At 72.3% G+C, this 55,197-nt stretch carries 53 protein-coding genes, 1 other RNA gene and 4 pseudogenes (2 of these 58 only partly in view); 30 read left to right on the top strand and 28 right to left on the bottom strand.

Annotation, left to right across the window (positions count from 1 at the left end; genetic code table 11):
- The 3 genes in view from LMU33_RS12360 to LMU33_RS12350 are tightly spaced (at most 51 nt apart) and all read left to right on the top strand, a layout consistent with a single transcriptional unit that may run on beyond the window.
- Positions 1–1,184: the 3' portion of an MFS transporter gene (locus tag LMU33_RS12360; RefSeq protein WP_228620019.1), read on the top strand. It extends 247 nt beyond the left edge of the window; the window shows 1,184 of its 1,431 coding nt (coding positions 248–1,431); the start codon falls outside the window, past its left edge; the stop codon is at positions 1,182–1,184.
- Positions 1,185–1,235: 51 nt separating this feature from the next.
- Positions 1,236–1,775: a SigE family RNA polymerase sigma factor gene (locus LMU33_RS12355; RefSeq protein ID WP_228620017.1), complete on the top strand. Its 540-nt coding sequence runs from the start codon at positions 1,236–1,238 to the stop codon at positions 1,773–1,775.
- Positions 1,775–2,569, top strand: a complete 795-nt coding sequence (locus LMU33_RS12350; RefSeq protein WP_228620016.1) for a hypothetical protein — start codon at positions 1,775–1,777, stop codon at positions 2,567–2,569. Before LMU33_RS12355 ends, LMU33_RS12350 begins: the two co-directional genes overlap by 1 nt.
- Positions 2,570–2,641: 72 nt before the next feature.
- Here the strand turns inward: LMU33_RS12350 and LMU33_RS12345 are convergent, their stop codons facing one another.
- From LMU33_RS12345 to LMU33_RS12335, 3 genes are all read right to left on the bottom strand, one after another.
- Entirely contained in the window at positions 2,642–3,337 is a 696-nt protein-coding gene (locus LMU33_RS12345) for a hypothetical protein (protein ID WP_228620014.1), read from the bottom strand.
- A gap of 9 nt (positions 3,338–3,346) precedes the next feature.
- Positions 3,347–4,759: a hypothetical protein gene (locus LMU33_RS12340; RefSeq protein ID WP_228620012.1), complete on the bottom strand. Its 1,413-nt coding sequence runs from the start codon at positions 4,757–4,759 to the stop codon at positions 3,347–3,349.
- A gap of 147 nt (positions 4,760–4,906) precedes the next feature.
- A complete protein-coding gene (locus LMU33_RS12335) occupies positions 4,907–5,548 on the bottom strand; it encodes a response regulator transcription factor (RefSeq protein WP_228620010.1) in 642 nt (213 codons plus the stop codon).
- Between the two features lie 289 nt (positions 5,549–5,837).
- On the opposite strand from LMU33_RS12335, the gene LMU33_RS12330 reads away from it, so the two are divergent.
- Entirely contained in the window at positions 5,838–7,400 is a 1,563-nt protein-coding gene (locus LMU33_RS12330) for an alpha-L-arabinofuranosidase B (protein WP_228620009.1), read from the top strand.
- Here the strand turns inward: LMU33_RS12330 and LMU33_RS12325 are convergent.
- The gene (locus LMU33_RS12325) at positions 7,378–8,652 is read right to left on the bottom strand and encodes a sensor histidine kinase (RefSeq protein ID WP_228620008.1); all 1,275 of its coding nucleotides are present in this window, start codon (positions 8,650–8,652) and stop codon (positions 7,378–7,380) included. The two genes, LMU33_RS12330 and LMU33_RS12325, sit on opposite strands and share 23 nt — an antisense overlap.
- A 215-nt stretch (positions 8,653–8,867) precedes the next feature.
- Positions 8,868–9,088 (bottom strand): annotated as a pseudogene (locus tag LMU33_RS12315) (ATP-binding cassette domain-containing protein); the annotation flags it as partial.
- Between the two features lie 242 nt (positions 9,089–9,330).
- On the opposite strand from LMU33_RS12315, the gene chsH3 reads away from it, so the two are divergent.
- Genes chsH3 through LMU33_RS12300 form a run of 3 tightly spaced genes read left to right on the top strand, consistent with a single transcriptional unit; the run spans position 9,331 to position 12,276 of the window.
- A complete protein-coding gene (gene chsH3 / locus LMU33_RS12310; protein WP_228620006.1) occupies positions 9,331–10,206 on the top strand; it encodes an enoyl-CoA hydratase ChsH3 in 876 nt (291 codons plus the stop codon).
- A 25-nt stretch (positions 10,207–10,231) separates the two neighbouring features.
- Positions 10,232–11,308 (top strand): Zn-dependent alcohol dehydrogenase, encoded by a 1,077-nt coding sequence (locus tag LMU33_RS12305; protein WP_228620004.1) that lies wholly within the window; start codon positions 10,232–10,234, stop codon positions 11,306–11,308.
- 14 nt (positions 11,309–11,322) lie between these two features.
- On the top strand, positions 11,323–12,276 hold the full coding sequence (locus LMU33_RS12300) for a 3-oxoacyl-ACP reductase (protein WP_228620003.1): 954 nt from the start codon (positions 11,323–11,325) through the stop codon (positions 12,274–12,276).
- Positions 12,277–12,356: 80 nt separating this feature from the next.
- Here LMU33_RS12300 and LMU33_RS12295 read toward each other — a convergent pair whose 3' ends face one another.
- Positions 12,357–12,515: a hypothetical protein gene (locus LMU33_RS12295; protein WP_228620001.1), complete on the bottom strand. Its 159-nt coding sequence runs from the start codon at positions 12,513–12,515 to the stop codon at positions 12,357–12,359.
- A gap of 96 nt (positions 12,516–12,611) precedes the next feature.
- Positions 12,612–14,018 (bottom strand): hypothetical protein, encoded by a 1,407-nt coding sequence (locus tag LMU33_RS12290; protein WP_228619999.1) that lies wholly within the window; start codon positions 14,016–14,018, stop codon positions 12,612–12,614.
- A 188-nt stretch (positions 14,019–14,206) separates the two neighbouring features.
- Between LMU33_RS12290 and LMU33_RS12285 the strand changes: the two genes are divergently transcribed.
- The 3 genes from LMU33_RS12285 to LMU33_RS12275 are packed head-to-tail and all read left to right on the top strand — an operon-like array spanning position 14,207 to position 16,988.
- Positions 14,207–15,043, top strand: coding sequence for a Nif3-like dinuclear metal center hexameric protein (locus LMU33_RS12285; RefSeq protein WP_228619998.1), 837 nt, complete (start codon positions 14,207–14,209; stop codon positions 15,041–15,043).
- A gap of 15 nt (positions 15,044–15,058) precedes the next feature.
- The gene (locus tag LMU33_RS41645) at positions 15,059–15,802 is read left to right on the top strand and encodes a zinc ribbon domain-containing protein (protein WP_308280774.1); all 744 of its coding nucleotides are present in this window, start codon (positions 15,059–15,061) and stop codon (positions 15,800–15,802) included.
- Positions 15,803–15,824: 22 nt separating this feature from the next.
- Positions 15,825–16,988, top strand: a complete 1,164-nt coding sequence (locus LMU33_RS12275) for a bifunctional RNase H/acid phosphatase (RefSeq protein WP_228619994.1) — start codon at positions 15,825–15,827, stop codon at positions 16,986–16,988.
- On the opposite strand, the gene eda is transcribed toward LMU33_RS12275, so the two are convergent.
- Together eda and yaaA are read right to left on the bottom strand one after the other, a co-directional pair.
- Positions 16,960–17,631, bottom strand: a complete 672-nt coding sequence (eda, locus tag LMU33_RS12270) for a bifunctional 4-hydroxy-2-oxoglutarate aldolase/2-dehydro-3-deoxy-phosphogluconate aldolase (protein ID WP_228619993.1) — start codon at positions 17,629–17,631, stop codon at positions 16,960–16,962. The genes LMU33_RS12275 and eda overlap by 29 nt on opposite strands.
- 72 nt (positions 17,632–17,703) lie before the next feature.
- Positions 17,704–18,486: a peroxide stress protein YaaA gene (yaaA, locus tag LMU33_RS12265; RefSeq protein WP_228620485.1), complete on the bottom strand. Its 783-nt coding sequence runs from the start codon at positions 18,484–18,486 to the stop codon at positions 17,704–17,706.
- Positions 18,487–18,560: 74 nt separating this feature from the next.
- Between yaaA and LMU33_RS12260 the strand changes: the two genes are divergently transcribed.
- The 5 genes and pseudogenes from LMU33_RS12260 (at position 18,561) to LMU33_RS12235 (ending at position 23,713) form a co-directional block, all read left to right on the top strand.
- Positions 18,561–20,045, top strand: a complete 1,485-nt coding sequence (locus tag LMU33_RS12260; RefSeq protein ID WP_228619991.1) for an RNB domain-containing ribonuclease — start codon at positions 18,561–18,563, stop codon at positions 20,043–20,045.
- 422 nt (positions 20,046–20,467) lie between these two features.
- The gene (locus LMU33_RS12255) at positions 20,468–21,289 is read left to right on the top strand and encodes an AraC family transcriptional regulator (RefSeq protein WP_228619989.1); all 822 of its coding nucleotides are present in this window, start codon (positions 20,468–20,470) and stop codon (positions 21,287–21,289) included.
- Positions 21,290–21,311: 22 nt separating this feature from the next.
- Positions 21,312–22,091: pseudogene (locus LMU33_RS41950) on the top strand (DMT family transporter); the annotation flags it as partial.
- 118 nt (positions 22,092–22,209) lie between these two features.
- An RNA gene (rnpB, locus tag LMU33_RS12245) (RNase P RNA component class A) lies at positions 22,210–22,612 on the top strand.
- Positions 22,613–23,203: 591 nt separating this feature from the next.
- Positions 23,204–23,713, top strand: a complete 510-nt coding sequence (locus tag LMU33_RS12235; protein ID WP_228619986.1) for a hypothetical protein — start codon at positions 23,204–23,206, stop codon at positions 23,711–23,713.
- Between the two features lie 198 nt (positions 23,714–23,911).
- Here the strand turns inward: LMU33_RS12235 and LMU33_RS12230 are convergent, their stop codons facing one another.
- The 4 genes from LMU33_RS12230 to LMU33_RS12215 form a co-directional block, all read right to left on the bottom strand.
- On the bottom strand, positions 23,912–24,157 hold the full coding sequence (locus LMU33_RS12230; protein ID WP_228619984.1) for a hypothetical protein: 246 nt from the start codon (positions 24,155–24,157) through the stop codon (positions 23,912–23,914).
- 7 nt (positions 24,158–24,164) lie between these two features.
- A complete protein-coding gene (locus LMU33_RS12225; protein ID WP_372477954.1) occupies positions 24,165–24,593 on the bottom strand; it encodes a hypothetical protein in 429 nt (142 codons plus the stop codon).
- A gap of 191 nt (positions 24,594–24,784) precedes the next feature.
- Positions 24,785–25,183 carry a MazG-like family protein gene (locus tag LMU33_RS12220; RefSeq protein ID WP_228619981.1) on the bottom strand — a complete coding sequence of 133 codons (399 nt, stop codon included), beginning with the start codon at positions 25,181–25,183 and terminating at the stop codon, positions 24,785–24,787.
- Between the two features lie 69 nt (positions 25,184–25,252).
- Positions 25,253–25,798 carry a DoxX family membrane protein gene (locus tag LMU33_RS12215; RefSeq protein WP_228619980.1) on the bottom strand — a complete coding sequence of 182 codons (546 nt, stop codon included), beginning with the start codon at positions 25,796–25,798 and terminating at the stop codon, positions 25,253–25,255.
- 147 nt (positions 25,799–25,945) lie between these two features.
- Here LMU33_RS12215 and LMU33_RS12210 point away from each other — a divergent pair, with 147 nt between their 5' ends.
- The gene (locus LMU33_RS12210) at positions 25,946–26,272 is read left to right on the top strand and encodes a nuclear transport factor 2-like protein (protein ID WP_228619978.1); all 327 of its coding nucleotides are present in this window, start codon (positions 25,946–25,948) and stop codon (positions 26,270–26,272) included.
- Positions 26,273–26,325: 53 nt separating this feature from the next.
- Positions 26,326–27,303, top strand: a complete 978-nt coding sequence (locus tag LMU33_RS12205) for an aldo/keto reductase (protein WP_228619977.1) — start codon at positions 26,326–26,328, stop codon at positions 27,301–27,303.
- A 21-nt stretch (positions 27,304–27,324) separates the two neighbouring features.
- Here the strand turns inward: LMU33_RS12205 and LMU33_RS12200 are convergent.
- Both LMU33_RS12200 and LMU33_RS12195 read right to left on the bottom strand, forming a co-directional pair.
- A pseudogene (locus LMU33_RS12200) lies at positions 27,325–28,055 on the bottom strand (ABC transporter ATP-binding protein).
- Positions 28,056–28,090: 35 nt separating this feature from the next.
- A complete protein-coding gene (locus LMU33_RS12195) occupies positions 28,091–29,455 on the bottom strand; it encodes an ABC transporter permease (RefSeq protein ID WP_228619975.1) in 1,365 nt (454 codons plus the stop codon).
- Between the two features lie 200 nt (positions 29,456–29,655).
- Between LMU33_RS12195 and LMU33_RS12190 the strand changes: the two genes are divergently transcribed.
- Positions 29,656–30,912 (top strand): D-alanyl-D-alanine carboxypeptidase family protein, encoded by a 1,257-nt coding sequence (locus LMU33_RS12190; protein ID WP_228619973.1) that lies wholly within the window; start codon positions 29,656–29,658, stop codon positions 30,910–30,912.
- 220 nt (positions 30,913–31,132) lie between these two features.
- On the opposite strand, the gene LMU33_RS12185 is transcribed toward LMU33_RS12190, so the two are convergent.
- Positions 31,133–31,891: an SDR family oxidoreductase gene (locus LMU33_RS12185; RefSeq protein ID WP_228619972.1), complete on the bottom strand. Its 759-nt coding sequence runs from the start codon at positions 31,889–31,891 to the stop codon at positions 31,133–31,135.
- Between the two features lie 268 nt (positions 31,892–32,159).
- Complete coding sequence (locus LMU33_RS12180; RefSeq protein ID WP_372477953.1) at positions 32,160–33,173, bottom strand: Gfo/Idh/MocA family protein; 1,014 nt, start codon at positions 33,171–33,173, stop codon at positions 32,160–32,162.
- A 138-nt stretch (positions 33,174–33,311) separates the two neighbouring features.
- On the opposite strand from LMU33_RS12180, the gene LMU33_RS12175 reads away from it, so the two are divergent.
- The 5 genes from LMU33_RS12175 to LMU33_RS12155 all read left to right on the top strand — a co-directional run bounded on the left by LMU33_RS12175 (position 33,312) and on the right by LMU33_RS12155 (position 38,297).
- Positions 33,312–34,616 (top strand): multidrug effflux MFS transporter, encoded by a 1,305-nt coding sequence (locus LMU33_RS12175; RefSeq protein WP_228619969.1) that lies wholly within the window; start codon positions 33,312–33,314, stop codon positions 34,614–34,616.
- Entirely contained in the window at positions 34,574–35,737 is a 1,164-nt protein-coding gene (locus tag LMU33_RS12170; RefSeq protein WP_372477931.1) for a serine hydrolase domain-containing protein, read from the top strand. Before LMU33_RS12175 ends, LMU33_RS12170 begins: the two co-directional genes overlap by 43 nt.
- Before the next feature lie 109 nt (positions 35,738–35,846).
- Complete coding sequence (locus tag LMU33_RS12165; RefSeq protein WP_228619966.1) at positions 35,847–36,854, top strand: small ribosomal subunit Rsm22 family protein; 1,008 nt, start codon at positions 35,847–35,849, stop codon at positions 36,852–36,854.
- A 26-nt stretch (positions 36,855–36,880) separates the two neighbouring features.
- On the top strand, positions 36,881–37,525 hold the full coding sequence (locus LMU33_RS12160) for a TetR/AcrR family transcriptional regulator (RefSeq protein ID WP_228619964.1): 645 nt from the start codon (positions 36,881–36,883) through the stop codon (positions 37,523–37,525).
- 49 nt (positions 37,526–37,574) lie between these two features.
- Positions 37,575–38,297, top strand: coding sequence for a bifunctional DNA primase/polymerase (locus LMU33_RS12155; protein ID WP_228619962.1), 723 nt, complete (start codon positions 37,575–37,577; stop codon positions 38,295–38,297).
- A 10-nt stretch (positions 38,298–38,307) separates the two neighbouring features.
- On the opposite strand, the gene LMU33_RS12150 is transcribed toward LMU33_RS12155, so the two are convergent.
- From LMU33_RS12150 to LMU33_RS12140, 3 genes and pseudogenes are all read right to left on the bottom strand, one after another.
- Complete coding sequence (locus tag LMU33_RS12150) at positions 38,308–39,300, bottom strand: SCO2278 family lipoprotein (protein ID WP_228619961.1); 993 nt, start codon at positions 39,298–39,300, stop codon at positions 38,308–38,310.
- Positions 39,260–40,132 (bottom strand): iron uptake transporter permease EfeU, encoded by an 873-nt coding sequence (gene efeU / locus LMU33_RS12145; RefSeq protein ID WP_228619959.1) that lies wholly within the window; start codon positions 40,130–40,132, stop codon positions 39,260–39,262. Before efeU ends, LMU33_RS12150 begins: the two co-directional genes overlap by 41 nt.
- A gap of 3 nt (positions 40,133–40,135) precedes the next feature.
- A pseudogene (locus LMU33_RS12140) lies at positions 40,136–40,933 on the bottom strand (Dyp-type peroxidase); the annotation flags it as partial.
- A gap of 202 nt (positions 40,934–41,135) precedes the next feature.
- Here LMU33_RS12140 and LMU33_RS12135 point away from each other — a divergent pair.
- Positions 41,136–41,780, top strand: a complete 645-nt coding sequence (locus LMU33_RS12135) for a PhzF family phenazine biosynthesis protein (protein WP_228619957.1) — start codon at positions 41,136–41,138, stop codon at positions 41,778–41,780.
- A gap of 12 nt (positions 41,781–41,792) precedes the next feature.
- On the opposite strand, the gene LMU33_RS12130 is transcribed toward LMU33_RS12135, so the two are convergent.
- On the bottom strand, positions 41,793–42,467 hold the full coding sequence (locus LMU33_RS12130) for a biliverdin-producing heme oxygenase (RefSeq protein WP_372477930.1): 675 nt from the start codon (positions 42,465–42,467) through the stop codon (positions 41,793–41,795).
- An 80-nt stretch (positions 42,468–42,547) separates the two neighbouring features.
- Positions 42,548–43,405: a type I methionyl aminopeptidase gene (gene map, locus LMU33_RS12125; RefSeq protein ID WP_228619955.1), complete on the bottom strand. Its 858-nt coding sequence runs from the start codon at positions 43,403–43,405 to the stop codon at positions 42,548–42,550.
- 58 nt (positions 43,406–43,463) lie between these two features.
- Between map and LMU33_RS12120 the strand changes: the two genes are divergently transcribed.
- On the top strand, positions 43,464–43,697 hold the full coding sequence (locus tag LMU33_RS12120; protein ID WP_228619954.1) for a hypothetical protein: 234 nt from the start codon (positions 43,464–43,466) through the stop codon (positions 43,695–43,697).
- Here LMU33_RS12120 and LMU33_RS12115 read toward each other — a convergent pair whose 3' ends face one another.
- Both LMU33_RS12115 and LMU33_RS12110 read right to left on the bottom strand, forming a co-directional pair.
- Positions 43,698–44,975 carry an MFS transporter gene (locus tag LMU33_RS12115; protein ID WP_372477929.1) on the bottom strand — a complete coding sequence of 426 codons (1,278 nt, stop codon included), beginning with the start codon at positions 44,973–44,975 and terminating at the stop codon, positions 43,698–43,700.
- A 69-nt stretch (positions 44,976–45,044) separates the two neighbouring features.
- Entirely contained in the window at positions 45,045–45,641 is a 597-nt protein-coding gene (locus tag LMU33_RS12110) for a hypothetical protein (RefSeq protein WP_228619951.1), read from the bottom strand.
- Between the two features lie 116 nt (positions 45,642–45,757).
- On the opposite strand from LMU33_RS12110, the gene LMU33_RS12105 reads away from it, so the two are divergent.
- The 3 genes from LMU33_RS12105 to LMU33_RS12095 all read left to right on the top strand — a co-directional run bounded on the left by LMU33_RS12105 (position 45,758) and on the right by LMU33_RS12095 (position 47,882).
- The gene (locus tag LMU33_RS12105) at positions 45,758–46,879 is read left to right on the top strand and encodes a sialidase family protein (RefSeq protein ID WP_228619949.1); all 1,122 of its coding nucleotides are present in this window, start codon (positions 45,758–45,760) and stop codon (positions 46,877–46,879) included.
- A complete protein-coding gene (gene npdG / locus LMU33_RS12100) occupies positions 46,876–47,598 on the top strand; it encodes an NADPH-dependent F420 reductase (protein WP_228619947.1) in 723 nt (240 codons plus the stop codon). Before LMU33_RS12105 ends, npdG begins: the two co-directional genes overlap by 4 nt.
- 65 nt (positions 47,599–47,663) lie before the next feature.
- Positions 47,664–47,882, top strand: a complete 219-nt coding sequence (locus LMU33_RS12095) for a hypothetical protein (RefSeq protein WP_228619945.1) — start codon at positions 47,664–47,666, stop codon at positions 47,880–47,882.
- Here the strand turns inward: LMU33_RS12095 and LMU33_RS12090 are convergent.
- The gene (locus LMU33_RS12090) at positions 47,872–48,672 is read right to left on the bottom strand and encodes a site-2 protease family protein (RefSeq protein ID WP_228619944.1); all 801 of its coding nucleotides are present in this window, start codon (positions 48,670–48,672) and stop codon (positions 47,872–47,874) included. The two genes, LMU33_RS12095 and LMU33_RS12090, sit on opposite strands and share 11 nt — an antisense overlap.
- Before the next feature lie 107 nt (positions 48,673–48,779).
- On the opposite strand from LMU33_RS12090, the gene LMU33_RS12085 reads away from it, so the two are divergent.
- Positions 48,780–49,280, top strand: a complete 501-nt coding sequence (locus LMU33_RS12085) for a DUF6578 domain-containing protein (protein WP_228619942.1) — start codon at positions 48,780–48,782, stop codon at positions 49,278–49,280.
- A gap of 14 nt (positions 49,281–49,294) precedes the next feature.
- Positions 49,295–52,558 carry an ATP-binding protein gene (locus tag LMU33_RS12080; protein WP_228620481.1) on the top strand — a complete coding sequence of 1,088 codons (3,264 nt, stop codon included), beginning with the start codon at positions 49,295–49,297 and terminating at the stop codon, positions 52,556–52,558.
- An 11-nt stretch (positions 52,559–52,569) separates the two neighbouring features.
- Here the strand turns inward: LMU33_RS12080 and LMU33_RS12075 are convergent, their stop codons facing one another.
- The 3 genes from LMU33_RS12075 to LMU33_RS12065 all read right to left on the bottom strand — a co-directional run.
- Positions 52,570–53,391, bottom strand: coding sequence for an ABC transporter permease (locus LMU33_RS12075; protein ID WP_228619940.1), 822 nt, complete (start codon positions 53,389–53,391; stop codon positions 52,570–52,572).
- Positions 53,388–54,413: an ATP-binding cassette domain-containing protein gene (locus tag LMU33_RS12070; RefSeq protein WP_228619939.1), complete on the bottom strand. Its 1,026-nt coding sequence runs from the start codon at positions 54,411–54,413 to the stop codon at positions 53,388–53,390. The genes LMU33_RS12075 and LMU33_RS12070 overlap by 4 nt, the downstream gene beginning before the upstream one ends.
- 82 nt (positions 54,414–54,495) lie before the next feature.
- Positions 54,496–55,197, bottom strand: the 3' portion of a protein-coding gene (locus tag LMU33_RS12065) for an MFS transporter (protein WP_228619937.1). The gene runs 522 nt beyond the window's last position; 702 of the gene's 1,224 nt are visible here — the last part of the coding sequence; its start codon lies beyond the right edge, outside the window; it ends in the stop codon at positions 54,496–54,498.

The following is a 55,197-nucleotide window of genomic DNA, read 5'->3' as shown; positions in this document are numbered from 1 at the left end:
GCGACCTGTACGGACGCAAGCGGATGTTCCTCGTCGGCCTCGGCCTGTTCACGCTGGCCTCGCTGGGCGGCGGCCTCGCCCAGGAGGGCTGGCAGCTGCTGCTGGCGCGGGCCGTGCAGGGACTGGGCGCGGCGGTGCTGGCCCCCTCGACACTGACCCTGCTGACCTCCGCGGTGCCGGAGGGCGCGGCGCGGGCGCGCGCGATCGCCACCTGGACCGCGGTCGGCGCCGGTGGCGGGGCCGCGGGCGGACTGGTCGGCGGGGTGCTCGTGGACGTGCTCTCCTGGCGCTGGGTGCTGCTGATCAACGTGCCGGTGGGCGCGCTGGTGCTGGCCGGCTCGGCGCTCTGGCTCACCGAGAGCCGGGCCGGCGACCGGCGGCGCCTGGACCTGCCGGGCGCCCTGCTGGTCACGGCGGGCCTCGCGACCCTCGCCTACGGCATCTCGCAGACCGAGGCCGAGGGCTGGACGGCCGCCGCCACGCTCCTCCCGCTGTTCGCCGGGCTGGCGCTCATCGCCCTGTTCCTGCTGGTCGAGGCGCGTACGGCGGCCCCGCTGATGCCGCTCGGCCTGCTGCGGCTGCGCTCGGTCGCCTCGGCCAACGCGGCGATGTTCCTCTCCGGCTCGGCCATGTTCTGCATGTGGTACTTCATGACCCTGTACGCCCAGAACGTCCTCGGCTACACGCCGCTGGAGGCCGGGGTCGCCCTCGTGCCCAGCTCGCTGTCCGTGGTCGTCGGCTCCAAGCTGGCGCCGCGCCTGATGCGGCTCGCGGGCCCGCGGACCGTGGCGGTACTGGGCACGCTGGTCGCCACGGCCGGCTTCGGCTGGCAGTCGACGATGAGCGCGCACGCGGCGTACGTCACCTCGATCATGATCCCGGGGATGCTGATGATGCTCGGCGCGGGCCTCGCGGCCACCCCGCTCGCCTCCCTGGCCACGTCCGGGGCGGCACCGGGCGAGGCCGGTGTGGTGTCGGGGCTGGTCAACACCTCGCGCACGATGGGCGGTTCGCTCGGGCTCGCCGTGATGTCGACCGTCGCCGCGGCCGGCACGGGCAGCGGCCACGGCCCCGAGGCGCTGACCGACGGCTACGCGCTGGCCTTCCGCAGCAGTACGGCGGTGCTGCTGGGCGGGGCGGTGCTGATGCTGCTGTGGCTGCCGCGGAAAATTTCCTCGACGTGAGGCAACGGTCCGGGCCGCCCATGGACTCCTTCTGACATCTAGGAGGTGCCCATGGGGGACGGGAAGCAGGCTCGGAACGAGGCGTTCCAGAGCTTCATGGTCGGCCGCTGGCCGCGGCTGATGCGTACGGCATTTCTCCTCACGGGGGAGCAGCACGCCGCCGAGGACCTGGTCCAGTCGACGCTCGAGCGGGTCTATGTGTCCTGGCGCAGGGTCGGCGCCGCCGACGATCCCGAGGCGTACGTACGGCGCGTGATGATCAACCTGCACGCGCGCAAGCACAGAAGAAGGCTCAAGGAGTTCCTGGCTCCGAAGGACGACTCGGGCCTGGTGCACGAGATCGCCGACGCGGGGGACCGGATCGCGCAGGCCGACGACCGCGGCGCGCTGCTCAAGGCGCTCGCCCAACTGCCCGTGCGGCAGCGGGAGGCGGTGGTCCTGCGCTACTGGGAGGACCTGACGGAGACCCAGGCGGCGGAGGCGATGGGCTGCTCGGTCGGCACGGTGAAGAGCAACGCGGCCAAGGGCATCGCGAAACTGCGCGCCATACCGGGTCTGGCCGAGACGGTGACGCATGGAGGGCGGAAGTGATGAGCGCGGACAGGGAGAGCCACGACATGAACGGGATGACCGACATGACGCACACGGACATCGCCCTCCTCCTCGCGGACGCCGCGGACGAGGCCGAGATCGGCATAGCCCCCGTCCAGGCGGTCATCCGCGGCGGCCGCCGGCGCAGAGCCCGCCGCTGGGCGGTGGCAGCGGCCACGACACTGGTGCTGGCGGGGTCGACGGGGGTGACACTGGCGGTGACCGGGCTGCCCGGCCACACCGACCGCAATGCGGCCGTGGCGGCCGAGCCGTCCACCCCCGAGGCCCGGCATGTGTACGTTCCGCAGGTCACGGAGGTGGCCCGCGGGACGGACCACGGCAAGAGCTGGCGTGTGGTCGTCTCCGTGTGGGGAGCGCCGCGGGACGCGTCGGAGGCGGCCGTGCAGCTGGCCGCGATGCGCAGGTACGGCATCGAGTCGGCCGCGCTTCCCGACCACCGGCACCTGGTCGGCATGACCTCGTACTACTCGGGCCTCTACTACGGCGACAACCCGCTCAGAACGATCATTTTCAACACGGTGAAGAAGTGGGAGCCCGAGACGGGCATGAGCCTGATGTCGGGGGCACTCCCCCTGGGCAGGGCGAACTCCGACGGCCCCGAGCGGCTCGTGGTGGGCGCGGTCGCCATCACCGCCCGGCAGGTCAGGTGCGGTTGGAAGGACGGCACCAGCACCGTGGTCGAGCCCCAGGCGGTGGCCGGTTCGCCGGTGGAGTGGTTCGCCTGCACGGCCCCGGAGGGGACGGCCTACCAGAGCGCGGAGGTGATCCAGTAGCCCACGGCCACACGCTGCCGGCCGCGTTCTCGCCGGATGCGGCCCCGCGGCTCACCGACCGGGCCCGGCATCTCAGCGGTGCCGGCGCCGGTCAGGCGCCCCTGTGGGCGGGGGCGGGGGCGGGGGCGGAGAGGATGGCGGGTGAGCCGGAGGCGGGGGCGGCGGTGGGGCCGGCCGGCTCCGCAGCAGCGGGATCGGCGCGTGCAGGTGCCAGAGGCCGGGCAGATCAAGCTTGCCCTGCCGCTCCGCCAGGGTGATCTGCTGGACGCCGAGTCGTCCCTCCAGCACGCACTCCCCGCTGCGTACGGCGACCAGGTGGGCGTCGCGGACGACCGCGACCAGCCCGGATATCCGGAAGACCAGCGTGAGTTCCACGTCCAGCGTGCCGACCTTCGCGCCGTCCAGGAACACGTCGACGTAGGGACGGTGGCTGGAGGTGACCTGATGGCTCGCGAGCGCGAGAACCTCCTCGCTGCCCGGGGTCTCACGGGTGCGACGCGCGGCGGCGGTGAGGGCGGCGTGTTTGCGCCAGCCGCCCGCGGCCACGTCGAAGAGGTCCTGGCCGAGGAAGGAGTCGACGGCGGAGGCCAGTTCGCGCTCGACGGCCTGGTCGGCCGCGGCCGTCAGGGGGCGGGCTCCGCCCAGGAGCGCTCGGGCCGTCCCGCCGCTGTGAAGCGGGTCGACCAGGACGTCGCCCGAGTCGGGGCCCTCCCGGCCGAGCAGGAAGGCCCTGACCGTGAAAGGTTCTGACGCGGGAGTCGTGGTCATCGAGTCACCTCATTCGAGGCTCTGGTCGCCCGGATCCGCGTGGGGTTCGAGCCGTACCGTTCGGTTCACCGAACCGGTGTCCCGCTGCTCGTGGAGGTCGGCCGTCCCGGCCCCGGGGCGCGGTGCCGTGCGGATGTGCTGGCGCACCCAGCGTGGACCGGGGTGCCGGTGGTTCAGCAGGAACGACGTGGCGGCCAGCGCGAGCAGCACGGCGGCGAACGCGGACGGTCCGACGATCCATCCGACGGGCGTCGGCGTGCCGTCGGTTCCGTCGGTGCTCGTGCCGTCGGTCGGGCTGGTGCTTCCGTCGGCGGTCGGTCCCGGACCCGTCACCGTGAACCCGGCTGCGACGCTCGTGCCGGAGCCCGCTGTGCAGGCGGCCCGTACGGTGTGCGTCGCTCGGGGAGCGTCCGCCGGGACCTGGAAGTCGGTTGCGAAGGTGCCGTCGTCCGAGACCGCGGTGACGGCGAGTGTGGTGTTGTCGTCCCAGGCCACGTCCACGCTCGGGCAGTTGAATCCGGAACCTGTCGCCGTGACCGCCGTTCTCGACTCGCCTGCGGTGGGATCGAGGACGAGCACGGGGCGTCCCTTGTCGCCGGGCAGCACCGTGAACGTCGCCTCGGCGTGCACGTCTCTGTGGCGGGCGCAGGTTGCCGTCATGGGGTAGTCGCCCGGAGCGGCGTCGTCGGTGATCCGGAGTTCCTTCTCGAACGTGCCCGTGCCGGGGGAGACGCGCACCCTGGCGTGGATCTGGCCGTTGGTCGAGAGTTCAACCGTGTCGGGTTTCCCGCTCGGGACGCAGTCCTCGAAACCGGCGCCGTGAACACGCAGGGACGTGCCGGGCCGGCCCTCGGAAGGGTTCAGTGCGATCAACGGACGGTGGTGCGAGGGCGTTGTCACGCTTCCGCTGTCGGTCGTCGTCACCGTGAACGTTCCGCTGCCGACGACCACGAGTCTGCCGTAGGCGCAGCCCGCGGTCACGGAGTGGGGGCCGACGCCGGCTGTGTCCGGCACCTGGAATTCGGCGCTGCCGGTCCCGTCCGTCACGGACGGCGTGAAGGGCAGGTCGTGGCCGTCCCACGTCAGGTAGGTGATGGTGCCGGGTGCGTGGGTGTCACGGTGACGCACCCCGCGGACATCCGTGGGACCGGACGGGGGCGTGGTCGGGCCGGTGGGGTTGGGGGTCGTGGTGGTGGGACCGGTGGTGTCGGCGGGGCTGGTCGATCCGGGCGTGATCACGAGACAGCTCTCGAACCCGACGTGAACGCCGGTCCCCGGCGGCCCCTCGGACGGGCTGAGGGTGATCGACAGGCCTTCCCCGGTCGCGGCCGGTGCCGAGAACGCCGTCGGAGTCCGCGCGATCGCGATGCTCGCAAGGACCGCGATCAGCCAGCGCAGGAGGAATCGCACGGAGGACGACATGAGCTGGGGAGCGGAGCAGGGGAGGTGACGAGGATGCGATGGGGCACGAGGCCTGGCCCGTCCGCTGCCGCCCCTGCCATTCTCCTCCGTCGCACCGCTCTTCGCTCGCCGTCGGGCGACGAGCACCGGAGCCGGATCAAGACCCGCTCACAGCCACCCCTGCTGCCGGGCCTCCCGTACCGCCTCCGCCCGGTTGCGGGTGCCCGTCTTGCCGATCGCGGAGGACAGGTAGTTGCGGACGGTGGACTCGGACAGATGCAGCTTGCCGGCGATGTCGGCGACGGTCGCCCCGTCCACGGACGCCTTCAGCACATCGCACTCACGGACCGTCAGCGGACTGGGCCCGGCGCTGAGCGCGGCGGCGGCCAGCGCGGGGTCGACGACGGTCTCTCCGGTGAGCACACGCCGGATCGCCGCGGCCAGTTCCTCCACGGGCCCGTCCTTGACGAGGAACCCGGCCGCCCCGGCCTCCATGGCCCGGCGCAGATAGCCGGGCCGGCCGAAGGTGGTGAGGATCAGCACCCGGCAGTCGGGCGCCTGCTCCCGCAGCTCGGCCGCCGCGTCCAGCCCGCTGATGCCCGGCAGCTCGATGTCCAGCAGCGCCACGTCCGGCCGGTGGGTGAGCACGGCGTCCACGATGCCGTCGCCCGAGCCCAGTTGGGACACCACCTCGATGTCCTCCTCCAAACCGAGCAGCAGAGCGAGCGCACCCCGCATCATGCCCTGGTCCTCGGCGAGCAGAACCCGAATCGACTTGCCGGTCCGGTGCTCCCGGGGCATCTCGTTCATGCGCTCAGATTACGGCCGGAAACCCCGGCCCACGCAGCGCCCGCTCGGGCGGGAGCGGCCCGGTGGTCTGCCGGCTGTTGCCAGTGGCGCGGGCAGCCGCCGTCGATTAAAGACTTGGCATTGTCCGATGCGGCGGGGGTTGACGGTCTCCGGCGGTACTCAAACAATCGCCCCTGCATTTCCAGGAATCCATGCAATTTCCACCGACGAATAGGTTCGGTATTTCGATCGAACGACGTCCGAAATATCGAACGAGAGAGTCCGAGAGAATCCGAGGTGCCCCGTGCCCATGAGCTCCCCCCACATCCGCCCCCGGCGGCTGAGAAGCGCCGCCCTGTCCGTGCTCGCCGTCTGCGCGACCCTCGCCGCGCTGCTGCTCGGCGCCGGCGCTCCCCAGGCCGCCGCCGCGAGTTCGCTGCCCTGTGACGTCTACGGCGCCGCAGGCACCCCCTGCGTCGCCGCGCACAGCCTGGTGCGGGCGCTGTACTCCGCGTACAACGGCCCGCTCTACCAGGTGCAGCGAGCCTCGGACGGGGCCACGAAGGACATCGGGCTGCTGGCCGCCGGCGGATACGCCAACGCCGCCGCCCAGGACTCCTTCTGCTCCGGCACGACCTGCATCATCACCAGGATCTACGACCAGTCCTCCCGCCACAACGACCTCACCGTCGAGGGTGCGGGCGGGGCCGGCAAGGCCGATGTCGGGGCGCCCGCCGACGCGCTGCCGGTGACCGTGGGCGGCCACCAGGTGTACGGCCTGGAGATCTCCGCCGGCATGGGCTACCGGGACAACACCACCTCCGGCGTCGCCACCAACGGCGCTGCCGAGGGGATGTACATGGTGACCTCCGGCACCCACGTCAACGGCGCCTGCTGCTTCGACTACGGCAACGCCGAGACCAACAACAAGGACACCGGCAACGGCCACATGGACGCCATCAACTTCGGCACCGAGTGCTGGTTCTCCCCCTGCTACGGGCAGGGCCCCTGGGTGCAGGCCGACCTGGAGAACGGGCTGTTCCAGTCCGACGCCGGATACAGCAAGAACTCCTCGAACACCGGCACCGGCCCCCTGCCGTTCGTGACCGCGCTGCTCAAGAACAACGGCCAGAACCATTTCGCGCTCAAATGGGGGAATGCGCAATCCGGTGGGCTGACGACCACCTATTCCGGAGGTGAGCCGACCAGGAGCGGATACTCGCCCATGCACCAGGAGGGCGCGATCGTCCTCGGCACCGGCGGCGACAACAGCAACGGCTCCATCGGCTCCTTCTTCGAGGGCGTCATGACCTCCGGCATCCCGACCGACGCCGCCGACAACGCCGTCCAGGCCGACATCGTCTCCGTCGGCTACGGCGGCGCGACCGGCAGCACCGGCACGCTCGGCGCCGGCTCCGAGATCTCGCTGCGCGCCACCACCTCCTGCTGCACCGGTGACTACGTCCGCCACCAGAACAACGCCGGCGTCGTCTCCGCCATCACCTCCAGCAGCTCCAGCGTGGACAAGAACGACGCCACCTGGATCGTGCGCAAGGGACTCGCCGACAGCTCCTGCGTCTCCTTCGAGTCGCGCAACTACCCCGGCGACTACCTGCGCCACTTCAACTTCAAGCTCTACCGCCAGCCCATGGACGGCACCGCCCTGTTCCGCGCCGACGCCACCTTCTGCCCGCAGACCGGCAAGAGCGGCACCGGCACCTCGTTCGCCTCGTACAACTACCCGACGAGATACCTGCGCCACTACGACTACAACCTGTACATAGCGAGCGACGGCGGCTCCAACGACTTCGACAGCAGCACGTCCTGGACCGACGACGTCACCTGGGCGGTCAGCTCGCCCTGGGCGCCGTAGCCTCCGCCTTCGCGAACTGCGCCGACTGCACCGGGAGTTCGGCGGTCACCGCGAAACCGCCGCGCGGCGACGGGCCGGCCGTGAGCGAGCCGCCCGCCGCCGCGAGGCGCTCGGTGAGCCCCTTCAGCCCGGTGCCGCCGATGCCCTGCCGGGGCCGGCTGACCGCCCTGCCGCTGCCGTTGTCGGTGACGGTGAGCCGGACCTGCTCGGCGCCGCTCTCGACGGTGATCTCACAGCGGCGCGCGTCGCTGTGCCGCACCACGTTCGTCACCGCCTCACGCACCACCCAGCTCAGCAGCGCCTCCGTCTGCGGTTCGAGCGGCGCCCCCGACTGCCGTACCACCGCCTCCACACTCGCCGCCGACAGTGCCGAACGGGCCCGGGTCAGCTCGGTGGCCAGGCTGCCCTCCCGGTAGCCGGTCACCGCCTCGCGGATCTCGGTGAGCGCCTGCCGGCCCACCGACTCGATGTCCGTGATCTGGCCCAGCGCCGCGTCCATGTCGCGCGGAGCCAGCCGCCGGGCCGCCTCCGACTTCACCACGATCACCGACAGCGTGTGCCCGAGCAGGTCGTGCAGATCCCGGGAGAAGCGCAGCCGCTCCTTCTCCACCGCGCGCCGGGCCAGTTCCTCGCGGGCGGCGCGCAGTTCCCGTACGGCCTCGGACAGGCCGAGGATCGCGGCGGTCACCATGCTGGACAGGAAGGTGGCGTAGCCGATGTTCGTCGCGTCCTCCCAGTCGCCCCGCACGGCGGAGACACTGGCCGCGTACACCGTCAGCAGCAGACCCGTGCGGCCCAGCCACGGCCCGCGCAGGGCGGCGCCCACGGCGAGGCCGAGCAGCGGGAAGAACATCAGCCAGTTGCCGCCGTAGCCGAGGGCGAGGCCCGTGGTCACCAGGGCCATGAGGAGCAGCGCCACCCGGGTGGAGGCGGCCGCCCGCCTCTCGCGGTCGAAGGAGCGGAAGGTGACGTAGATGTACAGGGAGTTGAAGGTGATCAGGCCCAGGCCGCCGACCCATGGGTTGGGGGTCTTGCCCTGGAGCAGATTGGAGAAGGACCCCATCCCCATCAGCAGCCAGGGCAGCAGGGCGAAGCCGGTGGGCGGCGGGCCCGGATGGTCGACGTCCGGCGCCCTGCCGTTCTTCCGGGCCGCCCGTTGCGCGGCCTTGAAGCGCTCGTGCTCGGCCCGCCACTGGCGCCGCTCGGCCCGAAAGGCCTGTAGCTGGCACCGAACTCCCCATACCCATGTCATGTCTGTGTTTCCCCCGGTCAGATGGTCCCCGCGCGACGGCGGTACGACAGCACAGCGTACGAACCGAACAGAACGAGCCAGGCCGTCAGCACGATGATGGCACCGGCCCCCGGTGCGTGCCCCTCGGATACGGCGGTGCCCAGCCGGGCGAACCGATGGGTGGGGGCGTACGCCGACAGGGCCTGCAGCCAGCCGGGAAAGAGGCTGATCGGGAACCACACCACCAGCTCGCCCACGGTGACCCGGGGCGCCGGCCGGGCGTCCTGGAGCATCGCAGCAGGCCGATCGCGGTCGACTTGCCGGCGCCGTTGCGGCCCAGCAGCGCCACCGTCTCCCCGCGCCCGATCCGCAGGTCCACCCCGTCCACGGCGCGCACCGCGCCGTACGTCTTGACCGCCCCCGTGAAGGACACGGCGGTGTTCTCCGTCTGTGTCATGCCTACGACGCTAGGAGGCGCGGCCCCGCCCCGGCAGATGCGCATGTACGGACCCGGGCAGTACAAATGTCACTGCCCGCCCGAGCTGACACAACGTCAGGAGCCTTCACAACTGTGGGGCCCTGGGCTATACAGAGGGCGCCGGACTGGAACGCGTTCTAGATCGGCCCGTAGCGACCTCGGTGCGGCCGACGGTGCGGACGTCCGCGCCGGGGTCTTGAACCGCCAGTGTCAGGAGCCGTATGCCCATCGACGCAAGCCGAGCCCTCGCGGCCGAACCCCGGACCGGCGAGATCTCCTGGACCACCAAGGACGTCCAGCTCTACCACCTCGGCATCGGCGCGGGAACCAACCCCGACAAGGAGGGCCCCGCCACCGACCCCGACGAGCTGCGCTACACCCTGGAGTCCCGGCTGCACGTCCTGCCGAGCTTCGCCACCGTCGCGGGCTCCGGCGCCCCCGGCGTGATCAGCGGGCTGTCCATGCCCGGCGTCGAGGTCGAGCTCGCCAAGGTCCTGCACGGCGGACAGACGCTGGAGATCCACCGCCCCATCCCGGCCGAGGGCACGGCGACCGCGACCAACCGGCTCACCGCCCTCTACGACAAGGGCAAGGCCGCCATCCTGGTCCTGCGCACCGAGGTCGCCGACGCCGACGGCCCGCTGTGGACCAACGACGCCCAGATCTTCGTACGGGGCGAGGGCGGGTGGGGCGGCGACCGGGGCCCCTCCACCCGGCTCGACCCGCCCACCGGTGAGCCCGACAGGACCGTCGAACGCCTCGTCCGCGAGGACCAGGCCCTCCTCTACCGCCTCTCCGGCGACTGGAACCCGCTGCACGCCGACCCCGAGTTCGCCAAGCTCGCCGGCTTCGACAAGCCCATCCTGCACGGGCTGTGCACCTACGGCATCACGCTCAAGGCCGTCGTGGACACGCTGCTCGGCGGCGATGTGAGCCGGGTGCGGTCGTACGCCACCCGGTTCGCGGGCGTCGTCTACCCGGGGGAGACCCTGCGCATCCGCATGTGGCGGCAGGAGGGGAGCGTCCGGGTGGCCGTGAGTGCCGTGGAGCGGGACGACGCGCCGGTCCTCGCGGACACCGTCGTAGAGCACTCCTGAAACCAGTATCGAGGGGAGCCGCACCATGCGCGCAGCCGTACTGCACGAGATCGGCCAGGAAAAGCTGGAGGTCCTCGACGACGTCGAGGCGGTGGGCTTCGGCCCCGGCAGGGTCAGGGTCCGGGTGCGGGCGACCGGGCTGTGCCACTCGGACCTGTCCGCGATGAACGGAGTGCTGCCCCAGCCCGCGCCGTTCGTGCCGGGTCACGAGGGCGCGGGCGAGATCCTCGAAGTGGGGGAAGGTGTACGGCACTTGAAGGCGGGCGACCGGGTCGTCATCTGCTGGCTGCCCGCCTGCGGCGCCTGTCCGGCCTGCAGGCGCGGCCAGACCGAGCTGTGCCTGGCCGGGTTCATGAACGCCGGCACCCCCAACTTCAAGCGCTCCGGCGGTGACGTCTTCGGCTTCGCCGGCACCGGCACCTTCGCCGAGGAGGTCGTGGTCGACGCCGGCTGCGCCGTGCCGATACCGGACGACGTGCCCTTCGACATCGCCGCGCTGATCGGCTGCGGGGTCACCACCGGTCTCGGCGCCGCCCTCAACACCGCCGATGTGGAGGCCGGTTCGTCGGTCGCCGTCATCGGATGCGGAGGTGTCGGGATCTCGGCGGTGCAGGGAGCGCGGCTGAAGGGCGCCGCCGAGATCGTCGCCGTCGACCCGGTCGCCTCCCGGCGCGAGTCCGCCCTCAGGTTCGGCGCCACGAAGGCGGTTGCGCCGGAGGAGCTGGCCGACGCCAAACAGCAGGTCACTGGCGGCGAGGGCTTCGACTACGTCTTCGAGGTCGTCGGAAGGTCGGCCACCGCCCGCACCGCCTACGAGAACACCCGGCGCGGCGGCACCCTAGTCGTCGTCGGCGCCGGCGCCATGGACGACTTCCTGCAGCTGAACATGTTCGAGCTGTTCTTCGACGAGAAGCGCATCCTGCCGTCCATGTACGGCGGCGGCGACGTGCTGCGCTCCTACGAGCGCACGATCGCCCTGTGGCGGGCCGGCCGCGTCGACCTGGCGGGCCTGATCACCCACCGGGTCCAACTGGCCGGGATCAACGAGGCGCTGGACCAGATGCGTACCGGGACCGCCCTGCGTACGTGCATCGAGATCTGAGGACGGGGACCGGCATGGCACTGCCATCGGAGGGGCCTTTGAAGGGGCTGTCCGCCGTCGTCACCGGCGCCGGACGCGGGCTCGGCCGCGCCGAGGCCCTGGAACTCGCGCGGCTCGGCGCGGCCGTCGTCGTCAACGACTACGGGCAGCCCGGCCGGGACGGCTCGGGCGAGGCCTCGGCGGGACCGGCCGAACAGGTCGCCGCCGAGATCCGCGCACAGGGCGGCCGGGCGGTCGCCCATACCGGAGACGTCGCCGACTTCCGACAGGCCGAAGAACTGGTGGAGTTGGCGATCGCCGAGTTCGGCAGGCTCGACATCCTCGTCAACAACGCCGGCATCCTGCGCGACCGCATGGTCTTCTCCATGACCGAGGACGAGTGGGACTCGGTGATCCGCGTCCACCTCAAGGGCCACTTCAACACCACCCACTTCGCCGCCCGGCACTGGCGGGAGCGGTCCAAGGCGGCCGGGGGAGAGAAGGTCTACGGGCGGATCGTCAACACCTCCTCGGAGGCGTTCCTCGCCGGCTCCGCCGGCCAGCCCAACTACGCGGCCGCGAAGGGCGGAATCGTCGGCCTGACCACCTCCACCGCCCTCGCGCTGGCCAGGTACGGCGTCACGGCCAACGCCATCTGCCCGCGCGCCCGGACCCGGATGACCGAGGACGTCTTCGCCGGGTTCGAGCAGCCCGCCGAGGGCCTGGACCCGCTGGCCCCCGAGCATGTCGCCCCGCTCGTCGGCTACCTGGCCGCACCCGCCGCCGCCCAGGTCAACGGCCAGCTGCTCGTCGTGCACGGCGGCATGGTCGCGATCGTCGAACGGCCGCGGGTGCGGGCGAGGTTCGACAGCAAGCAGGAGACGTTCAGCTACGACGAGCTCGACGCGCTGCTCACCCCGCACTACGCGGACCGGCCGCCGGGGGAGACCTTCGCGGCGGCGGAGGTGCTCGGGCTCAAACGCGGGTGACAACGGGTGACAACGGGTGACACCGGGTGAGGAAAGGCGAAGAGGGGGCGCCCGTCGGACGCCCCCTCTTTTCGTTCCCGTCAGGCAGCCGCCTCAGCGGTCTCCTCGGCCGGCTTGCGGTGCCGGCCGTGCGGAGCCGACTCGCTCTCCTGGGCCGCGATCCGGCCCCGGTGCCGGCCGTGGCCGGCAGCCTCCAGAGAGTCGGCAGACAGCTGGTCCGTCGTGCTGGTGTCGCTCATCGGAAGTATTCACCCCGTCAACATGATCTTTCGTACAGCCGGGCGAGTTTAACCGGCGCACCACGGCCCGAATCCAGGCGCACACGCCAACCGGCACTAGTTCGTTACAAGACGCCCCAGAGGCGCCTGCTGCAAGGGCACCGGACGCGCCATCACCGGCCCCGGAGCGCCCGGTTCCGCAGGTTCCGGAGCGCTCGGTTCCGGGGTCTCCGGAGTGTCCTGTCCCGCAGGTTCCGGAGTGCCGGGGGCCGCAGGTTCCGGAGCGCTCCATGCCGCGGGCCCCGGAGCGCCCGGTTCCACAGGCTCCTCAGCGCCCGGTTCCGCAGGTGCCGGAGGATCCGGTTCCGTCGGCTCCGGGGACGCCCCGAGCGCCCCGGAAGCCGTGCCGTCCCGGACCGGACCCTCCGGACCCGCGCCCCCGGATCCCCCCGAACCCCCCATGGCCGCGGCAGTACCGCTCCCCGCGGCCGTCTCCCCCAGGGGCACCGTCAGCTCCGCCACGCCGCACGGAGTCTCCTCCGTGGCGTACGGCAGCCGCAGCACCCCGTCCCGTGTCCACAGCCCGGCCCCGGCCGGCCAGCCCCCGGGCGCCGGGAGATGGGTCACCTCCCGCCGCGCCGGCCGCCAGATGCCGACCCAGCTGTTGCCGAACGGCCCGTCGACGCGCAGCGCCACCGCGCAGTTCTCCGGCATCAGCACCTGCCCCGGCTGGATCGCGAACGGCCGCACCGCGCAGTCCGGCACCCTGAGGCACTCCGGGAAGCGCACCGGCAGCGTGCTGCCGAGCACGCCCCAGCCCAGCCGTTCCCGCCCCGGCGAGGGCGCGTCGGAGGAGATGAGCAGCAGCCCGCTGTCGGGGTCGGCGAGCAGCAGCCGGTCGCTGCTCCCGGCCGCGATCTGCAGCAGCGGCGTGACCTCCGCGCGCTCCAGGTCCACCACGACCGTCTTGACCGGCCCGCCGGCGGGCTCCCGGTCCAGCGCCAGCATCCGCCCGGCGTGGTCCAGCCAGACCCCGCCCGAACAGCGCCCCGGCACCTCGGCGAGCCGCTCGGGCCCGAACGCCCCGCCCGCCACCAGCCATACCGCACTCGACCGCGGCCCGACGGCGAGGGCGTACGCCCGTACGCCTCCCGGAGCGGGCGGCAGCAGCGTGAGCCGGGTGCCGGGCTCGGGGCACTCCACCGCGCCCAGCGGCAGCTCACCGGTGCCGGGGCCGGTCGGGTACAGCAGCGAGAAGGCGTGCCGGTGCTCGACCAGCCGGTGGATCAGCACCCGGCCGTCGGACAGGGGCTGCACCTCGGTGCCGGGCTCCTCCGGCTGGTTGCCGGGCAACGGCACCGCGTACGGCTCCGGGCCGTCCAGGGTCCAGCGCTCCGGGAACCAGCAGTCCCCGGCCGGGGCGAGCCGGGCCGCGTACGCGCCGTCCGCCGTCACGGCGAACGCCGTCCCCGGCGCACCGTCGTGCCCGCCCGTGGAGGGGGGTTCGATCGCACAGGCCGTCATCGTTCGGTCACCTCCGGCGACGAAGCTAGTTTTCGTACGCACAGGCGGGGGACGGGGCGACTCCGGCTTCACACGTACGTGTGGTGCAGAAGCGATTCACCTGAGGAAAGCGGGGCCTTTGTGCTGAGCGGGGCCAGACCGGACGGATGCGGTACGGCCGCCGGGACCAGCCAGGTAGCCTTACCTTCGTGCCCCGTCTGTCTGAAGTCATCGCCGCGCTGGAGAACCTGTGGCCCGCCGAGTGGGCCGAGTCCTGGGACGCGGTCGGCACGGTCGTGGGCGACCCCGACCAGGAGGTCACCCGGGTCCTGTTCGCCGTCGACCCCGTGCAGGAGATCGTCGACGAGGCGGTGAAGCTCGGCGCCGACCTGCTGGTCACCCACCACCCGCTCTATCTGCGCGGGACGACCACCGTCGCGGCCACCCACTTCAGGGGCCGCACCGTGCACACGCTGATCAAGAACGACATCGCGCTGCACGTGGCCCACACCAACGCCGACACGGCGGACCCGGGTGTCTCGGACGCGCTCGCGGGCGCGCTGGACCTGAGGGTCGTACGCCCCCTGGTCCCGGATCCCACCGATCCGGAGGGCCGCCGCGGCCTCGGCCGCGTCTGCGAACTCGACCACCCGCTCACCGTCCGCGAGCTGGCCGCGCGCGCCGCCGAGCGGCTGCCCGCCACCGCGCAGGGCATCCGGGTGGCCGGCGACCCCGAGCGGCTCGTCCGCACGATCGCCGTCAGCGGCGGCTCCGGCGACAGCCTCTTCGACCAGGTCCGCGCGGCCGGTGTCGACGCCTTCCTCACCGCCGACCTGCGCCACCACCCGGCGTCCGAAGCCGTCGCCCACACTCCGCTCGCGCTGCTCGACGCGGCGCACTGGGCCACCGAGTGGCCCTGGTGCGAGCTGGCCGCGAGCCAGCTCGACGAGATCTCCGACCGCCACGGCTGGGACCTGCGCGTCCACGTCTCCAAGACGGTCACCGACCCCTGGACCGCCCACGCGGCGTCCACCACCTCTAGCTGATTCGGGAGCCCCCAACTGAACGCCGCGCCCGCCGACCAGATCCGACTCCTCGACGTCCAGGACCTCGACGTCCGCCTGCAGCAGCTCGCGCACAAGCGGAAGTCGCTGCCCGAGCACGCCGAGATCGACTCGCTGAACAAGGACCTCACCCAGCTGCGGGACCTGCTCGTCGCCGCGCAGACCGAGGAGAGCGACACCGCACGCGAGCAGACCAAGGCCGAGCAGGACGTGGACCAGGTGCGTCAGCGCGCCGCCCGGGACCAGCAGCGCCTGGACTCCGGCGCGGTCACCTCGCCCAAGGACCTGTCCAACCTCCAGCACGAGATCGTCTCCCTCGCCAAGCGCCAGGGCGACCTGGAGGACGTGGTGCTGGAGGTCATGGAGCGCCGCGAGGCCGCGCAGGAGCGGGTGAGCGAACTGACCGAGCGCGTCGCGTCGGTGCAGTCGAAGATCGACGACGCGAGCGCTCGCCGGGACGCCGCGTTCGAGGGGATCGACGGCGAGGTGGCGACGGTGACGAAGGAGCGCGAGGTCATCGCGGCCAGCATCCCCGCCGACCTGCTCAAGCTCTACGAAAAGCTGCGCGGGCAGCAGGGCGGCATCGGCGCGGCCAAGCTGTACGCCCGCACCTGCCAGGGCTGCCGCCAGGAGCTGGCGATCACCGAGCTGAACGAGATCCGCGCGGCGGCTCCGGACACGGTGGTGCGCTGCGAGAACTGCCGCCGCATCCTGGTGCGTACGGCCGAGTCGGGTCTTTAAGAGTCGGTAAGGGGCTTCAGGGGTGCGGGAGTTCATCGTCGAGGCGGACGGCGGGTCGCGGGGCAATCCGGGGCCCGCGGGCTACGGCACGGTGGTGCGTGACGCGGCCACGGGCGAGGAGCTGACCGAGGCTGCGGAATACCTCGGCGTCGCCACGAACAACGTGGCCGAGTACCGCGGCCTCGTGGCCGGCCTCCGCGCCGCCCACGCCCTCGACCCGTCGGCCCGGGTCCACGTCCGCATGGACTCCAAGCTGGTCGTCGAGCAGATGTCGGGCCGCTGGAAGATCAAACACCCCGACATGAAGCCCTTGGCGACGGAGGCGAGGTCGATCTTCCCTCCGGAGCAGGTCACGTACGAGTGGATCCCCCGCGAGCAGAACAAGCACGCGGACCGCCTGGCGAACGAGGCGATGGACGCGGGGGTGAGGGGAGAGCAGTGGTCGCCGTCCCGGTCCACGGCAGCGCTGGACGTCGCGGCACCTCTCGGCGAGCAGCGCACCACTGCCCCCGCCGAGCAGCACGTCTCGACACCGGGTTGGAGCAGCGCACCCGACCTCGGCGCCCCCGCCACCTTCGTGCTGCTCCGGCACGGCGAAACCCCCCTCACCCCTCAGAAACGCTTCTCCGGCAGCGGCGGCACCAACCCCTCCCTCTCCGCCGTCGGCCGCGAACAGGCCCACCGCACGGCCGAGGCACTCGCCAGGCGCGGCACCGTCCAGGCCGTCATCGCCTCCCCCCTCACCCGCACCCGCGAAACCGCAGCCATCGTCGCCACCCGCCTCGGCCTGGACGTGACGATCGAAGAGGGCCTGCGCGAAACGGACTTCGGCGCCTGGGAGGGCCTCACCTTCGGCGAGGTCCGCGAGCACCACCCCGACGACCTGAACGCCTGGCTCGCCGACCCGGAGGCCCACCCCACCGGCGGCGGCGAGAGCTTCGCCGAGACGGCCACCCGGATCGCCGCCACGCGTGACAAGCTGGTCGCCGCCCACGCGGGCCGCACGGTCCTGCTGGTCAGCCATGTGACCCCGATCAAGACCTTCGTCCGCCTCGCCCTCGGCGCCCCGCCCGAGTCCCTGTTCCGCATGGAGCTGTCGGCGGCCTCCCTGTCGGCGGTGGCCTACTACGCGGACGGCAACGCGAGCGTACGGCTGTTCAACGACACGTCCCACCTGCGTCCCTGAGCCCGGCGAGCCCCGCCGCGCCCCGCGCCAGCTCCTCGATCCGCGCCCAGTCCCCGGCGGCCACCGCCTCCGCCGGGATCATCCAACTGCCGCCCACGCAGCCGACGTTGGGCAGGATCAGATACTCCGGCGCGGTCGCCGGCCCGATCCCGCCGGTCGGGCAGAAGCGGGCCTGCGGCAAGGGTCCGGCCAGCGACTTCAGATAGGCCGTACCGCCCGCCGCCTGCGCGGGGAAGAACTTCATCTCCCGCACCCCGCGCTCCAGCAGCGCCACCACCTCCGAGGTGGTCGACACCCCGGGCAGGAACGGCACCCCGGACCCGCACATCGCCGCCAGCAGCGCGTCCGTCCACCCCGGGCTGACCAGGAACCGCGCCCCCGCCGCCACGCACGCGCCGACCTGCTCCGGCGTGATCACCGTGCCCGCGCCGACGACGGCCCCGGGCACCTCCGCGGCGATCGCCCGGATCGCGTCCAGCGCCCCCGGCGTCCTGAGCGTCACCTCGATCGCCGGCAGCCCGCCCGCCACCAGCGCCCGCGCCAGCGGTACGGCGTCGGCGACGTCGGAGACGACCACGACGGGCACGACGGGCGCGAGATCCAGCACGGAGGCAGCCGAAGAGGAGGGCAGCGGTGACGTCATGCCCTCATCGTGCCCAGCGGCTGCAGCACACGCAATGACCGTTGCGCATACTGCAATGCCTCGAAGGCTCGGTCAGTGAATCTCCTCCACCAGCACGTCCAGCGACCACGCCTTGCCCGCCCTGCCCGGCGCCTCCCCCTCGACGACGTACCCGAGCTCCCGCAGCACATCCACCAGCTCGGCGGGGTTCCCGGGCGCGGCACCGGCCGTCAGCAGACTCCATACCATCCGGCCCTTGGTCGCCTTGTTGAAGTGGCTGACCACCTTCCGGGTGGGCGCGTGCAGCACCCGTACGGTCGCCGTGCGCCCCGCGAGCTCCCCCTTCGGCCTCCAGGCCGCCGCGTACGCCGAGGAGCGAAGATCCAGCACCAGGCCGTCCCCGGCCGTCTCCGGCAGCACCTCGGCCATCGGTGCCCGCCAGTGCCCGGCCAGCGCGCCGAGCCCCGGCAGCTTCACGCCCATCGAGCAGCGGTAGGAGGGGATCGGGTCCGTCACCCGCACCGCGCCCCACAGCCCGGAGAAGACCAGCAGCGAGTCGGCCGCGCGCTTCCGTGCCGCCGGGCCCAGGGTGGCCAGGCCGAGGGCGTCGTAGAGGACACCGGTGTAGATCTCCCCGGCGGGGCGGACGCCGGCCGTTCGCAGCCCGGTGTTCTTCGCGACCTCGCCGCGCAGCCCCTCGCTCAGCCCGAGCACCTCGCGCGCCTTCTCCCCGTCACCGGTGCACAGCTCGACCAGCTCGGTGAGCACGGCCTCCCGCGCGGCGGTCAGCCCCCGCAGGGACAGCGACTCCAGGTTCAGCGGGGCGCCCTCGCCCGAGCTCGCCTTGCCTTCCGAGGGCGGCAGCAGGACCAGCAACACGTACTCCTCACGTAGACCTCCGCGACAGCGTACGGCGTGCCGCCCCCGCGGCCCCGACCTACGCTCGCTGTATGCCCCGCCGCAAGATCCGCGTGACCGGCGCCCCCGAGGCCCCGCTGCGGGCCGCCCTCGCCGCGCTGCGTGCCGAGCTCGGGCTGCCGCAGGACTTCCCGCCCGAGGTCCGGGCCGAGGCCGAGCGCGCGGCGAAAGCGCCCGCCCTGCCGTCGTACGACGCCACGGACATCCCCTTCTTCACCCTCGACCCGCCCGCCCGTCGCCCGCCACCACCCTTCCGACCCGCCGCTTGGCGACCGCCTCTCGAGCCCACCGGCCTCGACCGGGCGGCGCACCTCTCCCGGCAGGGCACCGGCTACCGGGTCCGGTACGCCATCGCCGACGTCGCCGCCTTCGTCGTACCCGGCGGGGCGCTGGACGCGGAGGCGAACCGGCGGGTGAACACCCTGTACTTCCCCGACGGGAGGATCCCGCTGCACCCCACCGTGCTCGGCGAGGGCGCGGCAAGCCTGCTGCCGGACCAGGTCCGCCCGGCCGTGCTGTGGACGATCGACCTGGACGCGGAGGGCCGGACCATCGCCGTCGACGTGTGCCGCGCCCTGGTCCGCAGCCGCGCCGGACTCGACTGCGCTCGCGTGCAGAAGGAGATCGACGCCCGGACCGCCGAGGAGCCGGTCGCGCTGCTCAAGGAGATCGGCGAGGCCCGGGAACGGCAGGAGACCGAACGCGGCGGCATCTCCCTGAACGTGCCCGAGCAGGAGATCACCGAACAGGACCACACCTACGTCCTCGGCTACCGGGCCCCGCTGCCCGCCGAGGGTTGGAACGCGCAGCTCTCCCTGCTCACCGGGATGGCCGCCGCCGACCTGATGCTCGCGTACGGCACCGGCGTCCTGCGCACCCTGCCGGCCGCCCCGGACGGCGCCGTATCCCGCCTCCGCCGTACCGCGACCGCGCTGCACATCGACTGGCCGCACCATGTGTCGTACGCCGCGCTGATCCGGACCCTGGACCCGCACGACGCCCATCACGCGGCCTTCCTCCAGGAGTGCACGACCCTGCTGCGCGGCGCCGGCTACACCGTCTTCCGGGACGGCGTCCTCCCCGCGATCACGTCCCACGCCGCCGTCGCCGCCCCGTACGCCCACTGCACCGCCCCGCTGCGGCGCCTCGCCGACCGCTACGCCACGGAGCTCTGCCTCGCCGCCGTCGCCGGCCAGGCCCCGCCCGACTGGGTGCTCGCCGCGCTCGACGCGCTGCCCCGGCGGATGGCCGACGGCTCCCGGATCGCCGGCACCGTCGAGCGCGAGTGCGTGGACATCGTCGAGGCGGCCCTGCTCAGGGATCGGGTCGGTGACGTCTTCGCCGGCTGTGTGGTGGACGTCGACGAGCACCGGCCGACCGTCGGCACCGTCCAGGTGGACTCCCCGGCGGTCACCGGCCGCATCGAGGGCGACCGGCTGCCGCTGGGCGAACACCTGCGGGTCCGGCTGGTCCAGGCCGACCCGGGCACGGCGAAGATCCTCTTCACCGCGGCATGAACGCCTTGACGAGCGTGCCGGGGTCCTCCGCGTCTCCCGGCGCACGGCGCTGATCGCGTCCAGGGTTATCCGCAGTCCGCATGGACGCCGTACCGCCGCAGCGCCTCCGGTGCCGGTGCAGGGGGGCGGACCACGCGGGCCGCGTACCGCATGCTCTGCGTCGGCGCGTCGGCGCGTCGGCGCGTCGGCGCGTCGGCTGTTGGCGGGCGATCCGGTGCGTGAGGTCGCCGCCTGACCGACCGCGCAGCTGTTCACGGAGCCGGCCGACGTGCTGGCGGCAGCCATCCACGCCACCTGGGCCTTCGCCCACGGCACGGTCATCCTGGGGATCCACGGCCGGATTCCCGCGGACGCCGCCCTGGACGCGGCATGGAATCGGGGCCCGAGGGCGTTGCACTCTTGGCCGGAAGGGGTGATGGGGGATGGCGGAACAAGCGCTGTGGACGCGCGCCCGGCTGGGCCACGGCGGGCCTCCGCTGGACCTGCTGACGGCGAACTTCCGCCGGCACACCTACGCCCCGCACGCCCACGACGAGTACACGATCGGCGTCTGCGTCGGCGGCAGCGAGGTGATCGACTACCGGGGCGGCCACATCCGCACCGGCCCCGGCACGATCGTCGTCCTCGACCCGGGCGAGATGCACACCGGCGGCCCCGGCAACGCCACCGACGGCTACGCCTACCGCGCCCTGTACGCCGAGCCGTCCCTCCTGGCCGACGGCACCCTCGGTGGCCTCCCGCACTTCCGCGAACCCCTCCTGGACGACCCCGAACTGGCCAGGGCCCTGCGCCGCGCCCACGCGGAACTCGCCGCCTGCCCGGACCCGCTGCAGGCCGAGTCCGTCCTGCCCTGGCTGCTGACGGCCCTGGCCCGCCGCCACTCCACGGCCAGAGCCACCTGCGACGAGATCCCCGGCGCAGGCGCGATCGCCCTGACGGTCCGCGACCGCCTCGCCGACGACCTCACGGCGCCCCCACCGCTGGCCGACCTCGCGGCCGAGCTGGGCCTGTCCCGCTACCAGCTCCTCCGCGCCTTCCGTACGACCATGGGCATACCCCCGTACGCCTGGCTCGCCCAGCACCGGGTGAGCAGGGCGCGAGGACTGCTGGAGACCGGCCTGCGCCCGGCCGAGGTGGCAGGCCTGGTGGGCTTCGCCGACCAGGCCCACCTGACCCGCTGGTTCCGCAGGGTGCTCGGGGTGACGCCGGCGGCGTACCGCAACAGCGTTCAAGACGCCCGGTGAGACGCCGGCCGAAACTCGCGGTATGACTGCACGTGGCTGGTTCCTGTTCTCCCTCATGGGAGTGATCTGGGGTATCCCCTATCTCATGATCAAGGTGGCGGTGACCGAGGTGTCCCCGCCGGTGCTGGTGTTCACGCGCTGCGCACTCGGCGCGGCCCTCCTGCTCCCCTTCGCCGTACGGCAAGGCGGCCTGCTCACGACCGTACGCACCCACTGGCGCCCCATGCTGGCCTTCGCGTGCCTGGAGATCATGATCCCCTGGTTCACCCTCACCGACGCCGAACGGCACCTGTCCAGCTCGACGTCGGGCCTGCTGATCGCGGGGGTGCCGATCGTGGGCCTGATCGCGGCCCGTCTCCTGGGCGACACGGAACACCTGGGAGCCCGCCGGCTGTCCGGCCTCGCCCTCGGCCTGGCCGGCGTGACCGTCCTGACCCTGCCCCACCTGACCGGCGGCGACGGCCGCTCCCTCGCGGAGGTCCTGGTGACGGTCGTGGGCTACGCGACCGCTCCCTTGATAGCGGCGCGCCGCATGAAGGACGTCCCGTCACTCCACCTGACCTCGGCCTGCCTGACCCTGGCAGCGCTGGTCTACGCCCCGCTGGCGACAGCGACGCGCCCGTCCTCCGTCCCGTCCTCCTCCGCCCTGCTGGCCCTGGCCGGCCTGGGCGTGCTCTGCACGGCGGTGGCCTTCGTGGCGTTCCTGGAGCTGATCAAGGAGGCGGGCCCGACGCGGGCGACGGTGATCACGTACGTCAACCCGGCGGTGGCGGTGGCGGCGGGCGCGGTCTTCCTGAACGAGCCGCTGACTCCCACGATCCTGGTGGCCTTCGCGCTGATCCTGACCGGCTCGGTCCTGGCGACGGCGGCTGCGGGTCCGCGCCGCTCCCGGCGCCCGGTACCATGGTCGACACGGCAGACGAGCCGGGCGGACGGCCGCGTGGAGTCCCCCTAGGGGGCTTCCCGAGGAACGTCCGGGCTCCACAGGGCAGGGTGGTGGCTAACGGCCACCCGGGGTGACCCGCGGGACAGTGCCACAGAAAGCAGACCGCCCGGGGCTCAGGCCCCTGGTAAGGGTGAAACGGTGGTGTAAGAGACCACCAGTGCCCAGGGTGACCTGGGCAGCTAGGTAAACCCCACCCGGAGCAAGGTCAAAAGGAAACACTCCGGTGTTTCTGCGCGGACGCTCGAGGGCTGCCCGCCCGAGTCCGCGGGTAGACCGCACGAGGCCGGTGGCAACACCGGCCCTAGATGGATGGCCGTCGCCCCGACGCCCGCGAGGGCACCGGGGAACAGAACCCGGCGTACAGCCCGACTCGTCTGCCATTAGGGCCCTGACCAGGGGAAACGCCCTGGCCGGGGCCCTGATGCGTACGGCTGGGGTTCTCGCTTGTATCTGCGGTTTCCTGGTGTTCCCGGGGTGTGGTGGACGCGATGTGCACCGCGGCCGGGGTTTAATCTGCGGCCCTTTCTTGAGCCTCTCTGGGGCGTCGTCAGGGAAGGACATGCGTATGTCCAATCCCTGTTTTTCGAAGTAGCCGTCCCCGTCACCTTGTTGATTGTGGCGACCCTTAACGAGAAAAGATTCGAGTACTTCGACTCTAAACGACGCGAGGATGCGACTGCTGATACTCGGCCGACTCGGGGTCGCGCCGTCGCAGTACGGCCTCGCCTTCGCCGCGCCCTCGATCGGCGGGCCGCTCGAATCCCAGCTGGCCCGACCGCTCGTCCGTCGTAGCTGGAGTAGGGGGACGCCTCGCCGCGTTCCAGAATTCCGAGGCGGTGGCGGATGCCGAAGCGGAAGAGTACGCAGAACTCGATGCGGAGAGTATGGCCATGGCAGAGGACGTGGTGTTCGAGGCGAGTAACATCCGAGAATGAGAACCGGACTTCCGCATGGGCTATTGTGACGCCGTGGATGACGACTGGTTCGAAGTTGAAGACGATGAATTGGACGGCCGGCAGAGGGCCTTCGTGGGCCATGTGAGGTCGCACGCTCGAAATTGGCCGGAATGCCTGCCTCGGGACACGACGGTGCTGGTTTACGAGCCGGGGGAGGAGCTGTACGGCGATGAAGCCGAAGAAGACAAAGGCGAACTGCGCCTGATCGTCGACGTCAGCGATCTTTTCGAGAAGCGTGTCATTCTGACCCTCGGGGCCTTTCTGGTCGAAGACGAACTCCTGTGCAGCGCTGTGCACAACCAGAGCTACTGGCCCGAGGAGAACCCGTCGGTGACAACGGTGAAGTCCTCCGGTGACCCGGAGGAGCTGGGGGCGATCGCCGCGGCCTGGTTCGAGGAAGTCCTGCGCCGACCGGCGATCGGGCGGCTCGGCGGGCGGAGTGGATGGTCCTTCGTCCCGCCGGGAAGCCCGCTTCCGAAGGGGTACCGCTGGATGCGCGGCGGGCCCTTGCCGCGGGCGTAGCCGTCCATCGAGTGTCGCGCGGCGACGGTGAGCGCGGCCGGCCCCGCGCACACGGTGGCTGCCGCCGCCAGCATGGGCGGGCCGGCGAGCCCGCCCAGACAGCCGAACGCGTGTTGTGCATCGTGGTCCGTCACCGGGGCTGGACCGAGCGCTCGACAGCCCCCGGTGTACAGCCCGACTCGTCTGCCGGCCCGCCGCTCAGAGACTTCCGGGCTTCTTGCGCGCCGTCCTCGTCATCCAGGACCGGCAGGACCAGCGGGCGAGCCCGCCGACGACCATGGCGGCGAGGACGGCTCCCCAGTCGATGATGTGCGGCAGTCCGGGCCAGAAGGCGAAGAAGGCGAGCGTGACGAAGAGCCCCACGAGGAACGCGACGACCCCGGCTCCCCGCCGCCGCGCTTCCCGGGCCTGTTCCGCCTTGTCACTCTCTTGCTGCTCGACCATGAAGGGCTCACTTCGTGATGTGGTGGCACTGGGTCACGCGGCGCACTCCGTTTACATAGAGCTGGGCGCACGCCTTTCCATAACGAGGCAGCGTCTGAGGAGAGTTGTTCCGCATCGGATCGATCTTGCACTCGGTGTGCGTCCTCCCTCGGGACGTGCGGTAGGTCCGGTTGTTGGTGTCGGCGTAGCTGAAGTCGATGCGCCAGTTGCAGAACCCACTGCTGAGCGCCGCGACGAACGCGCAGTCGACGCCGGCGTTCTGGTAGGTGATCCGCCTGCCGCTGCCACGGATGATGTGCGTGAACATGCATCCCGTCGGGATCTTCATGGTCATGCCGCCAACGCTGTACTCAAAGGTGCGTACGGGAGTTGTGCCGATCGCTGTGGCATGCGCGCCGGCGGGGGCGGCGAGGGCGAGGACTCCCGTCGCGGTCAGAGTGGTGGCGAGGCGAGTGAAGTGGCGCAGGCGCAAGGCGGTCCCTCCCGGTGGTCTCCTGATGAGTACCTGGGACAACCGGATCTTGTGACAGGTGGTTGCAGGATTCCCTTCGCTTCACTGCTATCGAGTGATCAAGACACAAGCCGACTGACGTGCCGCACCTTCCGGATGGGGACCGGAGTGCGCGGCTAGGGCCGGCGTGGTGCTCGGGGTTCGGGTGTCTGTCGGGGTTCCGGGCTTGTCGGTGGTTTCAGCGGTCGCTCCCGTACCGCCTCCAGATGCTCCTCGAGCACCTCCCGTGCCTGAGGCGTCAGCGTCCGAAGTGCCACCAGCGCGGTGATCGCCACGTCGCACAGTTCCGCCTGGACGTCCTCCCACGTGTGGGTGACGCCCTTGCGGGGGTTCTGGCCGGTGGCCCCGATCACCGCCTCCGCGACTTCGCCGACCTCTTCCGACAGCTTCAGAATGCGCAGGAGCAGACCCTCCTGACCTGCGTGCCTGCGAGTGGCCTCCAGACGGGACCAGAGTTCGTCGATGGTCGGCCAGAGGGCCGTGGCGGTGGTGCCGGTGGTGTCCTGATCGGTCATGCCGGGCAGCTTCCCATGGCTCCGGCACCGCGCCGTACCGGCCGTCGGCTGCCGGCTGCCGGCGGTCTGCTACTCCTCGAACAGCACCTCCTGCTCCCCCTCCGTCTTCGTCCGCACCCGCTGGTTCCGCGCCCCGATCACCAGTGCCGTCGCCGCAGCCGTGACGCCCAGGGCCACCGGCACCATCCAGCCCCGGTCGAAGACATGGCCGAGGGCGTGGTCGAGGGAGAGGCGGCCGGGGCCCGTCACCGCGAGGCCCGCCGCCGCGAGGCCGAGGCTCGCCGCGTGCTCGTAGCCGCCCTCCTGGGCGAAGAAGCCGTTGGGCATGTGGACCATCGCCGCCCCGGCCATCGCTCCGGCCGCCGCCGCGCCCGCCGCCGGGGTCGCGAGGCCCAGGGCGAGGAGGGTGCCGCCGCCGGCCTCCGCCAAGCCGGTCGCGGTCGCGCTCGCCTTCCCGGGCGCGTAGCCGACGGACTCCATGAACTGGCCCGTGCCCTCCAGGCCGTGTCCGCCGAACCAGCCGAACAGCTTCTGCGCGCCGTGCGCGGCCAGCACGCCGCCGGTTCCCAGCCGGAGCAGCAACAGGCCCAGGTCACGTCGGTCGAAACAGCTCACGGTGACTCCCAAACGGAGAGGCGGAGAGACGCAGAGACGCAGAGACGGAGAGGCTCGTGTTTCCACCGTCGCAGGTTTCACGCCGACGGGCCCGCTGTGGACGGCGTTCGGGTGGCGGGTCCGGGGCAGTGGTGTGAGCCTTGCGCCATGACGATTCAGCCAGCCAAACTCAGCGATCCCGCCGTCCGGGCCTTCGTCAACGCCGTCAACTCCCACGACAGGGAGGGCTTCATGGCGCTGCTCGCCCCCGGCGCCACCATGGCCGACGACGGCTCCGACCGTGACCTCGCCGAGTGGATCGACCGGGAGATCTTCTCCTCCAACGGCCACCTGGAGGTCGACAACGAGTCCGACGGCGGCCGGGCCCTGATCGCCCGCTATCGCAACGACGCCTGGGGCGAGATGCGCACCAAGTGGACCTTCATCGTCGAGGACGACGGGCGGATCTCGCGGTTCGAGACCGGGCAGGCGTAAAAGGCTCCTGGGGCTTGCCTTCGCGTGCGCTTCAACTCCTAGCGTCCCTGGGCATGACGACGAAGCGAACTCTGGGACGCAGTGGGATCGAAGTCAGCCCGCTCGGCTTCGGCTGCTGGGCCATCGGCGGGGAGTGGCAGTCCGCCGACGGACAGCCGCTCGGCTGGGGGAAGGTGGACGACGAGGAGACCGTGCGGGCGGTACGCCGTGCGCTCGACCTCGGTGTCACCTTCTTCGACACCGCCGACGTCTACGGCACCGGACACAGCGAGACCGTCCTCGGCCGCGCCCTGGGCAAGCGGCGCGACGACGTCGTGCTCGCCACCAAGTGGGGCAACGTCTTCGATCCGGACACCCGCACCCTCACCGGCGGCGACGACACCACGGAGTACGCCCGGCGCGCCCTCACCGCCTCCCTGCGCCGCCTCGGCACCGACCACATCGATCTGTACCAGTTCCACCTGTCCGACGCCGATCCGGCGCGCGGCGCCGAACTGCGGGACCTGTGCGAGGAGTTGGTCGGGGAAGGGCTGATCCGCGCCTATGCCTGGAGCACCGACGACCCCGACCGCGCCGCCGTCTTCGCCGAGGGACCGCACTGCACGGCCGTACAGCATGCCCTCAACGTCCTCCAGGACGCGCCGCAACTCCTCGAAATGTGCGAGCGGATGGGGCTTGCGAGCATCAACCGCAGTCCGCTGGCCATGGGGCTGCTGGCCGGGCGGCGGAGCGGGCCGCTGGAGGCGGGGGACATCCGGAGCCGGCCGCCGGCCTGGATGCAGGGGTACGACGGCGACGGGGCCGACGACGACTGGGTGGCTCGTGTCGACGCCCTGCGGGACGTTCTCACCAGCGGCGGCCGTACCGTCGCCCAAGGTGCCCTGGCCTGGATCTGGGCCCGCAGTCCGCGCACCGTGCCCATCCCCGGCTTCCGGTCGGTCGCGCAGGCCGAGCAGAACGCGGGGGCCATCGAGAAGGGGCCGCTCACCGCCGGGCAACTGGCCGAGATCGACCGGGTCCTGGGCAGGTGAGCGGCTCCGCCTCGGCTGGCTTCAGCAGCCGTAGCCGCTGTGCTGCCGCTGCTCGGTCAGGGTGAGCGTCCCGGCCTCGATGGTGGCCAGGCGCGGGGCGCGGCGGGCGATGGAGGAGTCGTGGGTGACCAGGACGAAGGTCAGGCCGTGCTCCCGCCACAGGCCCTCCAGCAGGGCCATGATGTCGTCGCGGGTGCCCTCGTCGAGGTTGCCGGTGGGTTCGTCGGCCAGCAGCACCTTGGGGTTCTTCACCAGCGCGCGGGCGATCGCGACGCTCCCCCAGTGCCTTAAGGGCCTGGGGGCACCCCCAGCTGCTGCCCGCCGGACATCTCCGAGGGGACGTGGGTCAGGCGTTCGCCGAGGCCGACCGAGCGCAGGGTCTTCGCCGCCCGCTCGCGGCGCTCGGCGGGCTTGACGCCGAGCGGGACCAGGGCCGTCTCGACGTTCTCCTGGGCGGTGAGCGTCGGGATGAGGTTGAAGGACTGGAAGATGATGCCGATCTTCTCGGCGCGCAGCCGGGTCAGCCGGGCCTCGCCGGTGGTCGCCAGGTCGACGCCGTCCAGTTCCACGCTGCCGGAGGACGGGCGGTCCAGGCCGCCGATCATCTGCAGCAGGGTGGACTTGCCGCCGCCCGTCGGGCCCTGGATGACCAGTTGGTCGCCGTCGGCGATGGTGAGGTCGATGCCGCGCAGCGCGTCCACCGTCTCCTTGCCCCGTGTGTAGCGCTTGGTGACGACGGTGAGTCTGTACATGGGTGCTCCAAGGTGAGGAAGGCAGGGGTGGGGAGTCATGCGACGCTGCGCAGGCCGACGGCGAGCGCGATGGTCGTCGGGGAGACGGGCGCGGAAAGCGCGATCTCCAGGGTGTTCTTCGCCGACTGCTGCCCGGGACCGCCGCCGGGGCCGCCGCCCATGGCGCCGCCCGTGCTGCCGAGCTGCGCGGTGAGCTTCGGGCTGACCGCCGTGACCGTGCAGGCGGCCGCGAGACCGAGGGCGATGCCGAGGCCGCCGCCGATCAGGCCGTTGACGACGGACTCGCCGACCACCTGCCGGGTCACCCTGCGGCTGGGCCAGCCGAGCGCCTTCAGCGTGCCGAACTCGCGCACCCGCCGGGAGACGGCGGCGGAGGTGAGCAGCGCGGCCACCAGGAACGCGGCGGCGAGCACGGCGACGGACAGCCACGTGCCGACGCCGGTGGCGAGGTCGGAGGCGGTGGACAGGGAGCCGGAGACCGTGGCGGCGAGGTCGGAGGAGGTGGTGACCGTCGTACCGGAGACGTTCGCCTGGATGCGCTTCTTCACCGCCGCGATCTGCTTCGAGTCGGCCGCCTCGACGTAGATCGTGGTGACCTCGTCCTCGGCGTCGCCGAGCGACTGGGCCTGCTTCAGCGGCAGATAGACGTCGGTGGTGGACTCGCCGCTGTCGGGCGTCGCGATGCCGGTGACGGCGTACGTGGTGCCGGAGATCTTGAAGGTCGAGCCGACCTTGTACTTCTTCTCCTTGGCGTACGACTTGGCGACCACCGCGACCTTCGCGTCCGTCTGCGCCGGGGTGAAGGTCCTCCCGGAGGTGATCTTCATCGTGGCCAGCGGGCCGAGGTCCTGTTTCGTGACGTCGACGCCGGCGACGGAGTAGCTGTTGACGTTGAAGCTGGCGCCGCCGCCCTGCACCTGCGGCTGGCCACCGCCGCCTGCACCGGGCCCGCCCTGCTGCCCGCCGCTGCCGGACGACTGGGCCTTGCCCTGGGTGAAGGAGCCGTCGACCTTGGTGACGTTCAGGGACAGGGCCCCGACCGCCGAGGCGACGCCCTGCTGCGCGGCGACCCGCTGGACCAGTGAGGACTTCAGGGCCTGACCACCCTGGGTCATCACCCGGTCCGAGCTCTGGCTGGTCTTGCTGCTCGACTTCGCGTCGAACTGGAACCGCGGCCCCTGCGAGCTGCCCGCCGTGGGCGCAGACCGGGCCTTGGTGACGGTCATGTCGGTGCCGAGGCCGTAGAGCGATTTCAGGACCTTGTCCTGCGCCTGCGTCATGCCGGCCGACACCGAGTTGACGGTGATGACCAGCGCGATACCGAGCGCCAGACCCATCGCGACGACCAGAGCGGTCTTCTTGCGGCGGCTCAGCTCGCGCTTGAGATAGATGCCAAACATCCCGTTCCTCGAAGCTTCTTGGCGCCCGCTGTGGGCGCGGCCACAAGCTAGGGAGGAACCTTTGAGCCACCCTGGGCGAGGGGCGTGCAAGGGCTGAGAAAACCGAGTAACTCATCGGATTTTCATAACGTGGCAAATTCCACGGCCGTGACGGGCCCGCGCTGCCGAATCCGCTGCTGGGCGCGGTGTACCGTCCCCGAGTGCGCGAATGTTCCCGGCTCAGCCGACGTGCCGTCCTCGGACTGACGGCCGCCGCCCTTCCCCTGTCCGCGACCACTCCGGCGTCCGCCGCGACCGTGATCGGCGGCGAGCAACTGGCCCGTAGGGGCGTCCAGGTACGCGGAGCCTCCGGACTGCCCGAGAAGCTCTCCGCCCTCTCCTGGTTGATCGCCGACTGCGCGAGCGGCGAGGTTCTCGCCTCGTTCAACGCGCACCGGCGGCTCCCGCCCGCGTCCACGCTGAAGATGCTGTTCGCGGACACCGTGCTGAAGAAGTTCGACCGCACCGAGCGGTACACGGTGCGGGACTCCGACCTGGCCGACGTCCCGGCCGGCTCCAGCCTGGTCGGCATCAAGCCCGGCATCACCTACAGCGTCGAGCAGTTGTGGCAGGGCGTGTTCCTGCGCTCCGGCAACGACGCCGTGCACGTGCTCGCCCACATGAACGGCGGCATCGCCAGGACGGTCGCCGAGATGCAGGCCAAGGCGGAGGACCTGCAGGCCCTGGACACCCATGTGGTCAGCCCCGACGGCTTCGACCACCCGGGCCAGATCTCCTCGGCGTACGACCTCACGCTGTTCGCCCGTCACGGCCTGAAGGACGCCGACTTCCGCGGCTACTGCGGCACGCGGACCGCGGACTTCCCGGCGGGCGGCAAGAAGACCTTCCAGATCCAGAACACCGACCGCCTGCTGACCGGGGCGTGGGGACTGAGGACGTACGACGGCCTGATCGGCGTCAAGAACGGTTACACCAGCCACGCCGGCAACACCTTCACCGGTGCGGCCACCCGGGGCGGCCGCACCCTGCTGGTGACGGTCATGCACCCCGCCGAGGGCAGCAACGCCGTCTACGAGCAGACCGCCGCGCTGCTCGACTGGGGTTTCGGCCGGGGGCGTTCGGCGCGGGCCGTGGGCACGCTGGTCGATCCGCTCAGCGAGGGCGGGGCGAAGGCGAGTGCGGCGCCCGCGCGGAACGCGGCACGGGCGGCGGCCGGCGTGTCCTCCTCGGGCTCCGGCGGCCCGTCCGCCGGACGGCTGGTGGAGGGCGCGGCCGGTACGGCGCTGCTGCTGGCGGCGGCCGGGGCAATGGTGGTCAAGCGGCGGCGCAGGGCGGTCGCGGCGGCCGGGGTGTCCGAGGAGGCCGAGACGCCCAAGGGGCCTGAGCGGTCCAAGGGGGCCGAGAGGTCCGACGGGGCCGCGGACGCCACGGAGCCCGGGGGCCGGCACCGGCGCTGAACAGTGCGGCGGCCGTTCCACCGGCCGGCGTGTACCTCGCGTCCCGTCGCGAGGTCCACCCCCAACTCCGGCCCGGTGGAACGGCCGCCGCATCCCCCCTCGGTGATGGCTGCGGAATCCACGTGCTCCAACTGTGAAGCTCTCGTGAAGGAAAGTTGAGCATATAGGCTCGACATGCCGCAATACCGCGGATGTTCGAATTCCGCTTGCGGCGGTGGGTTCAGCCCCGCCCGATGTACGGCATCGCCGTCGCCAGCACCGTCGCGAACTGCACGTTCGCCTCCAGCGGCAGCTCGGCCATGTGCCGCACGGTTCGCGCCACGTCGGCCACGTCCATCACCGGCTCCGGGACCATCTCGCCGTTCGCCTGCAGCGCGCCGGTCTGCATCCGGGCCGTCATGTCGGTCGCCGCGTTGCCGATGTCGATCTGCCCGACGGCGATGCGGTACGGCCGCCCGTCCAGCGACAGGGACTTGGTGAGGCCGGTCAGCGCGTGCTTGGTCGCCGTGTAGGCGACGGAGAGCGGACGGGGTGTATGGGCGGAAATGGACCCGTTGTTGATGATCCGGCCGCCCTGCGGATCCTGCTCCTTCATCCGCCGGTACGCCGCCTGGGCGCACAGGAACGCGCCGTTGAGGTTGGTGTCCACCACGTGCCGCCAGGCGTCGTACGACAGCTCCTCCACCGGCACCCCGCCGGGCCCGAAGGTCCCCGCGTTGTTGAACAGCAGGTCCACCCGCCCGAACCGGTCCACCGTGGCCGTGAACAGCGCCTCCACGTCCTCGGGCCGGGAGACGTCGGTGCGTACGGCGACGGAGGCGCCCTCCGGCATCAGCGCCGCGGTCTCCGTCAGCGTCTCGGTGCGCCGGCCGGCCAGCGCCACCGACCATCCGGCCCGCAGCAGCTCCACGGCGACGGCCCGCCCGATGCCGGACCCGGCGCCGGTCACCACCGCGATCTTCGATTCCCTGTCAGTCATGGCACCGCAGCGTAGGCGGCAAGTCCGCCATGCGGAATGCCGTGTCCGCCATACGGTTACCGCGGAATGGCGGCCACCTCACGACGGCGACCGGGTGCCCACCGCCGAGGACGACATCCACCGCGCGACGGCGGCCGGATCCGCATCGAAACCCACCGCGGGTCGTCGCGAGTGCCCTTCGGGGCCACCGGATCACGCGGTCGCCGGGACTGTCTCCTTGGACCGCCGGGGCACGCGGGCGCCGCGAGTGCCCTCCCGGGAGGGTGCGTCACGCGGGTACCGTGACCGCGTCGCCCGGGTAGTGCACCCCGATCCGTTCCCGCACCGCGTCCAGCGTGCGCATCACCGCCAGTGAGCCCTCCAGCGGTACCAGGGGCGACTCCTTCTCGCCCGCCCGCAGTGCCCGCATGACCTCGATCGCCTCGTGACGCAGGGTGGTGCGCGGTCCGTCGGCCGGGTCGGCGGCGAACTCCTCGGGATCACGGCCGTCGCGGCGCAGCACGAACCGCTCCGGGTGGAAGAAGCCGGACGGCACGTCGATCCGGCCGTGCGAACCGGTCACCGAGGCCGTGCCGCCCGTACCGCCGACGATCGAGCAGTGCAGCGCGGCCATCGCTCCGCTCTCCCAGGACAGCACCGCACCCGTCTGCAGGTCGACGCCCTCCGGCGACAGCAGCGCGCTGCCCGTGACCGCGTCCGGCTCGCCCAGCAGCAGCTGCGCGAACGACACCGGGTACACGCCCAGGTCCAGCAGCGCCCCGCCGCCGAGGGCCGGGTCCCGCAGCCGGTGGGCGGGCGGGAAAGGACCGGCCAGCCCGAAGTCTGCCTGTACGGTGCGCACTTCGCCGATCGCCCCGTCGTCCACCAGCGCCTTCAGCCGCCGGATGAGCGGGTTGCAGTACATCCACATCGCCTCCATCAGGAAGCGGTCGTGTTCCCGCGCCAGCGCGACGAGTTCCTCCGTCTCACGCAGGTTCAGCGTGAACGGCTTCTCGCACAGCACGTTCCGCCCCGCTTCCAGACACAGCCCGGCCGCCGCGCGGTGCGCCGAGTGCGGAGTGGCGACGTACACGACATCGATGGCCGGGTCCGCCGCCAGCGACTCCCAGTCGCCGTACGCCCGCGCCGCCCCGAACCGCTCGGCGAACGCCTCCGCCGACTGCGGCCGCCGCGAGGCCACCGCCGCGATCTCCGCGTCCGGCAGATCGACCAGGTCCGCCGCGAACGCCGCCGCGATCCCGCCCGTCGCGAGAATCCCCCAGCGCACCTTCTGCTCCACCATCGCCCCACCCATCGGTCATGTGTGCCCCGGCAGTGTGTACGAGCTGAGAGCATAGGTGCCGGTCGTTTTCGGCAGGCGGCCGTTTCACCAAGGCGGCCGTTTCACCAAGGCGGCCGTTTCACCAAGGGGAGGGGACAGATGCCCGAGCGCGCGGCGGCACCGACACCGGACACCCACCGGTCGCCCACCCCGGCCCGGACGTCCGCGACCACCCGCCGCACCGGCCTGCTCGTCACCCTCGTCCTCGGCGGCCTCACCGCGACACCCCCGCTCGCGATGGACATGTACCTCCCGTCCCTGCCGGAGGTCACCGGATCCCTGCACGCGCCCGCCGCCACCGTCCAGCTCACCCTCACCGCCTGCCTGCTGGGCATGGCCCTCGGGCAACTGGTCGTCGGCCCTATGAGCGACCGCTGGGGCCGCCGCCGTCCGCTGCTCGCCGGACTCGCCGTCTACCTCCTCGCCACCGCCCTGTGCGCCCTCGCGCCGAATGTCGGGACGCTGGTCGCCTTCCGCCTCGCCCAGGGCCTCGCGGGCGCCGCCGGGATCGTCATCGCGCGGGCCGTCGTACGCGACCTGTACGACGGCGTGGCCATGGCCCGCTTCTTCTCCACCCTGATGCTGGTCTCCGGGGCCGCTCCGATCGTGGCGCCGCTGATCGGCGGGCAGATCCTGCGGGTGACGGACTGGCGGGGCGTGTTCGTCGTCCTCACGGCCGTCGGCGTGCTGCTGGCCGCGCTCGTCTGGCTGCGGCTGCCCGAGACCCTGCCGCCGGCGGAACGGCACGACGGGGGAGTCGGGGCGGCCCTGCGTGCGATGCGCGGCCTGCTCGCCGACCTGCCCTTCACGGGATACATGCTGGCCGGCGGTTTCGCCTTCGCCGCGCTGTTCGCGTACATATCCGCCTCCCCCTTCGTCGTCCAGGAGATCTACGGCGCCTCCCCGCAGACCTTCGGCCTGCTGTTCGGCCTCAACTCGGTCGGCCTGGTGGTCGCCGGACAGGTCAACGGCAGGCTGCTGGTCGGCCGGGTCGCCCTGGAGAAGGTGCTGGCCTGCGGTCTCACGGTGATCGTGCTCGCCGCGGCCGCCCTGCTGCTGATGTCCGCCGGCGCCCTCGGCGAGGTCGGTCTGCCGCCGATCGCAGCCGCGCTGTTCGTCCTCATGTCCGCCATGGGCATCACGCTCCCCAACGCCCAGTCCCTCGCCCTGCTGCGCACCCGGCACGCCGCCGGCTCCGCCTCCGCCCTGCTCGGCACCTCCTCCTTCCTCGTCGGAGCGGTGGCCTCACCGCTCGTCGGCGTCGCCGGAGAGCACACCGCCGTACCCATGGCGGTGGTCCAACTGGTGGGAGCACTGGTCGCGGCGGCCTGCTTCATGGGAATGTGCCGTCCCTGGAACACGTGTGGGAACACTCGTGCGGGGTCGGAGGGAGACGAGAACTGAGCGCACCGAGACTGCGCGTCGACACACCGGAACGGGCCGGGCTCGACCCTGCCGAACTCGCGCACCTGGTCGGCGAGGTGCACGCCCTCACCGCCGGAGACCGCCCCTGGGCGGCCGGCGCCGTCGTGCTGGCCGGACGCGGACCCGTGATCGCCGTGGAAGAGGCCACGGGCTGGGCCGTCCGCTACTCCGGCTACGACCCCGAGACCGACAACGGTGTCGAACTGCCGCCCCCAGCACGGGTCCTGGCCACCGTCGACACCCCCTTCGACCTGGCCTCCCTCACCAAGCTGTTCACCTCCGTCGCCGCCGTGCAGCAGATCGAGCGCGGCACCCTCGGCATGAACGCCCGGGTCGGCGACTACCTGCCCGACTTCCATGCCGCGGCCGCCCACGGCATCACCGTGCGGCAGCTGCTCACCCACACCTCCGGGCTGCGCCCGGAGCTGCCGCTGTACGACTGCCCGGACGACGCCACCCGGCTCGCCCTGCTGCGCGCCGAGGCCCCGGCCGGCGAGCCCGGCCGGCACCTGTACTCCGACCTGAACATGCTGCTGCTCCAGTCCGTGCTGGAGCGCATCACCGGCCGTGGCCTCGACGTCCTCGTCCAGGACGGCATCACCCGCCCGCTCGGCATGACGGCGACCGGCTTCGGGCCGTGCCCCGGCGCGGCCGCCACCGAGGACCAGCGGCGGCCCTGGGCCAAGGCGGACCGCGGGATGCTGCGGGGAGTGGTCCACGACGAGAACGCCTGGGCGCTGGGCGGGGTCGCCGGACATGCCGGGCTCTTCTCCACCGCCCGCGACCTGGCCGTCTTCTGCCGCGCCCTGCTCGCCGGCGGCTCCTACGGCCCCGCGCGCATCCTCGGCCCCGACTTCGTCGAGCTGCTGCTCACCCCGCCGGGGCTGGGCTTCGCCGTCGACCAGCCGTCGTTCATGGGCGAACTCGCGGGCCGCGGGGCGGCGGGGCACACGGGCTTCACGGGTACCTCGCTCGTCCTCGACCCGAGGACGGACACGTTCCTGATCCTGCTGGCCAACACGGTGCATCCGCGGCGCAGGCCCGCGGACAGCGGGCCGAGGGCGAGACTGGCGACCCGTCTGGCGAGGGCGGTGATCTGAGTCCGGCCTTCCAGCCGGCGGTTTCGGGTCGGCGGGTGGGGAAACGGGGGTCTGGGGGCGAAGCCCCCGGCAGGGTCCGCGCCGGTGCGGGGCGCCATAGAATCTCCGGGTGAACGCCCCCGTACCACCGGCGCAAGCCCTCCGCAGAAGCCTCGCCGACCTGCTCGACGGACTCCCGCCCACCCAGGCCGCCGGAGCCGTCGACAGGCTCATCGCCAACTACCGGGGCGACACCCCCACCCACGCCCCGATCCTCCGCGACCGCGCCGACGTGGCCGCCTACGCCGCCTACCGCATGCCCGCCACCTTCGAAGCGGTCCACTCGGCGCTGGAGGCGTTCGCACAGGCCGCCCCCGGCTGGACGCCCGGCAGCCATGTCGACGTCGGCGGCGGCACCGGCGCCGCCACCTGGGCCGTCACCGCGACCTGGCCCGGCGAGCGCAGCGTCATCGTGCTGGACTGGGCCGAGCCCGCCCTCGCCCTCGGCCGGGAGATCGCCGCCGCCAACCCGGCCCTGCGCGGCGCCCGCTGGCGGCGCGCCCGGATCGGCGCCGACCTCACCCTGGACGCCACCGACCTCGTCACGGTGTCGTACGTCCTCAACGAGCTCTCCGGGCCCGACCGCGCCGCCCTCGTCGACGCCGCCGCGGCCGCCGCGCAGGCCGTGGTGATCGTGGAGGCCGGCACCCCGGCCGGCTACGCCCGCGTCATCGAGGCCCGCGATCGCCTGATCCACGCCGGACTGCACGTCGTCGCCCCCTGCCCGCACAGCGCCGCCTGCCCCATCGAGCCCGGCCGGGACTGGTGCCACTTCTCCGCCCGGGTCGCCCGCTCCTCACTGCACCGCCAGGTCAAGGGCGGCACCCTGCCCTACGAGGACGAGAAGTTCTCGTACGTCGCCGCCACCCGCCTGCCCGCCGGGCCGGCCCCCTCCCGCGTGGTCCGGCGCCCGCAGATCCGCAAGGGCCAGGTGCTGCTGGACCTCTGCGAGGCCGGCGAACGGCTGGCCCGTACGACGGTCACCAAACGCCACGGCCACCTGTACAGGGCGGCCCGGGACGCCGAGTGGGGAGACCCGTGGCCGCCGGAGGACTCCCCCGAGGAGCCGTCCGCGTAGCCGCCGCGGCTTGTTAGCGTCGCCCCATGGTCAACAAGCCGGCCCCCGACGCCACCCGCCGCAGCGAGAAGTCCCGCAGAGCGATCTACGCCGCCGCCCTCGCCCTGGTCGGCGAGGTCGGCTACCCGAAGACCACCGTCGAGGCGATCGCCGCGCGGGCCGGGGTGGGCAAGCAGACGATCTACCGCTGGTGGTCGTCCAAGGCGGACGTCCTGCTGGAGGCGTTCCTCGACCTCTCCACGCAGGCGGCCGAGGAAGCGGGACAGGTGCCGTACACCATCCCGGACACCGGCGACCTCGCCGCCGACCTCAAGGCGGTGCTGCGGATCACGGTGGACCAGATGCTCGACCCGCGCTTCGAGGTACCGGCCCGTGCCCTGGCCGCCGAGGGCCTGGTCAACGAGCTGCTCGGCCGCGAGGTCGTCGCGGGCCTCCTCGAACCCCAGCTCCAGCTGTACGTCGACCGGCTGCGCGCCGCGCAGGACGCCGGCGCGGTACGGGCCGACGTCGACCCCCGCATCGCCCTGGAACTGTTCGTCTCGCCGCTCGCGCAACGCTGGCTGCAACGGACCGGGCCGATCTCCCACGACTACACGGACACGCTGGTCGACTACGCGCTGCACGGAATCGGGACCCCAGACACCCCCAAGCGCACGAAGATGGGACGATAAGGCACACTGTCCGCACACCAGCGAGGCGACGACCAGACTGAGGGGATAGATGAGCGCGACGTTCGGCGGCCGGTCCGGCCGGCAGGGCAAACTCTCCCAGTGGCTGCTCGGACGCCGCCCGAAGGAAGCCGCCGACGACGGCGGCCGTGAGGCCCTGCTGCTGGGCGCCGCCGCGGCGGGCCTGCCGCTCGCCCCCGCCGCGCACCCCGCCCCCGGCTACGGCTGCTCCTGCGACCGCGTCGGCTGTCCCACCCCGGCCCGGCACCCGGTGTCGTTCGCCTGGCAGACGCAGTCCACCACCGACCGCGCCCAGGTCGAACGCTGGGCCCGGCACCAGCCGCAGGCCAACTTCATCACCGCGACCGGCATGACGCACGACGTCCTGGACGTGCCCCTGGAGGCCGGCCGGGAGGCGCTGGAGCGGCTGCTCGGCTCCGGCGTCGAGGTGGGGCCCGTCGCCGAGAGCGACGACGGCCGCATGCTGTTCTTCACCCTCACCCGCGGCACCCCCGAGGACGAGGACGAGTGGTGGCCGTGCGAGCTGGACTGCCGCCCCGAGACCATGGACGAGCATCCGGGCCTGCGCTGGCACTGCCGGGGGTCGTACGTCCTCGTACCGCCCGCCCGGCTCCCCGGTGACGATCGGCAGGTGCGCTGGGTGCGGGGGCCGGAGCATGCGCTGCCGGATCCCTTGAGCCTGCTGGAAGCGCTCACCGATGCCTGTGCGCGGTACGCGGGCGCCGACCATGCGCCCTGGCCGCTGCGGCATTAGGCGGCGCGTTTCACTCGCCCTGCGCCGATGTGAGACCCGGCACCCGCCCCAGCACCGAAACCCTGCCGCTCCCCGCCGGGTCCAAGGCCACCTCTGCCGACATGAACTGCAGCGTCAGGGACTGTTTCACCTCGCCCGTGGTCAGTGCCTGTACGTCCTTGTTCGTGACCGGCACGGTGGTTCCGGTGGCGGCGGTCTGCTTCTCGTAGTGGTGGGTGGTGAAGAACACCAGCGCCCCGCCGTCCGCCGTGCGCAGCGCCAGCGGCGCGTAGGCGCCGCTCGTCAGCGGGCCGTCGATGAACTGGGTGACCAGGCCCGGCTTGCGGGCCCGCTTGGCCCGGTCGGCGCGCTCGACGCTGGTGTACCTGCCGTCGGCGAAGGCCTGGCCGCCCTTCTTCAGGTACGTCGCGTACTCCTGGCTCAGCTTCCCGGGCGCGACGGCGAGCTGCTGGGAGCCGGCCGGTACCGCCTCGGCCCAGCCGTCCTTGTCCGTCTTGAACGCCGGTACCGAGCCCGGCGCCACGAGGGTGACGTACGCCACCCGCCAGCGCTCGCCGAGGTCGCCCCGGGTGAACACCATCAGCCAGCGCAGGTCGCCGGTCTTGTTGCCCTTCGCGTCGGCGACGAACCAGCGCGGCCAGCCGGCCTTCTCGGGGATCGTGACCTTCACGTCCGACAGCTTCAGCGGCACGTGGTTCGGGTTGCCGGACGGGCTGTTGGCGTGCCCGGCCTTCAGCCGCGCGGCGGTGATGTCGCCGAACGGGCCGGTGAGGTAGGGCGCGTCCAGGGAGTTGTCGTAGGCCTTGTCGGCCTTGTTGTACGCGGTCGTGAACGCGGTGAGCGCCTTGGCGGCCTCGGCGCGGGTGGCGGCGGGGAGCACCTCGCGCTCCCCGTGCACCACCACGCATCCGCTCACCGTCAGCGACAAAGCGGTCAGCGAGGCCGCTATGAGTGCGTTACGGTCACGCCTGCGAAGCCTGCGCGGGTTGCGATCCCTGCTCATCGGGTCCCTTCACCTTCCCCTTCCCGGAGGCGAACCCTACCGGGGCGAGGAAGATCGCGAGTGCCGGGATCAGGTACAGCAGCCACACCGTGACCTGGAGGACGGTCGGGTCGGGCTGGAAGTTGAACACACCCTTCAGCAGCGTGCCGTACCAGCTGTCCGGCGGGACGGTGTCGCTGATGTCGAAGGCCAGGTGGGTCAGGCCGGGCAGCCAGTTCGCCTCCTGCAGGTCGTGGAAGCCGTAGGCGAGGACGCCCGCCGCGACCACGACCAGCATGCCGCCGGTCCAGGTGAAGAACTTGGCCAGGTTGATCCTCAGGGCACCCCGGTAGAACAGCCACCCGAGGAGCACGGCCGTGGCGAGGCCCAGCGCCACGCCGATCAGGGGGCGCGGGGTGCCGTCGGACGCCGCGTGCACCGACGTCCACACGAACAGCGCGGTCTCCAGGCCCTCCCGGCCGACGGCGAGGAAGGCGGTGGCGACCAGCGCGCCGGTTCCCATGGCGAGGGCCGCGTCCAGCCTGCCGTGCAGCTGCGACCTCAGGTGCCGGGCGGTGCGCCGCATCCAGAACACCATCCACGTCACCAGGCCGACGGCGACGACCGACAGCGAGCCGCCGAGCGCCTCCTGCGCCTCGAAGGTCAGCTCCTGCGAGCCGAATTCGAGGGCGCAGCCGAAGCCCATGGCGATGGCGATCGCGATGCCGATGCCGGTCCAGATCGGCTTCAGGGCGTCCCGGCGGCCGGTCTTGACGAGGTAGGCGATCAGGATGCAGACGACGAGCGACGCCTCCAGACCCTCGCGCAGGCCGATCAGGTAGTTGGAGAACACGGGCTACGCCTCCTTGGCGAACAGCGTGCGGCCCCACCAGTCGTCCGCGTCCCGGACGCCGGGCGGTATCGCGAAGACCGCGGAACCCACGTGCTGGATGTACTCGTTGAGGGCGTCGTGCGCGGACAGCCTGCGCTGCAGCGGGACGAAGCCGTTGCGCACGTCGCGCTGGTAGGCCAGGAAGAACAGGCCGGCGTCCAGGCGGCCGAGGCCGTCGGTGCCGTCGGTGCCGTCGGTGAAGGAGTAGCCCCGGCGCAGGATGGTGATCCCGTTGTTCGCCTCCGGGTGTGCGAGGCGCACATGCGCGTCGGGCTTCATCGCCTTCAGGAACGGCGCGTCGTGCTCCTTGGCCTTCCCGACCGGCGCGCCCTCGCGCTTGTCCCGCCCGAACACGTCCTCCTGCTCCTGCAGTGAAGTCCGGTCCCAGGTCTCGATGTTCATGCGGATGCGCCGGGCGACGAGATACGACCCACCGGTCATCCAGTCCTGGTCGTCGCCGTCGCCGACCCACACGAACTTCTTCAGCCGGTCGGTCTCGGTGCCCGCGATGTTGCGGGTGCCGTCCTTGAACCCGAAGAGGTTGCGCGGGGTCTGCGCGTCCGGGGTGGTCGAGGACGTCTTGCCGAAGCCGAGCTGGGACCAGCGCACGGCGACCCTGCCGAAGCCGATGCGGGCGAGGTTGCGGATGGCGTGCACGGCGACCTGCGGGTCGTCGGCGCAGGCCTCGATGCACAGGTCTCCGCCGGTGCGGGCCTTGTCCAGGTTGTCGCCGGGGAACCCGGGCAGGTCGACCAGGGCCGACTGGCACGAGCCGAGGCTGGCCCGGCTCACCGCCCGCCCTGACACCCCGGGCGCCGAGCGGCAGCGGGAGGCCATGCTGCGGGCCTACGGTGACACCCTGTCCTCGCTGCCCTCGCAACGGCCCGCACCTGCTCCTGGCCCCTGACCGGCGGCGCCCCCGCCTGGGACGCGCTCGCGGCCGCCGCGATGTTTCAATTCCCCCGTGACTGACTACGACGTACTCCGCGTCTTCTGCGGGCCGAACGGCGGCTACGGCAACGAGCTCGGCGTCGTCCGCGACGGCTCGGTGCTGCCCGAGCGGAGCGACCGGCAGGAGCTGGCGGCCAAACTCGGCTTCAGCGAGACCGTGTTCGTGGACGACCCCGAGCGCGGTGTGATCGACATCTACACGCCCACCCTGCGCCTGCCCTTCGCCGGTCACCCCTGCGTCGGCACCGCCTGGCTGCTCGACGTGCCCGAACTGGTCACGCCCGCAGGCGTCGTCGGTGCCCGGCTGGACGGCGAGTTCAGCTGGATCGAGGCGCGCGCGGAGTGGGCGCCGCCGCGCACCCTGCGCCAGTACGACACGGCGGCCGAGGTCGACGCCCTCGACGTGCCCCCGCCCGGCGAGTGGGTGTACGCCTGGGCCTGGGAGGACGAGGCGGCCGGCCGGATCCGTGCCCGCGCCTTCCCCGGCCGCGACGACGGCATCGACGAGGACGAGGCCACCGGCGCCGCCGCCCTGCTCCTCACGGACCGGCTGGGCCGCGCCCTGAACATCACCCAGGGCAGGGGCTCCCAGATCCTGACCGCGCCCCAGCCGGAGGGGTGGGTGGAGGTCGGGGGCCGGGTGTTCCTGGAGCGCTAGTCGCCGCGAGTGTCAGGCGCTCAGCGGGAACTCGTCCCCGAGCGCCCTGAACACCGCGGTGTTCAGGGCGAAAGCCCGCTTGCACTCCCCGGCGACCCGCTGCTTCTCCAGGTCGTCCACCCGTATCCCGTCCAGCAGCTGCCGGTAACTGCGCTTGAAAGCGGCCGGGTTGGGGACGCCTTCGAAGACGTAGAAGCGGACCCCGTCGCCCTTCCGCCTGAACCCCCAGGTCTTCTCCGCCCGGTCGCGGATGATCTGGCCGCCGGACAGGTCGCCCAGGTAGCGGGTGTAGTGGTGGGCGACATAGCCGACGGGCCAGCGCTCGGCGCACTCGCGGACCCGGGCCGCGTACACCCGCGTCGCGGGCAGGGCGCTCAGGCCCGTCCGCCACCCGGGCCCCCGCAGATGCGCCAGGTCCCGCTCCAGCGCGGCCAGCCGGAACAGCTCGGGCCGGACGAACGGCCCCGCCACCGGGTCCGCCGCCAGCCGCCCGGCGCCGCGCTCCAGTGCCTCGTACACGAACCACAGCTGCTCGGTGTAGCGCGCGTAGGCGGCCACGCCCAGCCGGCCGCCCAGCAGGTCGCTCATGAACGACGAGGTCTCCGCCTCCACGTGCGCCTCGTGGGACGCGGTGCGGATGAGGGTCGAGAAGGAGGAGTCCATCAGGCCGTCCCATCTTGCCGACATCCTGTCGGTAAAAGTCTACAAGAGAAAGCCCGCCCTCGCAGAGGGCGGGCCGTGCGGTCGCCGCAGAAGCGAACGCGGTGTTACGGCAGGGTCAGGATGTCCGCGCCGGTCTCCGTCACCACCAGCGTGTGCTCGAACTGGGCCGTCCGCCTGCGGTCCTTCGTCACGACCGTCCAGCCGTCGTCCCACATGTCGTACTCGTGGGTGCCCAGCGTCAGCATCGGCTCGATCGTGAACGTCATCCCAGGCTGCATGACCGTCGTCGCGTGCGGGCTGTCGTAGTGCGGGATGATCAGGCCCGAGTGGAACGAGGAGCTGATGCCGTGGCCGGTGAAGTCGCGGACGACTCCGTAGCCGAAACGCTTGGCGTAGGACTCGATGACCCGGCCGATGACATTGATCTGCCGGCCCGGCCTGACCGACTTGATCGCGCGGTTCAGGGCCTCCCGGGTCCGCTCCACCAGCAGCCGGGACTCCTCGTCCACCTCCCCGACCAGATAGGTGGCGTTGTTGTCGCCGTGCACCCCGCCGATGTACGCCGTCACGTCCAGGTTGACGATGTCGCCGTCCCTGAGGACCGTCGAGTCCGGGATGCCGTGGCAGATCACCTCGTTGACCGAGGTGCACAGCGACTTCGGGAAACCGCGGTAGCCGAGCGTGGAGGGATAGGCGCCGTGGTCGCACATGTACTCGTGGGCGACCTTGTCCAGCTGGTCCGTGGTGACCCCCGGCGCGATGATCCTCGCGGCCTCCTCCATCGCCTGCGCGGCGATACGGCCGGCGATCCGCATCGCCTCGATGGTCTCCGGACTCTGCACCTCCGGACCGGTGTACGGCGCCGGTGCGGGCTTGCCGACGTACTCGGGGCGGCGGATGTTGCCGGGGACCGAACGGGTGGGGGACAGCTCCCCCGGTACGAGAAGCGACTGGCCAGACATGGCAGCGAGTCTATCGAGCGGAGTTGGGGGATCATGTCGTTGGCGAGAGGAGCTGTTCATGCCCCTGTTCAAGAAGCGCACCGTCGGCAAGCCGGGCGAGTGGTACTACTGCCTGGAGCACAAGAAGGTCGAGGAGGGCCCGGAGTGCCCGGGCAAGGACCGCTTCGGGCCGTACGCCTCGCCGGAGGAGGCCCGGCACGCGATGGAGACCGCCGCCGAGCGCAACCTCCAGTGGGAGAACGACCCGCGCTGGCACGACGCGTCGGCCGGCGGGAGCGGCGAGGAGGACTGATCAGGCCTGTACGGCCGTGCGCTGCTCGCGCATGCGTACCGCGTGCTCGTTGGTGCGGGCGTCGTACGTCATGAGCCCCGGCAGGCACAGCGCGAGCAGTCCCATGGCACCGGCGCAGGCCAGCCCGCCGGAGACGACGGAGGTCCGTACGCCCGCCCAGGCGGCCAGGCCGCCCGCCCGGACCTGGCCGAGCTGCGGGCCGACCGAGTAGGACAGCAGCTCGATCCCGGCGAGCCGGCCGCGCAGCTCGTCCGGGATCGTCTGGTTCCACATGGCCGACCGGAAGATCCCGCTGACCATGTCGAAGCCGCCGCCGACGGTCAGGAGGACGAGGACCAGCCACACGTTCCCGCACACCCCCGCCGCCGCGACCGCCAGGCCCCAGCCCGTGGCCGACAGCAGCACCATCAGCCCGTGCCGGTGGATCCGGGAGGCCCAGCCGCTGGTCAGGCTCACCAGCATCGCGCCGGCCGGGACCGCGGCGTACATCAGGCCGAGCGCCCAGTCGGCGTGCAGCTCGCCGGCGAGGAACGGCAGCACCGCGAGCGGCATGGCCAGGAACATCGCCGCGAGGTCGACGGCGTAGGTGCCGAGGAGTTCCTTGCGGTTCCAGGCGTACCGGGCGCCTTCCAGGACGGCGTTCAGGGAGGGCTTCGAGGCCTCGTGGGAGGCGGGGGAGGGGGCGATCCGGATGATGTACGCCAGCGAGACGACGAACGTCAGCAGGTCGGCGGCGTACGCCCAGCCGAGGCCCGCGTAGGCGACGACCACGCCCGCGAGGGCCGGGCCCGCGACGCCGCCGACGGTCCAGCGCAGGGAGTTCAGCGAGGCCGCGGCGGGCATGTCGTCGTGGGCGACGATCCGGGGCCACAGGGAGTCAAGGGCCGGGCGCTGTACGGAGACCAGCGCGGAGGAGAGGGCGGCGACGGCGTACAGCGGCCAGACCGCGGGGTGCGGAGCCAGGGCGTTGAGCAGCAGGACAGCACTCAGCAGGCCCTGCCCGGCCTCCGTCCACACGATGAGCTTCCGCTTGTCGAGGGCGTCGGCGAGGGCACCGCCGTACAGACCGCAGAGAACGAGCGGCAGCAGCTCCACGGCACCGATCGCGCCCACCGCCGCGGTCGACTCCGTCAGGTCCTTCAGCTGGACCGGGAGCGCGACGAAGGTGAGAAAGCTGCCGAAGTTGCTGATCAGCCCCGACTTCCAGAGCCGGCGAAAGTCGGCGGAGGCCTTCCAGGGGGCGAGGTCGGGCAGAAGAGCACGGGTCACTTCAGGCATGTTCGGTTGGGCGCAGTCCGGGGGGCAACTGCTTTTCCCGGCCCCCACCGGGGGTTCTGCCGGGCAGAGTCACCAGGGGGCCGGCGGCGGTGCCGTCAAAGCTTCCGCCAGCCTTGCCAACCTGTCCCGGAACCCCCGCCGAACCCTCGGAGAGCCACCGTTCTCCCCGGCCGCCGCACTGACCAGGTGCTGGACGGTGTCCAGGTCTAGTTCCGCCCCCCGCGGTACGGCCAGCGTGTCGTGGGCCATCGCGGCGAGGTCGCCGCCACCCGCGCCCAGCGCCAGCACCGTCACCCCGGCCCGGCGGGCGTCGTGCACGCGCTCCAGCAGCGGCGCGGGCTCCTCGGGGGCCACGACCAGCAGGGTCTCACCCCGCCGCGCCGCCCCGATCCGGCCGGGCCCCACGGCCAGGTGAGGCGGGTCCGAGGGGCGCGCGTGATGCCGTACCAGGGTCGGCGCCAGCTCGGGCGTCCCGGACCACGCGGCCTCGTCCACCAGATGCGCCGCCAGATGCCACGGCTCGTACTCCGGCGTGCCCACCAGCAGCAGCCCGCCCCCGTGCGCCACCACCGACCCGCGCAGCACCCCCGCGAATCTCCGGGTGGCTCCCAGCCACTCGGTCCCGGCGAGCACTTCCCGCAGCAGTGCGACCCGTACGGCGTCCATGCGCCCGCATCCTGCCGCAAACCGGTCACTCGTGACCCGGAGTTCACCCGGAATTCGCCCGCGCCGGGGACGTACAACGCCTCGTCCGTACCGCAGGCGTCCCCAGGAGCCGCCCGATGACCGACGTCACCGTCCCCTTCCGCGCCGGACGCGAGGGCTATGCCGCCTACCGGATACCGGCCGTCGTCGCCACCCGCGCCGGCACGCTGCTCGCCTTCTGCGAGGGCCGCGCCGGCTCCGCCGCCGACCACGGGCACATCGACATCGTGCTCAAGCGGTCCACGGACGGCGGCCGCACCTGGGGCCCGCTCCAGGTCGCCGCGAGCAACGGGCACGACCTCGCCGGAAACCCCGCCCCCGTCGTCCTCGACACCGGCCGCATCCTGCTCGTGCACGTCCGGGCCGCCGCCACCGCCACCGAGGCCGCCATCCTGCGCGGCCGGGTGCCGGACGCCGACGGTCGGCGGGTGTGGGTGCGGCACAGTGACGACGAGGGGGCGACCTGGTCCGTGCCCCGGGAGATCACCGCGCAGGTGAAGAAGCCCGGCTGGCGCTGGTACGCCACCACCCCCGGCCACGCCCTCCAGCTGAGCACCGGCCGCATCCTCGTCCCCGCCAACCACACCCTGCCGCCCAACGGCACGGACACCGGCACCGGCGCCGAACCGCGGTACAACAGCGGCCACTGCCTGCTCAGCGACGACCGGGGGGAGACCTGGTACCTCGGCTATCTCGCCGAGAACACCGACGAGTACATCAACGTCAACGAGACCACCGCCGCCGAACTCCCCGACGGCCGCGTCTACTTCAACACCCGCACCGACTCGGCCTCGCCCGGCAACCGCGCCGACGCCCACTCGGCGGACGGCGGCAGGACCCTCGTCAAGCCCTTCCGCCCGCAGGCGGGACTCTCCGCGCCCGTCTGCCAGGCCTCCGTCCTCCAGCTCCGGGACCTGGACCTGCTCCTCTACTCCGGCCCGGCCGACCCCGCCTTCCGCGCCCTGATGACGATCCGCGCCTCCACCGACGGCGGCACCACCTGGCGCACGGCGTACACCGTTGACGGGCTGCCCGCCGCCTACTCCGACCTGGTCCGCGTCGACCCGGACACCGTCGGACTCCTCTACGAGACCGGCGACTTCAGCGCCTACGAGACCATCACCTTCCGCCGGGTTCCGGTGGCGCGGCTCGGGCGAGCCGGTGCCCTGCCCCTCACGGACGTAGAGTCGCACCCATGACCTCTACGACCTCCACCGACAGCGCACAGACCCCGGCCAAGGCTCCCGCCAAGGACCCCTGGGACCTGCCCGACGTCTCCGGGTACGTCGTCGGCGTGCTCGGCGGCACCGGACCGCAGGGCAAGGGCCTCGCCTACCGGCTCGCCAGGGCCGGCCAGAAGGTGATCATCGGTTCCCGGTCCGCCGACCGCGCCCAGGCCGCCGCCCAGGAATGCGGCCACGGCGTCGAGGGCGCCGACAACGCCGAGGCCGCGCGCCGCAGCGACATCGTGATCGTCGCCGTACCGTGGGACGGCCACGGCGACACGCTGAAGGCCCTGCGCGAGGAACTGGCCGGCAAGCTCGTCGTGGACTGCGTCAACCCGCTCGGCTTCGACAAGAAGGGCGCCTACGCCCTCAGGCCCGAGGAGGGCAGCGCCGCCGAGCAGGCCGCCGCCCTGCTGCCGGACTCCCGCGTCGCCGCCGCCTTCCACCACCTGTCCGCCGTCCTGCTCCAGGACCCGGAGATCGAGCAGATCGACACCGACGTGATGGTGCTCGGTGAGGAGCGGGCCGACGTCGAGATCGTGCAGGCCCTCGCCGGGCGCATCCCCGGCATGCGCGGTGTCTTCGCCGGGCGGCTGCGCAACGCCCACCAGGTCGAGTCGCTGGTCGCGAACCTGATCTCCGTCAACCGCCGCTACAAGGCACACGCCGGGCTCCGCATCACCGACGTCTGAGCGGATGGGGGACACTGGTCGGCGAAGCAGTACCGAGCAGTGTCCCCCGACAGGAGTCTCCCGTCATGCCCCTTCTGCCCCCGCCCACCCGGACCCGGCGACTCGCCCTGTACACCCTCGTCGTCTGCGTCCTCGCCGTGGCCGCCGCCGTCGTCTCCTTCCTCCAGGGCAGCTGGCTGGGAATCGTGTGGGTGCTGCTGGCGGGCCTGACGTCCAACATGACCTGGTACTACGTCAAGCGCGACCGGGCCGGCGCCGGGCAGGGCAAGTCCGTCACGGGCTGACCAGGCAGCCGTCGGGCGTGCCCTGCCAGAAGCGGTACAGCGCCTCGCCGCAGTAGCGCTGGTCGACCGTGATCCCCAGGCCGTCGAGGATGTCGTAGATCCAGGTGAAGAACGCGTGGTTCAGCGACGGCACCCACAGCAGCGCGAACACGAACAGCAGGCCGAACGGCGCGAACGGCTCCACCTGCCGTTTGACCCTGTACGACAGCCAGGGCTCGATCACGCCGTAGCCGTCCAGGCCCGGCACCGGCAGGAAGTTCAGGATCGCCGCCGTCACCTGGAGCAGGGCCAGGAACGCCAGCGCGTACTGGAAGCCGGCGGGCACGCCGTCCAGCGCGTGCAGCCAGAAAGGCGCCGTACACACCGCCGCGAACAGCACGTTCGTCAGCGGGCCCGCCGCCGAGACCAGGCTGTGCCGCCAGCGGCCCCGGATCCGGCCGCGCTCGATGAACACCGCACCGCCGGGCAGACCGATCCCGCCCATGATCACGAAGAGCACCGGGAGCACGATGCTCAGCAGCGCGTGCGTGTACTTCAGCGGGTTCAGGGTCAGGTAGCCCTTCGCGCCGATCGTGATGTCGCCGCTGTGCAGGGCCGTGCGCGCGTGCGCGTACTCGTGCAGGCACAGGGAGACGATCCAGGCCGCCGTCACGAACAGGAACACCGCGACGCCCGGCCGTGCCGCATACCCCGTCCAGACGGCCCAGCCCGTCACCGCCGTCACGGCCAGGATCCCGACGAACACGGGACTGACCCGGCGGTCGCCGCGGCGGGTGGTGGCGGTGGTCATCGGCGGGCTCCTGTGCGGTGGGGACGGTGCGGAGTGCGACCGTACCGGCCGCGCCCTCGCGGGGGAAACGTCTCGCGCTCGCCGTCCGGTTCCTGGACCCTGGGGGGATGCCACGGATGAGGGTGTTCTACGAGGACTGGCAGATGGAATGCTGCGGCACACCGTTCGCGGTGGGCGACGAGGTGTCCTGGCCGCTGGCCGCCTACGACACCGAAGGCGTCCGGGAGGGCCACGGGTACGGCGCCGAGGCGTGGGTGGAGAACCACGGCGACCCGGACCGGCCGGTCGTGGGCCGGGTCCGCGCCGTCGACCTGGTCCACGAGGAGTACGGCTTCCGGCTGCCCGACCCGCAGCCCGGACCCGTGAAGCCGCGGGGTGGAGTCGTGCTCCGGGGCTCGGGACGCGGCCTCGAACCGGTGCCCGGCACCGTCACGCTGGAGCCCTCCGCCGGCTGTCCGAAGTGGTTCGAGGAGGTGGACCGCGGCACGGTGGACGGCCTCGGAAGGGTGCGCCGCACCCGCGGCGCCCTCGTCACCCTGGAGCTCGCCGACGGCACGGCCCTGGAGCTCCCGGACGGCACGCCGCCGCAACCCGGTGACCACCGGTGACCGCTCCGGCGACAATGGACCCCGTGCGCTTTTCGCTGCTCGGCACCACGCAGGTACTCCGCCCCGACGGTACGGCCGTCCCGGTCGGCGGGGCGCGGCTGCGCGCCCTGCTGGGCGTGCTCGCGCTCCGGGCCGGGCGGACCGTGCCCGCGGGCGTGCTGATCGACGAGGTCTGGGGCGCCGACCCGCCCGCCGACGCCGCCGGGGCGCTCCAGGCGCTGGTCGGCCGGCTGCGCCGTACCCTCGGCGCGGACGCCGTCGCCTCCGCCGAGGGCGGCTACCGGCTCACCGCCGCGCCCGACGACGTCGACCTCACCCGCTTCGAGCGGCTGACCGGCGACGGCCTGCGGGCCCTCGCCGACGGCGACCCGGCCAAGGCCGCCGCCGCCCTGGACGACGCGCTGGCCCTGTGGCGCGGCCCCGCCCTCGCCGACCTGCCCGACCACCACGCCGAGGCGGCCCGCTGGGAGACCCGCCGGCTCGACGCCCTGCGCGCCCGGCACAGCGCCGCCGTCGCCCTCGGCCACGCCGAGCAGGTGCTGCCCGAGCTGGCGGCCCTGTGCGACGACCACCCGCTGGACGAGCCGCTCCAGGCGCTGCGGCTGCGCGCCCTGCGCGACGCCGGCCGCCCGGCCCAGGCGCTCGCCGCCTACGAGGACGTACGACGGCTGCTGGCGGACCGGCTCGGCTCCGATCCCGGGCCCGAACTGCGCGCCCTGCACGCCGAGCTGCTGTCCGCCGAGGAAACCCCGGCGCCGAGGCCCGTGCCGACGGCTCCGGGCAATCTGCGCGCCCGGCTCACCTCCTTCGTCGGCCGGGAGACCGACATCGAGGCCATCGGCGCCGACCTGACCGCCGCCCGCCTGGTCACCCTGCTGGGTCCGGGCGGCGCCGGGAAGACCCGGCTGTCCCAGGAGGCCGCCGAGGCGGTGCGGCACACCGCCCGCGACGGGGTGTGGCTGGCCGAACTGGCGCCCGTGGACGACCCCGAGGCCGTGCCGCAGGCCGTGCTCACCGCGATCGGCGCCCGCGACACCGTGCTGCACGGCGCCGGCGCCGAGAGCATCCGCGCGGTCACCGACCGGTACGACGACCCTCTCGAACGGATCGTGGAGCACTGCGCCCGGCGCCGGATGCTGATCATCCTCGACAACTGCGAGCATGTGATCGAGGCCGCCGCCCACCTCACCGAGCGCCTGCTGGCCCGCTGCCCGCAGCTGACCGTCCTCGCCACCAGCCGCGAACCCCTCGGCGTACCGGGGGAGCTGGTACGTCCGGTCGAGCCGCTGCCCGAGCCGGTCGCGCTGCGGCTGCTCGCCGACCGGGGTGCGGCGGCCCGGCCCGGATTCCGTGTCGAGGACGACCCCGAGGCCTGTGCGGAGATCTGCCGGCGGCTCGACGGACTCCCGCTCGCGATCGAGCTGGCGGCGGCCCGGCTGCGGATGCTGACTCCCCGTCAGATAGCCGACCGGCTCGACGACCGCTTCCGGCTGCTCACCTCCGGCAGCCGCACCGTCCTGCCCCGCCAGCAGACCCTGCGGGCCGTCGTGGACTGGTCCTGGGAGCTGCTCGACGCGGACGAACGGGACGTCCTCGCCCGGCTGTCCGTCTTCGCGGGCGGCTGCGACCTGGCCGCCGCCGAGGCCGTGTGCGGGCCCGTCGCCCTGGACGCGCTCGGCTCCCTGGTCGACAAGTCCCTGGTGGTGGCCGCCCCTTCGGTGGAGGGCGGGATGCGTTACCGGCTCCTGGAGACCGTCGCCGAGTACGCGGGCGAACGGCTGGACGAGACCGGGCGCCGCGCCGACGCCGAGCGCGCCCATCTGACGTACTACCGCGAACTCGCCCGTACCACCGACCCGTTGCTGCGCGGCCCCGAACAGCGCACCGCCATCGACCGGTTCCAGCTGGAGTACGAGAACCTGCGCACCGCCCTCAGACACGCCGTCGCCGCGGGGGACGAGCAGGAGGGGCTGTGCCTGGCGCTGTCCCTGGTGGTCTTCTGGCAGATGCGGGACCAGCGCATCGAGACCCGCACCTGGTGCGAGGAGGTCATGGCGCTCGGCCCCGACCCCTTCACCGCACCCGTACGGCCGGCCCTGCCGCTGTGGCAGCGCTGCACCGACGCCCCGCCCCCGTACACCGGCGAGGTCCTCGCCGAGGCCCGGCGCGGCGTCCACCTGGCCCACCTCTCCTGCATGGACCACGACCTGGAGTCGTGGCAGACGCCCGAGGCACAGGCCAAGCTGCACGCCATCGTGGAGGCCTACGAGCTCGGCCTGCCGCAGACCTGCCGGGTGCCCGGCCTGCTCTGGTTCTTCGCCGTCATGCTCACCGGCGGCGCCGAGCGGATGTGGGCCGTCATCGACGCCTGCGTCCAGACCTGCCGCGACACCCCCGGATTCGAGTGGGACCTGGCCAATACCCTGCAGCTGCGCGCCAACCTCCTCGCCAACCGCGCCGAATGGGCCGCCAACGCCACCCGCGACGCCGAGGAATCGCTGGAGATCTTCCGCCGCCTCGGGGACGTCTGGGGCATCGCCGAGGCGTTGTCCGCCCGCGGCGAGGCCCACGAACGCCAGGGCGCCTACCGTGCGGCCGCCGCCGACTACCGGGCGGCCATCGAACACGCCGAGCGTCTGGGCGCCCGCGGCCAGGTGGCCATCCTCCACGCCCGCCTCGGCAGCGTGCTCATGGAGACGGGCGACCTCGAGAGCGGCGAGCAGCTGCTCCGGGACGTCGTCGCGAGTCAGGACGGCTCCCACAACGAGGCGATGCCCGCCGCCCGGCTGTTCCTCGCCTGCTGGCTCGGTCTGACCGGCCGTACCGCCGAGGCGCGGGAACAACTGCGGCTGCTGCGCGAGCAGTTCAAGATCGCGCACTTCGTCGTCTTCGACTACATGATCCTCACCCAGGAGGCCTGGCTGGACGCCCTCGACGGCCGTGCCGAGGACGCCCTGGACCGGACCCGGCGGGCGCTGGAGCTCGCCCGGGACCCGCTGACCAAGACCATCGCCCCGCACCTGGACTCCATCTGCCTCACCAGCGCGGCGATGGCCCTGGCCCGGCTCGACGGCGGCAGCCGCGCCGTCGACGCCGCCCGCTGCCTGGGCGCCGCCCACGCCCTGCTGCCGTCCGGGCACGTCCTCTCCGGTGTCGAGCGCCGGTGCCTCGACATGACCGAGGAGAGGATCCGTGAGTCCTTGGACGAAGCCGCCTACCGGGCCGCGTACGCCGAGGGCGGTGGCCTCTCCCTCGCGGAGGCCACCGCCCTGGTGTGACGCCGGGGGCGTCAGCTCTTCGTGCGGAACTTGTGGATGGCGATCGGCGCCATGACCGCAGTGATGCCCACCGACCAGGCCAGTGTCACCCACAGGCCGTGCGCGACCGGTCCGCCGTTCATCAGGCCGCGTGCGGCGTCGGCCAGGCCGGACATCGGGTTGTAGTCGGTGAAGTGGCGCAGCCAGCCCGGCATCGAGTTCGTCGGCGCGAAGATCGACGAGCCGAACTGGAGCGGGAACAGCGTCAGAAAGCCCATCGCCTGCACGGACTGCGCGTTCTTCATGATCACACCGAGGGTCAGGAACACCCACATGATGGACGAGGCGAAGAGCGTCGCCAGACCCACGGCGGCGAACAGCCCGGCCCAGTGGGTGATGTCGAAGCCCACCAGGACACCGACGACCATCAGCACGGCCGTCGCGATCAGCATCCGGGCCAGCTCCACCGCGATCTTCGCGAAGAGCACGGAACCGCGTCCGATCGGCAGGGACCGGAAGCGGTCCATGACCCCGCTGTTGAAGTCCTGGTTGAAGCCGGTGCCGACGCCCTGGGCCATGGACAGGCTGGTCATGGCCATGAGGCCGGGCACGACGTACTGGACGTAGGCCTGCTGTCCGCCGCCCAGCGCCTTCCCGATCGAGCCGCCGAAGACGTACACGAACAGCAGGGTGAAGATGACCGGCATCAGCAGCGCGTCGAACATCGACTCCGGGTCCTGGCGGATCCAGAGCAGATTGCGGCGCAGCAGGGCTCCGGTGTGCCGCAGGTGCCCGCGCAGCGGGATGCGGGTGTCGGCCGAAGTGACTGCGGAAGTGACTGTGGTGGCGCTCATACGGCGACCTCCTCGCGGGCGTCGGCGGGCACGGTGTCCTGCGGGGCACTGGCGCGGTGGCCGGTGAGGGACAGGAACACCTCGTCCAGGCTGGGCAGTTCGGTGGTGATGGAGGAGATCGTGATGCCGCGCGCGGTGACCGCGCCGACCACGGCGGTCAGCTGCTCGTCGCTGAGGACCGGCACCAGCAGGGTCCCGGACTCGGTGTCCACGGTGGTGGTGGCGAGCCCGGTGATGCCCAGTTCGTCCAGCATGTCGGCGAGCGGGCGCAGCTGCAGCGGGTCGACCGGCCGGACCCGGAGGGTGCGTCCGCCGACGCGGGCCTTCAGCTCCTCGATCCCGCCGTTGGCGATGACCTTGCCGCGGTCGACCACGGTCAGCTCGGTGGCGAGCTGCTCGGCCTCCTCCATGTACTGGGTGGTCAGCAGCACGGTGACGCCGTCGCCGACCATCGCCTTCACCTCGTCCCACACCTCGTTGCGGGTACGGGGGTCGAGTCCGGTGGTCGGCTCGTCGAGGTAGAGCACGGCCGGCCGCCCGATCATCGAGGCGGCGAGATCGAGCCGCCGCCGCATACCGCCGGAGTACGTGCTCGCCGGCCGCCTGGCCGCCTCCGTCAGGGAGAACCGCTCCAGCAGCTCGTCGGCTCGGGCGCGGGCGTCCTTGCGGGACAGGTCCAGCAGCCGGCCGATCATGTACAGGTTCTCCCAGCCGGGCAGCTTCTCGTCCACGGAGGCGTACTGCCCGGTGAGCCCTATCACCCGGCGCAGCTGCCGGGGCTGCCGTACGACGTCGTACCCGGCCACGGTGGCCCGGCCGGCGTCCGGGGTGATCAGGGTGGACAGGATCCGCACGAGGGTGGTCTTGCCGGCGCCGTTCGGACCGAGCACACCCATCACGGTGCCCTCGCGCACGTCCAGGTCGACACCGTCCAGCGCCTTGGTCTCGCCGTAGTGCTTGACCAGCCCCCGCACCGTCACGGCGTGGCCCCCGCCGACGGGGTTGTCATCGATTCGCGTCATGGGGAAGACGGTGCCAGGGCCCGCCGACAAACCACCGACAGCCGACCGACACCACGCCGACAGCCCGCCGACACGCCCGGGGTCAGTGCTGCAGAGCCCCCGACCCCTCCGGCACGTGGGAGGCGACCAGCCTCTCCCGCCCCGCCGACGGAGTCACCCGGCGCCGGTCCACCGCGTACGCCACGCTCGCCACGCCCAGCCCCAGCACCGCCAGCATCGCGCCCGCCAGCGCGGGGGACGTCGTACCGCAGCCCGCCGCCAGCGCCAGGCCGCCGATCCAGGCGCCGCCGGCGTTCGCCAGGTTGAAGGCCGCCTGGTTGGCCGAGGAGGCCAGCGAGGGAGCCGCGGCCGCCTTCTCCATCACCATCAGCTGCAGCGGCGAACCCGTGATGAACGCCGCCATGCCCAGCAGGGTCACCGCGAGCGCCGCGCTCCACTCCGCCCGCATGAGGAGGGGGAACACCAGGAGCACGAGCCCCAGTGAGGCCAGGCCGCCGAACAGCGTGCCCCGCAGCGAGTGGTCCGCCAGGCGGCCGCCCAGCAGGTTGCCCGCGGTGGCGCCCACCCCGAACAGGGCCAGGAGCAGCGTCACGTCGCCCTCCGCGAAACCGGCCGACCCGGTCAGCATCGGGGTCACATAGCTGTAGGCCGCGAAGAGCGCGCCGAAGCCCGCCACCGTCGTCCCCAGGGCCAGCCAGACCGGGAGGGACTTCAGCGCGGCCAGTTCGCCGCGCAGGCCGCTCGAGGAGGCGAGGGATCCGCGGTCGTGCGGGATCAGCAGCGC

It is taken from the genome of Streptomyces barringtoniae (assembly GCF_020819595.1).
Taxonomy (GTDB): domain Bacteria; phylum Actinomycetota; class Actinomycetes; order Streptomycetales; family Streptomycetaceae; genus Streptomyces; species Streptomyces barringtoniae.
This window is presented reverse-complemented; position numbering and strand designations above follow the sequence as displayed.

Bases quoted from the DNA above. Each gene is read 5' to 3' on its own strand.
- chsH3 (WP_228620006.1), top strand. From the start codon at position 9,331: ATGCCCATCGACGCAAGCCGAGCCCTCGCGGCCGAACCCCGGACCGGC.
- map (WP_228619955.1), bottom strand. From the start codon at position 43,405: ATGTCTGGCCAGTCGCTTCTCGTACCGGGGGAGCTGTCCCCCACCCGT.
- LMU33_RS12185 (WP_228619972.1), bottom strand. From the start codon at position 31,891: ATGACTGACAGGGAATCGAAGATCGCGGTGGTGACCGGCGCCGGGTCC.
- LMU33_RS12130 (WP_372477930.1), bottom strand. From the start codon at position 42,467: ATGTCGGCAAGATGGGACGGCCTGATGGACTCCTCCTTCTCGACCCTC.
- LMU33_RS12325 (WP_228620008.1), bottom strand. From the start codon at position 8,652: ATGACATGGGTATGGGGAGTTCGGTGCCAGCTACAGGCCTTTCGGGCC.
- LMU33_RS12150 (WP_228619961.1), bottom strand. From the start codon at position 39,300: ATGAGCAGGGATCGCAACCCGCGCAGGCTTCGCAGGCGTGACCGTAAC.
- LMU33_RS12070 (WP_228619939.1), bottom strand. From the start codon at position 54,413: ATGACGCGAATCGATGACAACCCCGTCGGCGGGGGCCACGCCGTGACG.
- LMU33_RS12230 (WP_228619984.1), bottom strand. From the start codon at position 24,157: ATGGTCGAGCAGCAAGAGAGTGACAAGGCGGAACAGGCCCGGGAAGCG.
- LMU33_RS12300 (WP_228620003.1), top strand. From the start codon at position 11,323: ATGGCACTGCCATCGGAGGGGCCTTTGAAGGGGCTGTCCGCCGTCGTC.
- LMU33_RS12210 (WP_228619978.1), top strand. From the start codon at position 25,946: ATGACGATTCAGCCAGCCAAACTCAGCGATCCCGCCGTCCGGGCCTTC.
- LMU33_RS12205 (WP_228619977.1), top strand. From the start codon at position 26,326: ATGACGACGAAGCGAACTCTGGGACGCAGTGGGATCGAAGTCAGCCCG.
- LMU33_RS12095 (WP_228619945.1), top strand. From the start codon at position 47,664: ATGCCCCTTCTGCCCCCGCCCACCCGGACCCGGCGACTCGCCCTGTAC.
- LMU33_RS12175 (WP_228619969.1), top strand. From the start codon at position 33,312: ATGCCCGAGCGCGCGGCGGCACCGACACCGGACACCCACCGGTCGCCC.
- LMU33_RS12195 (WP_228619975.1), bottom strand. From the start codon at position 29,455: ATGTTTGGCATCTATCTCAAGCGCGAGCTGAGCCGCCGCAAGAAGACC.
- LMU33_RS12295 (WP_228620001.1), bottom strand. From the start codon at position 12,515: ATGAGCGACACCAGCACGACGGACCAGCTGTCTGCCGACTCTCTGGAG.
- LMU33_RS12350 (WP_228620016.1), top strand. From the start codon at position 1,775: ATGAGCGCGGACAGGGAGAGCCACGACATGAACGGGATGACCGACATG.
- LMU33_RS12335 (WP_228620010.1), bottom strand. From the start codon at position 5,548: ATGAACGAGATGCCCCGGGAGCACCGGACCGGCAAGTCGATTCGGGTT.
- LMU33_RS12305 (WP_228620004.1), top strand. From the start codon at position 10,232: ATGCGCGCAGCCGTACTGCACGAGATCGGCCAGGAAAAGCTGGAGGTC.
- LMU33_RS12255 (WP_228619989.1), top strand. From the start codon at position 20,468: ATGGCGGAACAAGCGCTGTGGACGCGCGCCCGGCTGGGCCACGGCGGG.
- LMU33_RS12355 (WP_228620017.1), top strand. From the start codon at position 1,236: ATGGGGGACGGGAAGCAGGCTCGGAACGAGGCGTTCCAGAGCTTCATG.
- LMU33_RS12085 (WP_228619942.1), top strand. From the start codon at position 48,780: ATGCCACGGATGAGGGTGTTCTACGAGGACTGGCAGATGGAATGCTGC.
- npdG (WP_228619947.1), top strand. From the start codon at position 46,876: ATGACCTCTACGACCTCCACCGACAGCGCACAGACCCCGGCCAAGGCT.
- LMU33_RS12180 (WP_372477953.1), bottom strand. From the start codon at position 33,173: ATGGTGGAGCAGAAGGTGCGCTGGGGGATTCTCGCGACGGGCGGGATC.
- LMU33_RS12110 (WP_228619951.1), bottom strand. From the start codon at position 45,641: ATGGACGCCGTACGGGTCGCACTGCTGCGGGAAGTGCTCGCCGGGACC.
- LMU33_RS12340 (WP_228620012.1), bottom strand. From the start codon at position 4,759: ATGTCGTCCTCCGTGCGATTCCTCCTGCGCTGGCTGATCGCGGTCCTT.
- LMU33_RS12115 (WP_372477929.1), bottom strand. From the start codon at position 44,975: ATGCCTGAAGTGACCCGTGCTCTTCTGCCCGACCTCGCCCCCTGGAAG.
- LMU33_RS12080 (WP_228620481.1), top strand. From the start codon at position 49,295: ATGGACCCCGTGCGCTTTTCGCTGCTCGGCACCACGCAGGTACTCCGC.
- LMU33_RS12160 (WP_228619964.1), top strand. From the start codon at position 36,881: ATGGTCAACAAGCCGGCCCCCGACGCCACCCGCCGCAGCGAGAAGTCC.
- LMU33_RS12155 (WP_228619962.1), top strand. From the start codon at position 37,575: ATGAGCGCGACGTTCGGCGGCCGGTCCGGCCGGCAGGGCAAACTCTCC.
- eda (WP_228619993.1), bottom strand. From the start codon at position 17,631: ATGACGTCACCGCTGCCCTCCTCTTCGGCTGCCTCCGTGCTGGATCTC.
- LMU33_RS12260 (WP_228619991.1), top strand. From the start codon at position 18,561: ATGCCCCGCCGCAAGATCCGCGTGACCGGCGCCCCCGAGGCCCCGCTG.
- LMU33_RS12345 (WP_228620014.1), bottom strand. From the start codon at position 3,337: ATGACCACGACTCCCGCGTCAGAACCTTTCACGGTCAGGGCCTTCCTG.
- LMU33_RS12290 (WP_228619999.1), bottom strand. From the start codon at position 14,018: ATGACGGCCTGTGCGATCGAACCCCCCTCCACGGGCGGGCACGACGGT.
- LMU33_RS12220 (WP_228619981.1), bottom strand. From the start codon at position 25,183: ATGACCGATCAGGACACCACCGGCACCACCGCCACGGCCCTCTGGCCG.
- LMU33_RS12120 (WP_228619954.1), top strand. From the start codon at position 43,464: ATGCCCCTGTTCAAGAAGCGCACCGTCGGCAAGCCGGGCGAGTGGTAC.
- LMU33_RS12105 (WP_228619949.1), top strand. From the start codon at position 45,758: ATGACCGACGTCACCGTCCCCTTCCGCGCCGGACGCGAGGGCTATGCC.
- LMU33_RS12075 (WP_228619940.1), bottom strand. From the start codon at position 53,391: ATGAGCGCCACCACAGTCACTTCCGCAGTCACTTCGGCCGACACCCGC.
- LMU33_RS12090 (WP_228619944.1), bottom strand. From the start codon at position 48,672: ATGACCACCGCCACCACCCGCCGCGGCGACCGCCGGGTCAGTCCCGTG.
- LMU33_RS12330 (WP_228620009.1), top strand. From the start codon at position 5,838: ATGAGCTCCCCCCACATCCGCCCCCGGCGGCTGAGAAGCGCCGCCCTG.